Source organism: Streptomyces sp. NPDC033136, assembly GCF_055578235.1.
Genome location: NZ_JBVIPD010000013.1, coordinates 54,803 through 109,802, shown reverse-complemented (window position 1 = coordinate 109,802; position 55,000 = coordinate 54,803). Strand labels below are relative to the sequence as shown.

53 protein-coding genes, 1 tRNA gene, 4 pseudogenes and 1 riboswitch (1 of these 59 only partly in view) are annotated in these 55,000 nt (G+C 70.7%); of the genes and pseudogenes, 32 read left to right on the top strand and 26 right to left on the bottom strand.

The window, feature by feature from the left end; genetic code table 11:
* Positions 1-259 precede the first annotated feature (259 nt).
* Positions 260-333 (top strand) — tRNA-Met (locus tag ACZ5TL_RS23880).
* A 123-nt stretch (positions 334-456) separates the two neighbouring features.
* Here the strand turns inward: ACZ5TL_RS23880 and ACZ5TL_RS23875 are convergent.
* A complete protein-coding gene (locus ACZ5TL_RS23875; protein ID WP_468592213.1) occupies positions 457-873 on the bottom strand; it encodes a Fur family transcriptional regulator in 417 nt (138 codons plus the stop codon).
* Positions 874-1,013: 140 nt separating this feature from the next.
* On the opposite strand from ACZ5TL_RS23875, the pseudogene ACZ5TL_RS23870 reads away from it, so the two are divergent.
* A pseudogene (locus ACZ5TL_RS23870) lies at positions 1,014-1,752 on the top strand (catalase); the annotation flags it as partial.
* 72 nt (positions 1,753-1,824) lie between these two features.
* Here ACZ5TL_RS23870 and ACZ5TL_RS23865 read toward each other — a convergent pair.
* Both ACZ5TL_RS23865 and hisN read right to left on the bottom strand, forming a co-directional pair.
* Positions 1,825-2,217, bottom strand: a complete 393-nt coding sequence (locus ACZ5TL_RS23865; protein ID WP_468592212.1) for a CBS domain-containing protein — start codon at positions 2,215-2,217, stop codon at positions 1,825-1,827.
* A 129-nt stretch (positions 2,218-2,346) separates the two neighbouring features.
* Positions 2,347-3,147 (bottom strand): histidinol-phosphatase, encoded by an 801-nt coding sequence (gene hisN, locus ACZ5TL_RS23860; protein ID WP_468592211.1) that lies wholly within the window; start codon positions 3,145-3,147, stop codon positions 2,347-2,349.
* A gap of 313 nt (positions 3,148-3,460) precedes the next feature.
* Here hisN and ACZ5TL_RS23855 point away from each other — a divergent pair, with 313 nt between their 5' ends.
* The gene (locus ACZ5TL_RS23855; protein WP_468592210.1) at positions 3,461-4,069 is read left to right on the top strand and encodes a TetR/AcrR family transcriptional regulator; all 609 of its coding nucleotides are present in this window, start codon (positions 3,461-3,463) and stop codon (positions 4,067-4,069) included.
* 7 nt (positions 4,070-4,076) lie between these two features.
* On the opposite strand, the gene ACZ5TL_RS23850 is transcribed toward ACZ5TL_RS23855, so the two are convergent.
* The 4 genes from ACZ5TL_RS23850 to ACZ5TL_RS23835 form a co-directional block, all read right to left on the bottom strand.
* Positions 4,077-4,400: a DMT family transporter gene (locus ACZ5TL_RS23850; protein WP_468592209.1), complete on the bottom strand. Its 324-nt coding sequence runs from the start codon at positions 4,398-4,400 to the stop codon at positions 4,077-4,079.
* 128 nt (positions 4,401-4,528) lie between these two features.
* Entirely contained in the window at positions 4,529-5,539 is a 1,011-nt protein-coding gene (rsgA, locus tag ACZ5TL_RS23845; protein ID WP_468592208.1) for a ribosome small subunit-dependent GTPase A, read from the bottom strand.
* 17 nt (positions 5,540-5,556) lie between these two features.
* Positions 5,557-6,873 (bottom strand): 3-phosphoshikimate 1-carboxyvinyltransferase, encoded by a 1,317-nt coding sequence (aroA, locus tag ACZ5TL_RS23840; RefSeq protein WP_468592207.1) that lies wholly within the window; start codon positions 6,871-6,873, stop codon positions 5,557-5,559.
* Between the two features lie 98 nt (positions 6,874-6,971).
* Positions 6,972-7,694, bottom strand: a complete 723-nt coding sequence (locus ACZ5TL_RS23835; RefSeq protein ID WP_468592206.1) for a M50 family metallopeptidase — start codon at positions 7,692-7,694, stop codon at positions 6,972-6,974.
* Positions 7,695-7,744: 50 nt separating this feature from the next.
* Here ACZ5TL_RS23835 and ACZ5TL_RS23830 point away from each other — a divergent pair, with 50 nt between their 5' ends.
* The 10 genes from ACZ5TL_RS23830 (at position 7,745) to ACZ5TL_RS23785 (ending at position 17,964) form a co-directional block, all read left to right on the top strand.
* Positions 7,745-8,560, top strand: coding sequence for an SOS response-associated peptidase (locus ACZ5TL_RS23830; protein WP_468592205.1), 816 nt, complete (start codon positions 7,745-7,747; stop codon positions 8,558-8,560).
* Positions 8,561-8,605: 45 nt separating this feature from the next.
* Complete coding sequence (locus ACZ5TL_RS23825) at positions 8,606-9,262, top strand: alpha/beta hydrolase family protein (RefSeq protein WP_468592204.1); 657 nt, start codon at positions 8,606-8,608, stop codon at positions 9,260-9,262.
* 310 nt (positions 9,263-9,572) lie between these two features.
* Positions 9,573-10,259, top strand: a complete 687-nt coding sequence (sigR, locus tag ACZ5TL_RS23820) for an RNA polymerase sigma factor SigR (RefSeq protein WP_189723136.1) — start codon at positions 9,573-9,575, stop codon at positions 10,257-10,259.
* On the top strand, positions 10,256-10,567 hold the full coding sequence (gene rsrA, locus ACZ5TL_RS23815) for a mycothiol system anti-sigma-R factor (protein ID WP_401479417.1): 312 nt from the start codon (positions 10,256-10,258) through the stop codon (positions 10,565-10,567). The genes sigR and rsrA overlap by 4 nt, the downstream gene beginning before the upstream one ends.
* Positions 10,568-10,718: 151 nt before the next feature.
* On the top strand, positions 10,719-12,089 hold the full coding sequence (locus ACZ5TL_RS23810; RefSeq protein WP_468592203.1) for an HD-GYP domain-containing protein: 1,371 nt from the start codon (positions 10,719-10,721) through the stop codon (positions 12,087-12,089).
* Entirely contained in the window at positions 12,086-13,333 is a 1,248-nt protein-coding gene (locus ACZ5TL_RS23805) for an HD domain-containing protein (protein ID WP_468592202.1), read from the top strand. Before ACZ5TL_RS23810 ends, ACZ5TL_RS23805 begins: the two co-directional genes overlap by 4 nt.
* Positions 13,334-13,450: 117 nt before the next feature.
* Entirely contained in the window at positions 13,451-14,431 is a 981-nt protein-coding gene (locus ACZ5TL_RS23800) for a tetratricopeptide repeat protein (RefSeq protein ID WP_468592306.1), read from the top strand.
* Positions 14,432-14,563: 132 nt separating this feature from the next.
* Positions 14,564-15,214 carry a peptide deformylase gene (gene def / locus ACZ5TL_RS23795; RefSeq protein ID WP_468592201.1) on the top strand — a complete coding sequence of 217 codons (651 nt, stop codon included), beginning with the start codon at positions 14,564-14,566 and terminating at the stop codon, positions 15,212-15,214.
* A 297-nt stretch (positions 15,215-15,511) separates the two neighbouring features.
* Entirely contained in the window at positions 15,512-16,597 is a 1,086-nt protein-coding gene (gene cyc1 / locus ACZ5TL_RS23790; protein ID WP_468592200.1) for an epi-isozizaene synthase, read from the top strand.
* Positions 16,594-17,964, top strand: coding sequence for a bifunctional albaflavenone monooxygenase/terpene synthase (locus ACZ5TL_RS23785; RefSeq protein ID WP_468592198.1), 1,371 nt, complete (start codon positions 16,594-16,596; stop codon positions 17,962-17,964). Before cyc1 ends, ACZ5TL_RS23785 begins: the two co-directional genes overlap by 4 nt.
* A gap of 234 nt (positions 17,965-18,198) precedes the next feature.
* Here ACZ5TL_RS23785 and ACZ5TL_RS23780 read toward each other — a convergent pair whose 3' ends face one another.
* The 6 genes from ACZ5TL_RS23780 to ACZ5TL_RS23755 all read right to left on the bottom strand — a co-directional run bounded on the left by ACZ5TL_RS23780 (position 18,199) and on the right by ACZ5TL_RS23755 (position 25,316).
* The gene (locus ACZ5TL_RS23780) at positions 18,199-19,203 is read right to left on the bottom strand and encodes a ribonucleotide-diphosphate reductase subunit beta (RefSeq protein WP_468592197.1); all 1,005 of its coding nucleotides are present in this window, start codon (positions 19,201-19,203) and stop codon (positions 18,199-18,201) included.
* A gap of 56 nt (positions 19,204-19,259) precedes the next feature.
* Entirely contained in the window at positions 19,260-21,623 is a 2,364-nt protein-coding gene (locus ACZ5TL_RS23775; protein ID WP_468592195.1) for a ribonucleoside-diphosphate reductase subunit alpha, read from the bottom strand.
* Positions 21,624-21,747: 124 nt separating this feature from the next.
* Positions 21,748-21,876: riboswitch (cobalamin riboswitch) on the bottom strand.
* A 52-nt stretch (positions 21,877-21,928) separates the two neighbouring features.
* Positions 21,929-22,435, bottom strand: a complete 507-nt coding sequence (locus tag ACZ5TL_RS23770; protein ID WP_468592193.1) for a GNAT family N-acetyltransferase — start codon at positions 22,433-22,435, stop codon at positions 21,929-21,931.
* Between the two features lie 72 nt (positions 22,436-22,507).
* Positions 22,508-24,136: a monocarboxylate uptake permease MctP gene (mctP, locus tag ACZ5TL_RS23765; RefSeq protein WP_468592191.1), complete on the bottom strand. Its 1,629-nt coding sequence runs from the start codon at positions 24,134-24,136 to the stop codon at positions 22,508-22,510.
* Complete coding sequence (locus ACZ5TL_RS23760) at positions 24,133-24,399, bottom strand: DUF3311 domain-containing protein (protein ID WP_468592190.1); 267 nt, start codon at positions 24,397-24,399, stop codon at positions 24,133-24,135. Before ACZ5TL_RS23760 ends, mctP begins: the two co-directional genes overlap by 4 nt.
* 152 nt (positions 24,400-24,551) lie before the next feature.
* On the bottom strand, positions 24,552-25,316 hold the full coding sequence (locus ACZ5TL_RS23755; protein WP_468592188.1) for a GntR family transcriptional regulator: 765 nt from the start codon (positions 25,314-25,316) through the stop codon (positions 24,552-24,554).
* A gap of 311 nt (positions 25,317-25,627) precedes the next feature.
* On the opposite strand from ACZ5TL_RS23755, the gene ACZ5TL_RS23750 reads away from it, so the two are divergent.
* From ACZ5TL_RS23750 to ACZ5TL_RS23725, 6 genes are all read left to right on the top strand, one after another.
* The gene (locus ACZ5TL_RS23750; protein WP_468592187.1) at positions 25,628-26,908 is read left to right on the top strand and encodes an extracellular solute-binding protein; all 1,281 of its coding nucleotides are present in this window, start codon (positions 25,628-25,630) and stop codon (positions 26,906-26,908) included.
* 70 nt (positions 26,909-26,978) lie between these two features.
* Positions 26,979-27,965, top strand: a complete 987-nt coding sequence (locus tag ACZ5TL_RS23745; protein WP_468592186.1) for a carbohydrate ABC transporter permease — start codon at positions 26,979-26,981, stop codon at positions 27,963-27,965.
* Positions 27,962-28,804 (top strand): carbohydrate ABC transporter permease, encoded by an 843-nt coding sequence (locus ACZ5TL_RS23740; protein WP_468592184.1) that lies wholly within the window; start codon positions 27,962-27,964, stop codon positions 28,802-28,804. The genes ACZ5TL_RS23745 and ACZ5TL_RS23740 overlap by 4 nt, the downstream gene beginning before the upstream one ends.
* A gap of 9 nt (positions 28,805-28,813) precedes the next feature.
* Positions 28,814-30,361 (top strand): glycoside hydrolase family 3 protein, encoded by a 1,548-nt coding sequence (locus tag ACZ5TL_RS23735; RefSeq protein ID WP_468592183.1) that lies wholly within the window; start codon positions 28,814-28,816, stop codon positions 30,359-30,361.
* 56 nt (positions 30,362-30,417) lie between these two features.
* Positions 30,418-30,666: a helix-turn-helix transcriptional regulator gene (locus ACZ5TL_RS23730; RefSeq protein ID WP_468592182.1), complete on the top strand. Its 249-nt coding sequence runs from the start codon at positions 30,418-30,420 to the stop codon at positions 30,664-30,666.
* Positions 30,663-31,217 carry a hypothetical protein gene (locus tag ACZ5TL_RS23725; protein WP_468592181.1) on the top strand — a complete coding sequence of 185 codons (555 nt, stop codon included), beginning with the start codon at positions 30,663-30,665 and terminating at the stop codon, positions 31,215-31,217. The genes ACZ5TL_RS23730 and ACZ5TL_RS23725 overlap by 4 nt, the downstream gene beginning before the upstream one ends.
* On the opposite strand, the gene nagB is transcribed toward ACZ5TL_RS23725, so the two are convergent.
* Together nagB and ACZ5TL_RS23715 are read right to left on the bottom strand one after the other, a co-directional pair.
* Positions 31,214-31,999 (bottom strand): glucosamine-6-phosphate deaminase, encoded by a 786-nt coding sequence (nagB, locus tag ACZ5TL_RS23720; RefSeq protein WP_468592180.1) that lies wholly within the window; start codon positions 31,997-31,999, stop codon positions 31,214-31,216. The two genes, ACZ5TL_RS23725 and nagB, sit on opposite strands and share 4 nt — an antisense overlap.
* A 453-nt stretch (positions 32,000-32,452) precedes the next feature.
* Positions 32,453-33,205: an SDR family oxidoreductase gene (locus ACZ5TL_RS23715; protein WP_468592179.1), complete on the bottom strand. Its 753-nt coding sequence runs from the start codon at positions 33,203-33,205 to the stop codon at positions 32,453-32,455.
* Positions 33,206-33,300: 95 nt separating this feature from the next.
* On the opposite strand from ACZ5TL_RS23715, the gene ACZ5TL_RS23710 reads away from it, so the two are divergent.
* Positions 33,301-33,990, top strand: a complete 690-nt coding sequence (locus tag ACZ5TL_RS23710) for a TetR/AcrR family transcriptional regulator (RefSeq protein WP_468592178.1) — start codon at positions 33,301-33,303, stop codon at positions 33,988-33,990.
* A gap of 354 nt (positions 33,991-34,344) precedes the next feature.
* Complete coding sequence (locus ACZ5TL_RS23705; RefSeq protein WP_468592304.1) at positions 34,345-35,811, top strand: sensor histidine kinase; 1,467 nt, start codon at positions 34,345-34,347, stop codon at positions 35,809-35,811.
* Positions 35,812-36,022: 211 nt separating this feature from the next.
* Here ACZ5TL_RS23705 and ACZ5TL_RS23700 read toward each other — a convergent pair whose 3' ends face one another.
* Both ACZ5TL_RS23700 and ACZ5TL_RS23695 read right to left on the bottom strand, forming a co-directional pair.
* A complete protein-coding gene (locus ACZ5TL_RS23700; protein ID WP_003992873.1) occupies positions 36,023-36,280 on the bottom strand; it encodes a WhiB family transcriptional regulator in 258 nt (85 codons plus the stop codon).
* A 319-nt stretch (positions 36,281-36,599) separates the two neighbouring features.
* Complete coding sequence (locus ACZ5TL_RS23695; protein ID WP_468592176.1) at positions 36,600-37,568, bottom strand: diacylglycerol/lipid kinase family protein; 969 nt, start codon at positions 37,566-37,568, stop codon at positions 36,600-36,602.
* 114 nt (positions 37,569-37,682) lie between these two features.
* On the opposite strand from ACZ5TL_RS23695, the gene ACZ5TL_RS23690 reads away from it, so the two are divergent.
* Positions 37,683-38,132: a hypothetical protein gene (locus tag ACZ5TL_RS23690; RefSeq protein ID WP_468592175.1), complete on the top strand. Its 450-nt coding sequence runs from the start codon at positions 37,683-37,685 to the stop codon at positions 38,130-38,132.
* Between the two features lie 3 nt (positions 38,133-38,135).
* Here ACZ5TL_RS23690 and ACZ5TL_RS23685 read toward each other — a convergent pair whose 3' ends face one another.
* The 3 genes from ACZ5TL_RS23685 to ACZ5TL_RS23675 all read right to left on the bottom strand — a co-directional run bounded on the left by ACZ5TL_RS23685 (position 38,136) and on the right by ACZ5TL_RS23675 (position 40,232).
* Positions 38,136-39,278 carry an RNA polymerase sigma factor SigF gene (locus ACZ5TL_RS23685; protein ID WP_468592173.1) on the bottom strand — a complete coding sequence of 381 codons (1,143 nt, stop codon included), beginning with the start codon at positions 39,276-39,278 and terminating at the stop codon, positions 38,136-38,138.
* A gap of 17 nt (positions 39,279-39,295) precedes the next feature.
* Complete coding sequence (locus ACZ5TL_RS23680; RefSeq protein ID WP_003992877.1) at positions 39,296-39,709, bottom strand: ATP-binding protein; 414 nt, start codon at positions 39,707-39,709, stop codon at positions 39,296-39,298.
* 262 nt (positions 39,710-39,971) lie between these two features.
* A complete protein-coding gene (locus tag ACZ5TL_RS23675) occupies positions 39,972-40,232 on the bottom strand; it encodes a UBP-type zinc finger domain-containing protein (RefSeq protein ID WP_468592172.1) in 261 nt (86 codons plus the stop codon).
* Between the two features lie 60 nt (positions 40,233-40,292).
* On the opposite strand from ACZ5TL_RS23675, the pseudogene ACZ5TL_RS23670 reads away from it, so the two are divergent.
* Positions 40,293-41,780, top strand: a pseudogene (locus tag ACZ5TL_RS23670) (cation:proton antiporter).
* Here the strand turns inward: ACZ5TL_RS23670 and ACZ5TL_RS23665 are convergent.
* Positions 41,758-42,666: a 1-aminocyclopropane-1-carboxylate deaminase/D-cysteine desulfhydrase gene (locus ACZ5TL_RS23665; RefSeq protein ID WP_468592170.1), complete on the bottom strand. Its 909-nt coding sequence runs from the start codon at positions 42,664-42,666 to the stop codon at positions 41,758-41,760. The pseudogene ACZ5TL_RS23670 and the gene ACZ5TL_RS23665 sit on opposite strands and share 23 nt — an antisense overlap.
* 425 nt (positions 42,667-43,091) lie before the next feature.
* Between ACZ5TL_RS23665 and ACZ5TL_RS23660 the strand changes: the two genes are divergently transcribed.
* From ACZ5TL_RS23660 to ACZ5TL_RS23650, 3 genes are all read left to right on the top strand, one after another.
* Positions 43,092-44,498 (top strand): family 2B encapsulin nanocompartment shell protein, encoded by a 1,407-nt coding sequence (locus ACZ5TL_RS23660; RefSeq protein ID WP_468592169.1) that lies wholly within the window; start codon positions 43,092-43,094, stop codon positions 44,496-44,498.
* Between the two features lie 111 nt (positions 44,499-44,609).
* A complete protein-coding gene (locus tag ACZ5TL_RS23655; RefSeq protein WP_468592168.1) occupies positions 44,610-45,779 on the top strand; it encodes a family 2 encapsulin nanocompartment cargo protein polyprenyl transferase in 1,170 nt (389 codons plus the stop codon).
* A gap of 445 nt (positions 45,780-46,224) precedes the next feature.
* On the top strand, positions 46,225-46,836 hold the full coding sequence (locus ACZ5TL_RS23650; protein ID WP_468592167.1) for a GNAT family N-acetyltransferase: 612 nt from the start codon (positions 46,225-46,227) through the stop codon (positions 46,834-46,836).
* Between the two features lie 110 nt (positions 46,837-46,946).
* Here ACZ5TL_RS23650 and ACZ5TL_RS23645 read toward each other — a convergent pair.
* A pseudogene (locus ACZ5TL_RS23645) lies at positions 46,947-47,534 on the bottom strand (TetR/AcrR family transcriptional regulator); the annotation flags it as partial.
* A gap of 111 nt (positions 47,535-47,645) precedes the next feature.
* Between ACZ5TL_RS23645 and ACZ5TL_RS23640 the strand changes: the two are divergent.
* Entirely contained in the window at positions 47,646-48,230 is a 585-nt protein-coding gene (locus ACZ5TL_RS23640; protein ID WP_468592166.1) for a dihydrofolate reductase family protein, read from the top strand.
* A 322-nt stretch (positions 48,231-48,552) separates the two neighbouring features.
* Here the strand turns inward: ACZ5TL_RS23640 and ACZ5TL_RS23635 are convergent, their stop codons facing one another.
* Positions 48,553-49,296, bottom strand: a complete 744-nt coding sequence (locus ACZ5TL_RS23635) for a VOC family protein (protein WP_468592164.1) — start codon at positions 49,294-49,296, stop codon at positions 48,553-48,555.
* Between the two features lie 101 nt (positions 49,297-49,397).
* Between ACZ5TL_RS23635 and ACZ5TL_RS23630 the strand changes: the two genes are divergently transcribed.
* A complete protein-coding gene (locus ACZ5TL_RS23630; protein WP_468592163.1) occupies positions 49,398-50,243 on the top strand; it encodes an inorganic phosphate transporter in 846 nt (281 codons plus the stop codon).
* Positions 50,244-50,380: 137 nt separating this feature from the next.
* On the opposite strand, the pseudogene ACZ5TL_RS23625 reads toward ACZ5TL_RS23630, so the two are convergent.
* Positions 50,381-50,771: pseudogene (locus ACZ5TL_RS23625) on the bottom strand (DUF302 domain-containing protein).
* 178 nt (positions 50,772-50,949) lie between these two features.
* On the opposite strand from ACZ5TL_RS23625, the gene ACZ5TL_RS23620 reads away from it, so the two are divergent.
* From ACZ5TL_RS23620 to ACZ5TL_RS23610, 3 genes are read left to right on the top strand one after another with little or no spacing between them, the layout of a single operon-like run.
* Complete coding sequence (locus ACZ5TL_RS23620; protein ID WP_468592162.1) at positions 50,950-52,314, top strand: MBL fold metallo-hydrolase; 1,365 nt, start codon at positions 50,950-50,952, stop codon at positions 52,312-52,314.
* Positions 52,315-52,347: 33 nt separating this feature from the next.
* A complete protein-coding gene (locus ACZ5TL_RS23615; RefSeq protein ID WP_468592160.1) occupies positions 52,348-52,713 on the top strand; it encodes a rhodanese-like domain-containing protein in 366 nt (121 codons plus the stop codon).
* Entirely contained in the window at positions 52,710-53,453 is a 744-nt protein-coding gene (locus tag ACZ5TL_RS23610) for a sulfite exporter TauE/SafE family protein (protein ID WP_468592159.1), read from the top strand. Before ACZ5TL_RS23615 ends, ACZ5TL_RS23610 begins: the two co-directional genes overlap by 4 nt.
* Before the next feature lie 150 nt (positions 53,454-53,603).
* Here ACZ5TL_RS23610 and ACZ5TL_RS23605 read toward each other — a convergent pair whose 3' ends face one another.
* Positions 53,604-53,885: a metal-sensitive transcriptional regulator gene (locus ACZ5TL_RS23605; protein ID WP_010358257.1), complete on the bottom strand. Its 282-nt coding sequence runs from the start codon at positions 53,883-53,885 to the stop codon at positions 53,604-53,606.
* A gap of 78 nt (positions 53,886-53,963) precedes the next feature.
* Between ACZ5TL_RS23605 and ACZ5TL_RS23600 the strand changes: the two genes are divergently transcribed.
* Complete coding sequence (locus ACZ5TL_RS23600; RefSeq protein WP_468592157.1) at positions 53,964-54,530, top strand: rhodanese-like domain-containing protein; 567 nt, start codon at positions 53,964-53,966, stop codon at positions 54,528-54,530.
* A gap of 395 nt (positions 54,531-54,925) precedes the next feature.
* On the opposite strand, the gene sodN is transcribed toward ACZ5TL_RS23600, so the two are convergent.
* Positions 54,926-55,000 carry the end of a superoxide dismutase, Ni gene (gene sodN, locus ACZ5TL_RS23595; RefSeq protein WP_010040396.1) on the bottom strand. It continues 321 nt past the right edge of the window, so the window shows 75 of its 396 coding nt (coding positions 322-396); the start codon falls outside the window, past its right edge; the stop codon is at positions 54,926-54,928.

The following is a 55,000-nucleotide window of genomic DNA, read 5'->3' as shown; positions in this document are numbered from 1 at the left end:
TGCCCGCAGCCATCGGGACCGGCGGCCGGCGGCTGAGCAGGAGGCGGGCGGTCACCGCCCGGCGGGCCGGTGGCGGCGCGGCCGAGCGGGTCGGCGGCGCGAAGGCGAGCTGGACTGGCGGCGCGGAGCCGGGCGGGGTCGGCGGCGCGGAGCCGAGTGGGCGGCGGCAGTCCGCAAGGGGACAGGGGCCCGCAGGCGTGGCTCGGCGTTAAGCGATTTGCATCTGTCCTCGTCAGTGACGTAACGTTGCATCCAACGGCGCGGGGTGGAGCAGCTCGGTAGCTCGCTGGGCTCATAACCCAGAGGTCGCAGGTTCAAATCCTGTCCCCGCTACTGAAGGCCGAGGGTCGGAATCCGAAAGGGTTCCGACCCTCGGTGTTTGCGTGGAAGCACAAAGTCGCGTGGGAAGCAGACAGCCCCGGCACCCATCGGTGCCGGGGCTGTCGTGCGGGAAGGCTAGGCCGCCGCGCAGTTCGGGCAGACGCCGCGGTACGTCACCTCGACGTCGGAGACCATGAAACCGAAGCGCTCCGAGTCGGGGAGATCCGCCAGGGGGTTGCCGACCGGGTGGACGTCGCGGATCGCTCCGCACTGGGCGCAGACCAGGTGGTGGTGCGGCCGGTGGGCGTTCGGGTCGTACCGCTTGGCGCGCTGGTCGGTGGAGACCTCCAGCACCTCGCCGAGGGTCACGAGTTCACCGAGTGTGTTGTAGACGGTCGCCCGGGAGATCTCGGGCAGCTTGGTGACAGCCCGGGCGTGGACCTCGTCGGCCGTCAGATGGACGTGTTCGCCGTCGAGGACCTCGGCCACGACGCGCCGCTGCGCGGTCATCCGCCATCCGCGTCCGCGCAGCCGTTCCAGAAGGTCACTCATAGCCATCAGCCTAACAGCAAAGACGACCAGGTCCCGAACAGGTGTGAGTTTAGGGTCCCAATTGTTTTAGACAAAGTCTATTGTAGGATCGAGAACGGCTTTGACCGAGGGACAGGATCGGTCAGGGATGGTGCAAGCCGGCCCACCAGCGCGACCCGCGCGAGGCAATCGAGCGCGGCGCGTGCCCGACCTGGACCGTCGGCGTGCAGATCATGCCGGTGGCCGAGGCGGCGACGTACGGGTTCAACCCGTTCGACCTGACCAAGCTCTGGCCGCACGCGGAATGCCCGGTGGTGGAGATCGGCAAGCTGGAGCTCAACCGCAACCCGGAGAACATCTTCGCCGAGGTCGAGCAGTCGATCTTCGGCCCCGCCCACTTCGTGCCGGGCATCGGCCCGTCCCCGGACAAGATGCTCCAGGGCCGGCTCTTCGTCTACGGCGACGCCCACCGCTACCGCGTCGGCATCAACGCCGACCAACCTGCCGGTGAACCGCCCGCACGCCACCGTGGCGCGCACCAACTCCCGTGACGGGTACCTCTACGACGGCCGCCACAGGGGCGCGAAGAACTACGAGCCGAACAGCTTCGGCGGCCCGTTCCAGACGGACCGTCCGCTGTGGTCCGCCACGGCCGTGAGCGGCGCGACGGGCAAACCACCCGGCTCCGGCGCACGCCGAGGATGACGGCTTCGTGCAGGCGGGCAACCTCTACCGGCTCATGCCGGAAGGCGAGAGGGAGCGCCTGATCGCCAACCTGGAGGCTTCATCGCCAAGGTCTCGCGCGACGACATCGTCGAGCGGGCGATCGACAACTTCCGTCAGGCTGACGGAGACTACGGCAAGCGGCTGGAGGCCGCGGTCCAGGCCCTGCGCGGCTGAACTCCAGCACTGGACCGCTTGCGGTAGTGGACGGGCCGGGTCCCCTTCGGGGGGCCCGGCCCGGCCGTGCTGTTATGCCGGAACCTGCTGTCGTGCGGGAGTCCAGCAGCGAATGATGTCGCGGACCGAGACGATGCCGACGGGTTCGCCGCCGTCCAGCACGATGAGGTGCCGGAAACCGCCGTGTGTCATGGCGCCGGCCGCTTCCTCCAGGGTCCAGACCGGAGCGGCGAAGACGACGTCGGTGGTGGTGTGGGCGTGGGCGCGTTCCGTGTCCGGGTCCTGGCCCAGACCCACGGAGTTGAGGATGTCGCGTTCGGTGAGGATGCCGATGCCGCCGGCGTCGGGGTCGTGGACGACGGCCGCCCCCACCCGGCGCGCGGACATCAGCGCGGCGGCCTGGCGCAGGGTGTGGGTCGGCCCGATGGTGAGGACGACGGTGCTCATGGCGTCACGGACGAGCATGGATGGAGCCACCTCCTGGGAGTGTCCCCGCCGTTTGTTCAGCGCTTCACAAGTTCACAAGCGGGGGGACTCTCAGAGTGGCAGGCAAAGGGAGGGTCAACAAGGGGGCGCTCGGTAACAACGGGGGGCTCAGTAGCGCTGGTTGAGGTACCCGAGCAGTTCGTCGTGGAGCAGGCCGTTCGACGCGGCCGCGTTGCCGCCGTGCGGGCCCGGGCGGGCGTCGAGCCCCGTGAACGTGCCGCCGGCCTCGGTGACGATGATCGCGTTGGCGGCCATGTCCCACAGGGACAGCTCCGGCTCGGCGCACATGTCGACCGAGCCCTCCGCGACCATCATGTACGGCCAGAAGTCGCCGTACGCGCGCGTGCGCCACACCTCGCGGGTGAGGTCCAGGAAGCCGTCGAGGCGGCCATGCTCCTCCCAGCCGCTGAGCGAGGAGTACGCGAAGGAGGCGTCGGAGAGCTCGGAGACCCGCGAGACCTGCAGGCGGGAGGCCTTGGTGAGGCTGCGGCCGGAGAAGGCGCCGTGACCCTTCGCGGCCCACCAGCGGCGACCGAGGGCGGGAGCGGAGACGACGCCGACGACGGGCTGGAAGCCGCCCTCGCCCGCTTCCATGAGGGAGATGAGGGTGGCCCAGACGGGGACGCCGCGTACGTAGTTCTTGGTGCCGTCGATCGGGTCGATCACCCAGCGGCGGGGGCCGGTGCCCTCGACGCCGTACTCCTCGCCGAGGATCGCGTCCCTCGGGCGGGCGCGCTGGAGCTGGCCGCGGATGAGTTCCTCTGCGGCCTTGTCCGCTTCGCTCACCGGGGTCATGTCCGGTTTGGTCTCGACCTTGAGGTCGAGGGCCTTGAACCGGTCCGTCGTCGCGGCGTCGGCGGCGTCGGCGAGGACATGGGCGAGACGAAGGTCGTCGAGGTAGTCGGGCATGTGACGAACCTATCTGCCGAGGTGGGGGTGGGGCTACCGGGGGTTTGTGAGGGCGGGGGAGTGGTCGGGTGACGTGCTTGAGGGGCAGTCGGCGCCGGGGGGCGGGTGAGTGCGGCTGGGTACAGCCATGGGAAGGGGCCGGGGCAAGGCCCGTGGGGAGGGGGCTCGGAGGGGGCCCGGACAAGGGTGTGGGAAGCGGGAACGGCCCGCGCTGCACGGCTGAAACACGCCCCCGCGTGCGTTCGCGCACCCTTGACAGTGGTTCCACGCGCGTCAAACCTGGGCGCAGAGCCGCTCGCCCCAAGGGGAGGCGATGATGCCTGCAGCGCGGGAATCTCTACTGGACGCCGCCTATACGGCGCTGGCGCGCCGGCCGTGGTCCGCTGTGCGGATGGTGGACGTGGCCGCGGCGGCCGGAGTGTCCCGGCAGACGCTCTACAACGAGTTCGGGAGCAAGGACGGCCTCGCCCGGGCCCTCGTGAGGAGAGAGGCCGACGGGTTTCTCGCCGGCGTCGACCGGGCCCTCGCCGGGCACAGCGACCTCCGCGACCGGCTCACCGCCACCGCGGAGTGGACCACCGCCGCAGCTCGCGACAACTCCCTGGTCCGCGCCCTGCTCACCGGCTGCTGGAGCGAACGCCTGCCCTCACCGGCCTTGGCGGCCGTGCCCTCCACCTCCGCCGTACCGGCCCAGCGCCGAGCCGACGGACCCCTGCCCTCACCCGGCGACTTCGTCGCCCTCGTCCGGGACCGGGCGGTCACCGTGCTGGCCGGCCCCGGCACACCCAGGTCCGACAGCGCCGACCTGGCCCGCTCCTGTGAACTCGCCGTCCGCCTCGCCCTGTCCTGCGTGGCCGCGCCCCCCGGCGAGGGCGGCGTCGCCGACCTGGTCCGCGGCGCCCTGCACCGGCAACCCCGCTGACAGGGCGTCAGTGCGCCGACCCCGACAACTGCAGCCCGATGACACCGATGATGACGAGGCTGATCGACACGATCTTCAGCGTCGACACCAGGTCGCCGAGGAACACCATCCCGTAGATCGCCGTCCCCGCCGCTCCGATGCCCGTCCACACCGCGTACGCCGGACCCACGTCGAGTCTCCGCAGCGCCAGGGTCAGCAGCCCGAAACTGCCGAGGGCGAAGACGCAGAACGCGATGGTCGGCCAGAGCCGGGTGAAGCCGTGCGACAGCTTCAAAGACACGGCGAAGCCGGTCTCCAGCAACCCGGCCACGACGACCAGCAGCCACGCCATGAGGTGTCCTCCCCGTGTCTCACGTCCAGTGACCGCTAGCCAGGTCCGTCAAGCCTGGGTCGGACTTGCGGCCGGCTCGGTGCGAGTATGGACTTACCGTCCGCCCGCCAGGACAAACAACGCGGAGGTCAGTCGCCCTCCGTCCGCTCCCGCGTGGCCAGCATCCGCCGCAGCGAATACAGCCGCGCCGGATCCGCGTGCCCCGCCGCGACCCACGCGTCCAGCGCGCAGTCCTGCTCGTCGTGACTGCACGCGCGCGGGCAGCCCGCCGTGCCCGGCTCCAGATCGGGGAAGGCGTGGATGACCTGGGACGGGTCCACGTGGTGCAGCCCGAAGGACCGCACACCCGGCGTGTCGACGACCCAGCCGTCGCTGCCCGCCAGCGGCAGCGCCAGCGCCGAGGTGGTGGTGTGCCGGCCGCGGCCCGTCACCGCGTTCACGTGCCCCGTCGTCCGTCGTTGCTCCTCCGGGACGAGCGCGTTGACCAGGGTCGTCTTGCCGACACCGGAGTGGCCGACGAACGCGGTGATCTTGCCGTCGAGCTGCTCGCGCACGCGGGCGACGGCGGAGCCGTTCTGCAGTTCTTCGCGGCTGGTGACGACGTAGGGGATGTCGAGGTGGCCGTACAGCTCCAGCAGCTTGTCGGGCGGGGCGAGGTCCGACTTGGTCAGGACCAGTAGCGGAGCCAGGCCGCCGGCGTAGGCCGCGACCAGGCAGCGGTCGATCAGGCGGGGGCGGGGCTCCGGGTCGGACAGGGCGGTGACCACCGCCAGCTGGTCGGCGTTGGCCACGACCACGCGCTCGTACGGATCGTCGTCGTCCGCCGTGCGGCGCAGGACCGAGGTCCGCTCCTCGATGCGGACGATCCGTGCGAGAGTATCCTTCTTTCCCGACATGTCACCCACGAGGGCCACGCGATCGCCGACCACGGCGGCTTTGCGGCCCAACTCGCGGGCCTTCATCGCCAGGACCACACGGTCCCCGACGAGGCAGGTGAGGCGGCCCCGGTCGACGGTGAGGACCAGGCCCTCGGCGGCGTCCTCGTGCTTGGGCCGGATGTTCGTCCGGGGCCGGGTGTTCCGGCGGCCCGGGCGGGTGCGGATGTCGTCCTCGTCGGTGTGCTTGCCGTAGCGGCGCATGACCAGATCCCCGCGTCCTACGCCCCGAGCATCCCGGTCCACAGGTCGGGGAAGCCGGGCAGTGTCTTGGCCGTCGTCGCCACGTTCTCGATCTGCACGCCCTCGACCGCGAGGCCGATGATCGCGCCGGCCGTGGCCATGCGGTGGTCGTCGTAGGTGTGGAAGATCCCGCCGTGCAGCCGGCGCGGGCGGATGTGCAGTCCGTCGGCGGTCTCGGTCACGTCACCGCCGAGCTCGTTGATCTCCTTGGTCAGCGCCGCCAGCCGGTCCGTCTCGTGCAGGCGCAGGTGAGCCACGCCGCGCAGGGTCGACGGGGAGTCCGCGAGGGCCGCGACGGCCGCGATGCCCGGCGTCAGCTCGCCGACCTCGCTCAGGTCGACATCGATGCCGTGGACCGAGCCGGAGCCGGTGAATGCGAGCCCGTACTCGGTCAGTTCGCAGGAGCCGCCCATCTCGGTGAAGATCTCGCGCAACCGGTCACCGGGCTGGGTGGTGCGGGCCGGCCAGTCCGGGATGACGACCCTGCCGCCGGTCACCAGCGCCGCGGCCAGGAACGGCTGCGCGTTGGACAGGTCCGGCTCGATGACCAGGTCCCGGCCGAGCAGGGCGCCCGGCGTGACCCGCCAGACGTTGGGCTCGCCGCCCGACTCGGGCGTGTCCACCTGGGCGCCGACCGCGCGCAGCATGTCGACGGTCATGCGGATGTGCGGCATGGAGGGCAGGGAGGCGCCGGTGTGCCGGACCTCGACGCCCTGGTTGAAGCGCGGCCCGGACAGCAGCAGAGCGCTCACGAACTGCGATGAGGAGGACGCGTCGATCGCGACCGGGCCGCCGTCCAGGGCACCACCGCCGTGCACGGTGATCGGCAGCGCGCCGCGGCCGTCGTCGTCGATCCGGGCGCCCAGCTGGCGCAGCGCGTCGATGACGCCGGTCAGCGGACGCTCGTAGGAACGGGGGTCGCCGTCGAACCGGACGGGCCCGTCGGCGAGCGCGGCGACCGGCGGCAGGAACCGCATCACCGTGCCGGCGTTGCCGACGTCGACCGTGGCCGGGCCGCGCAGGGCCGTGGGGAGCACGCGCCAGGCCTCGCCGGTGCCGTCGGGGCCGACGCCCTCCTCGATCTCGATGCCCATCGCGCGCAGCGCGCCGGCCATCAGCAGGGTGTCGCGGGAGCGCAGCGGGCGGCGCAGCCAGCCGGGCTCGGAGGCGAGGGAGGCGAGGACCAGGGCGCGGTTGGTGACCGACTTGGACCCGGGCACGTGGACCGTCGCGTCGACGGCTCCGCTCGCGTGCGGTGCGGGCCAGAGGGCGGTGTCTGCGGTGTTCGGGGCCATGGCTTCACTTTATAAGGAGCCAGGGGGGCAGGTAGTTCTCCGGGCGCGGCACCGCCCGGGGCGTGCGCGATGTTCCCCGCGCCCGTCGGTTCGGCCGGTCACAGGTCCAGCAGCCAGCGCCCGCCGCCGAGCAGCGAGCACAGTGACACCGCGTGGAACAGGAAGAACCACAGCCCCGCCGGTACGTGCGTCAGCCGGGACAACTGGTCCGCGTCCGAGTCGCCGGCCCCGCCGCGTGCCCGCTTCGCCTGGAGTTCGAACGCCGGGCGGACCCCGCCGACCAGTAGGAACCACACCACCGAGTACGCGAACGCGGCCTGGACCTGAGGGCCGGCCAGCCAGGACACCAGAACGAACAGTCCGCCGGTGACGATCATGGTCAGGGCGCCGTACGCGTTGCGGATCATCACGAGCATGGCGAGCAGCAGGGCCGTGGCCAGCCACAGCAGCAGCGTGATGCGGCCGGCGCCCAGCAGGGCCGCACCGCCCAGTCCCAGCAGGGGCGGGGCGGTGTAGCCGGCGGCGGCCGTGAGGATCATGCCGATGCCGTGCGGCTTTCCGCGGCTCACGGTCAGGCCGCTGGTGTCCGAGTGCAGCCGTATGCCCGTGAGGGTGCGGCCGGTGAGCAGGGCCACGAGCCCGTGGCCGCCCTCGTGCGCGATGGTGATGGCGTTGCGGGAGATGCGCCACAGACCGTGCGGGGTCACCACGGCGAGCGCGGCGGCCAGGGTCGCGATCACCACCCACAGGTCGGGGTCGGGCTGGGTGCCGGAGACCTCGTCCCAGAGGGAGGCGAGCGAGGCGATTGCGGTGCTGTCCATGTAAGGCGTTGGCTCCCTGTGGTCGGATGGAATCTGGCAGTGTGGCACGTATGTGCGGAAGGTATGCGGCGAGTCGTAGGCCCGAGGATCTCGCAGGAATCTTTGAGATCGAGAAGTGGGAGCCCGAGGAGACCCTCGGGTCCGACTACAACGTGGCACCCACCAAGGAGGTCTACGCCGTCTTGGACCGCCCCCTGAAAGACGCGGAGGACCCGCGGCCGGTTCGGCAGCTGCGCACGCTGAAGTGGGGGCTCGTCCCGTCCTGGTCGAAGACCCCCGAGGGCGGCGCCCGGATGATCAACGCCCGCGCGGAGACCGTCCACGAGAAGCCGTCCTACCGCCGCGCCTTCACCTCGCGGCGCTGCATTCTGCCCGCCGACGGCTACTACGAGTGGGTCACCGGCACGCAGGAGCGCGAGCTGGAGGTCGAGGGGAAGAAGAAGCGGCCCCGCAAGCAGCCGTACTTCGTGACTCCGGCGGACGGGTCGGTCTTCGCGATGGCCGGGCTTTACGAGTTCTGGCGGGACAGGACGCTGCCGGACGACCACCCGGGGGCCTGGTGGGTGACCTGCTCGGTCATCACCACGGAGGCCGAGCAGAGCCCGCTCGCGGTGGCCCCGGCCGACGGGCCGAGGGCGCTGGCCGACATCCACCCCCGGATGCCGCTGATGCTGACGCCCGACCGCTGGGACGCCTGGCTGGACCCGTCCCGCACGAACGCCGACGAACTGCGCGAACTGCTCGCGCCGCCGCCCGCCGGGCTGATGCGCGCCTACCCCGTCACCACGGCCGTCAGCAACGTCCGCAACAACGGGCCGGAGCTGCTGAAGGAGCTGGAAGGGCCCGAAGAGGGCACACTCTTCTGACGTGACGAATGCGACGAACATGATGAATGTGGCGAACGCGAGAAGATGACGAACGTGATGAAGGGGTCCGACGCGACCACCGAGACGGTCGAGACCGAGGCCGGAACCGCCCGCATCACCTGGCACCGGGCGAGGAAGGCCCGGCTCGTGCTCGCCGTCAGCCATGGCGCCGGCGGCGGCATCGAGGCCCGCGACCTGCAGGCCCTGGCCGTCGTCCTGCCCGCCCACGGCGTGACCGTGGCCCTGGTGGAGCAGCCCTGGCGGGTGGCGGGGAAGAAGCTGGCGCCCGCGCCCAGGACGCTGGACGCCGGCTGGCGCGGCATCTGGCCCGCGCTGGCGCAGCCCGGACTGCCGGTGGTCCCGGGCGGGCGCAGCGCGGGGGCCCGGGTGGCCTGCCGCACCGCCACCGAGTTGGGGGCGCACGCCGTGCTCGCCCTCAGCTTCCCGCTCCACCCGCCCGGCAAGCCGGAGAAGTCCCGCGCCGCCGAGCTGCTGGGCTCCGGTGTGCCCACCCTGGTCGTGCAGGGCGGGAACGACCCGTTCGGGAAGCCGGAGGAGTTCCCCGAGGGCGCGTACCGGCTCGTGGAGGTTCCGTACGGGGATCACGGGTTCGCCGTGCCCAAGCGTGCGGAGATCTCGCAGGAGGAGGCCGTGGCGGTCATCACGGACGCGGTCGTGGAGTGGACCGGGTCACTCGGGTAAAGCTTCGGGAATGCCGGGGCGGCGAGCTCTGTTGTGCGGGACGTACGTGCTGGAGACCAGCGCCGATGTCGTAGGAGAGGAAGTCCGCCGCATGGGTTCGACCGCCTGCCCGCCCGCCTCCCACCACCAACTCGTGGACGGGCTGCGCCCGGCAGAGTCCGATTCGAGCCGCAGCAGCCGTGCCGACCTGGACTGGACGGTGCTGCACGCGGCCAAGACCACCTCTATTCGGGCGGCGGGCGGACCGGATCGTCGTCTATCCTCCGATTCGGGTGAGACCGGTCTCGGTCTCACGAGAACGCTGGAGGAGGTGGGTCCGGTCACAGGGACCGACGCAGGGACCGAACACGGCCAGGCGGAGCAGCCCGAGGGCCAGGGCGGCACGGGCGCGGAGACGGCCGCGGAGCGCAGCGCGCGCTTCGAGCGGGACGCGCTCGAGTTCCTCGACCAGATGTACTCGGCCGCGCTGCGCATGACGCGCAACCCGGCCGACGCCGAGGACCTGGTGCAGGAGACGTATGCCAAGGCGTACGCGTCCTTCCACCAGTTCCGCGAGGGCACCAACCTCAAGGCATGGCTGTACCGGATCCTCACCAACACCTTCATCAACTCGTACCGCAAGAAGCAGCGGGAACCGCAGCGCTCCGCGGCCGAGGAGATCGAGGACTGGCAGCTCGCCCGCGCCGAGTCGCACATGTCGACGGGCTTGCGCTCCGCGGAGTCGCAGGCGCTCGACCACCTGCCCGACTCGGACGTGAAGGAAGCGCTCCAGGCGATCCCCGAGGAGTTCCGCATCGCCGTCTACCTGGCGGATGTCGAGGGCTTTGCCTACAAGGAGATCGCCGACATCATGGGGACACCCATCGGTACGGTGATGTCCCGGCTGCACCGGGGCCGCCGTCAGCTGCGCGGCATGCTGGAGGACTACGCCCGTGACCGCGGGATGGTCCCGGCCGGCGCCGGAGAGTCGAACGAAGCGAAAGGCTCGGGGTCATGAGCTGCGGAGAGCCGCACGAGACGGATTGCAGCGAAATCCTCGATCATCTCTACGAGTTCCTCGACCGTGAGATGCCGGACTCGGACTGCGTCAAGTTCGAGCACCACTTCGAGGAATGCTCGCCCTGCCTGGAGAAGTACGGGCTGGAGCAGGCCGTGAAGAAGCTGGTCAAGCGGTGCTGCGGGCATGATGACGTGCCGGGTGACCTGCGCGACAAGGTCATGGGGCGGATCGAGCTGATCCGCTCCGGCCAGGCGGTTCCCGAGCAGGACGTCACGGCCTCGTCGGCCACGCCGCAGGAGTCCTGACACTCCTGCGCTTTTCAACTACCCCGCTCTCCTCAGGGGTAGTCACTCTCGAACGCATCACTCGAACGTGCTAATCCGCGGGTCATCCGCCCGCGGAGACCCCTTCCGCCCCCCTAGGCTCCGGCTGACGGACATGGCCGGGGAGGGGCTCATGACAGCGGTACCGGCGCGGGCACGTGTGTATGTCGTCTGTGTCGCCGTCGCCGCCCTGCTCTGCCTGCTGCCGCTGCCGGGCCTGCGCACGCCCTGGTGGGCGGTCGCGCTGCTCGCCGCGCTGTACGCCGGCTGCGAGTGCGTCGCCCGGTCCCGGTTCGTCGGGGTCTCCCATCCGGCCGGGACCTTCTACCCCGTGCTGCTCGCCGGTGCCTTCCTGCTGCCGCCGCCCGCCGCCGCGCTGGTGGCCGTGCCCGGTGCGCTGCTCTCGCCGGTCCGACAGCGGCCCGTGGCGCTGCGGCGGATCTGGCGGGCCGCGCAGCTCGTCCTCGGCGTGTGGGCCGCGGCGAAGGTGCACTGGCTGCTGGGCGGGCGGGACGCGGTCGTCGCGGGCGACATCCCCAGCGCGCTCGGACCGGCCGGCGCAGCCGTGCTCGCCTTCTGCCTGGTGCTCGCGCTACTGGACGGCGGGATCCTGGCCGTGGCCGCGGGGGCACCACCCACACCCTTCAGGCAGTGGGGGAGGGTGCCGGTGCCGCGGGCATGGCGGGGCCTGATGGCGCGCTCCCTCGCGCCGATCGCCGTGCACGGGCTGGCCGGGCTGATGATGGCCGTCCTGTGGCGCAGCCCGTACGGGCCCGTGGCCGCGCTGCTCGTGCTGCTGTCCATGTGCGTCTCCTGGTGGGCGTTCGCGCAGTACCACCGGGAGCGGGCCGCACATCAGGCGACCATCCGGGCGCTGGTGCAGGCCGTCGACATCAAGGACGGGTACACCCGCGGGCACAGCGAGCGCGTCGGGCAGGCCTCCATGATGATCGCGCGCGAGCTGGGCATGGACGACGAGCGCGTCGAGGTGCTCCGCTTCGCCGGGATCCTGCACGACGTGGGCAAGCTCGGCGTGCCCACCCGGCTGCTCAGGAAGGACGGGCCGCTGACGCCCGAGGAGCGGCGGGTGATCGAGCTGCACCCCGAGTACGGGCACGAGATGGTGCGCGGCATCGGCTTCCTCGGCGAGGCCCGGGCCGCCGTGCTGCACCACCACGAGCGGCTGGACGGCAGCGGCTACCCCTACGGCCTGGTGGGCCGTCAGATCCCGGAGTCCGCCCGGGTGGTGGCCGTCGCGGACGCCTTCGACGCCATGACCTCCACCCGGAGCTACAGCCGGGCCCGGCCCGTCGCGGTGGCCCTGGCGGAGCTGGAGCGGTGCGCCGGCAGCCAGTTCGACCCGGTGATGGTCACGGCTCTCGTCGAAGCCGTCGGGCGGACCGGGTGGCATCCCGCCGTGACCGCCGACGACGAGGAGACCCGCCCGCCCCGCGTGCCCCCGCCCGGCGCCCCCGTCTCCAGCCGGTCGGGAGCCCATCGGTGAGCGCGCACCGCCGGCCGCTGCTCCTCACCCTCGTCCACACCTGTGCCGCCCTCCTCGCCGCCGGCTCCCTCGCAGCCACCCTCTACAGCGGGCTGGAGGAACGCCGGGTCGCCCTGGCCTTCGGCGTCCTCGTCACCCTCGGGGAACTCTCCCGGCGCAACGGCGCGCAGGTAAGGGAGCCGGCGCCGCTCGGGGCCGCGGCGGCCCTGTCGTACGCGCTGCTCGGGGAGGCGGGCGGGCAGGCCACGCACCACGGTCTCGCCCAGGTCGTGGCCGTCGTGCTGGCAGCCTCGCTGCTCGGCAGCGTGCCGCACGTGGCACGCGGGCAGGGGCCGACGCTCGACCACCTGGCGCGCCGGGTCCTCACCGTCGGGTTCGTCGCCGTGTGCTTCCAGCCCCCCTACAACCGGGGCATGTTCGACGACTGGGGCGGTCCCGCCTACGCGCTGCTGCTGCTCGCGCTGCTGTCCCTGACCGCCCTGTGCGACGCGGTGCTCGCCGCCGCACTGGCCCACTCCCGCACCGGCTGGCCCTTCGGGCCGGTGCTGCGGGACGAGCTGCGGGCCGTGTGTGGCATCGGGGCCGCCGTCATCGCCACGGGTGCGGTGATGGCGCTGGCGGTCGCCGTGGTGGGTCTGTGGGCTCTGCCCGTCTTCTCCGTGCCGCTGCTGCTCGCCCAGATGTCCTTCCGGCGCTACGCCGCCGTGCGGGCGACCTACCGGCAGACCATCGCCTCCCTCGCGCGGGCGACCGAGGTCGCCGGGTACACCCCTTGCGGGCACGCCCGCCGCGTCGCCGCGCTCAGTCAGGCGGTCGGGCGTGACCTGGGTCTCACCGAGCCCGAGCTGGCCGTCCTGGAGTACGCCGCGCTCATGCACGACATCGGTCAGCTGAGTCTCGTCGACCCGGTGCCCGCCGGTGCCACCGCCGGGCTGCCCGCGGCGGAACAGCGGCGGATCGCGCTGCTCGGCGGGGCCGTCGTACGGCAGACGGGCGTCGACGAGGCGGTCGCCGTGGTCGTGGAGCGGCAGGCCGACCCCTCCGCGGAACAGCCGCTCGCCGCCCGGATCGTCCGAGCCGTGAACGCGTACGAGGAGAAGTCCAGGGAAGGCGGTCCCGGCGGGCCGCTGACGGCGCTGGAGGACATCCGGCTCGCCACCTCCGGGACGTACGCACCGGAGGTGGTGGAATCACTGGCCCGCGTACTGGCAAGGAGCAGTCTGACGCTGCCTGTGGCTGGGTAACCCATGGGTAATGAGCGCCCCCGAGGGCGTACGTGGTTGGATGCGAAGGAGAAGGTGTCCGGGGGCTCGAAACACAGCTACGGCCAGCCCACCGCACGGAACTGGCAGGCGGGAATCGTGAGGATCTTCGGCAAGGGACGGCACCGGCCCTCCGCCTCCTGGCGGCAGGCCACGGACCGGGCGTTCACACTCATCGGCGACGGCCGGTACGAGGACGCCGGCGCACTGTTGACGCGTGCCGCCGATCTGGAGCCCTGGCTTTCCGAGTCCTGGTTCAACCTCGCGCTGCTGCACAAGTTCCGGCACGACTGGGAGCAGGCCCGGGCGGCGGGCCTCAGGGCGGTGGCCCTGCTGGACCGGGACTCCGGCGCGCCCGACTGGTGGAACGTCGGCATCGCCGCGACCGCGCTCCAGGACTGGCCGCTGGCCCGCCGTGCCTGGCAGGCCTACGGGCTGCGGATGCCGGGCGCTGCCAACGACTCCGGCGAGCCCGTCGGCATGGACCTCGGCAGCGCGGCCGTACGGCTGTCCCCGGAGGGGGAGGCGGAGGTCGTGTGGGGGCGGCGGCTGGATCCGGCGCGAATCGAGGTGCTGTCCATTCCGCTGCCGTCGTCGGGGCGGCGCTGGGGTGAGGTCGTGTTGCACGACGGGGTGCCGCACGGGGAGCGGACCACGGCCGCCGGGCACACGTATCCGGTGTTCGACGAGATCGAGCTGTGGGCGCCGTCGCCCGTGCCGACGTGGGTGGTGCTGCTGGAGGCGGCGACCGAGTCGGACCGGGACGCGCTGGAGCAGCTTGCCGCGGACGCCGGGTTCGCCGCGGAGGACTGGTCCTCCTCGGTGCGGTTGCTGTGCCGGATGTGCTCGGAGTCCCGGATGCCGTCCGACGAGGGCGACGGGGAGCATCTGGATCCGCACGATCACAGTGAGCCGGGGCATCCCGGGCCGCTGGGGCACCGGACCGACGGGCAGCTCTGGGTCCCCGAGCGGGAGTGCGGGCTGGCCGCGCCGGCTTCCCTGGTCCGGGGGGTGCTGGACGGCTGGGTCGCCGACAGTCCGGATTCCCGGGACTGGCGGGATCTGGAAGAAGTGTGCTGAGGACGTCGTCCGGACGTGGGTCCGCCGTGGCTGTTCGCGCAGTTCCCCGCGCCCCTGAAAGCAGGGCGTTTCACCCGCGTACCCTGTATCGCATCCCAGGCCGGTTTGTTTCAGGAAGGCGTACGTAACGTCATGGCTCAGCAGGACACCGATCAGCAGCACGCGGGAGTGCTCCCCGTCGATGACGAGGGGTACGTGATCGACACGGAGGACTGCGAGGAGCGCGAGGCTGCCTGGCGGGAGCGGGGGACCTCGCGGCCGATCACGGTGGTCGGGAACCCGGTGCTGCACAAGGAGTGCAAGGACGTCACCGACTTCGGCGAGGAACTGCAGCAGCTCGTCGCGGACATGTTCGCCAGCCAGCGCACCGCCGAGGGCGTCGGACTCGCCGCCAACCAGATCGGCGTCGACGCGAAGGTCTTCGTCTACGACTGCCCGGACGACGAGGGCGTCCGGCACACCGGCGTGGTCTGCAACCCCGAGCTCGTCGAACTGCCCGCCGACAAGCGCCGCCTGGACGACAGCAACGAGGGGTGCCTGTCGGTACCCACCGCGTACGCGCCGCTCGCCCGGCCCGACTACGCCGAGGTGACCGGGCAGGATGAGAAGGGCAACCCGGTCAAGGTGCGCGGCACCGGATACTTCGCACGCTGTTTGCAGCACGAGACCGACCACCTCTACGGCTACCTGTACATCGACCGACTCTCCAAGAGGGAACGCAAGGACGCGCTGCGCCAGATGGCCGAGAACGAGCCTCGTTACCCCGTGGTGGCCAACGACTGAGACCTCAGCCGCACCCAGACGAACGGCGTCTGTTCGGGATTCCCACCCCGAACAGACGCCGTTCGTCTGTGTCGTTCGCCTGTCCGTCGCACGTTCGATCGCTTCTGCTCGCCCGGTGATCCAGCACCAGTCACACAAAGGGAGGTTCCCGGCACTGTGTGGTAGTGAATGAAGCAAATACGTTCCCAGGGCGGTCAGTTGTAGTGCTGAATAGGGGTGAGCGGGGTATGCAACGGCGCACGCCCGGCACGAAGGGAGGGGCGCTCGCGCCAACTGGCGTCTGAGAGGGGTTAGTTCGTGCATGCTTTGTCACATGGCACCACATCGGCACCGACCAGGATCGCGGTTCCACCGTCGCTCTCTCTCCCGGTGATCGAGGCGGCGTTTCCCCGGCAACTCCACCCGTATTGGCCGAAGTGCCAGGAGAAGACCCGGGCCTGGCTGCTCGAAAAGCGGCTCATGCCCGCGGACAAGGTGGCGGAATATGCCGACGGCCTTTGCTACACCGACCTCATGGCCGGGTACTACATCGGCGCCTCAGACGAGGTCATGCAGGCGATCGCGGACTACAGCGCCTGGTTCTTCGTCTGGGACGACCGTCACGACCGCGACATCGTGCACGACCGTCCGGTCGCCTGGCGGAGACTGCGCGACCAGTTGCACTCGGCGCTCGACTCCCCCGGGGAGCATCTGCACCACGAGGACCCACTGGTCGCCGGGTTCGCGGACAGCGTCCTGCGCCTGTACGCGTTCCTGCCCCGGACATGGAACCTCCGGTTCGCCCGGCACTTCCACGCGGTGATCGACGCCTACGACCGGGAGTTCCACAACCGCACGCACGGAATCGTGCCCACGGTCGAGGAATACCTCCGGCTGCGCCGGCTCACCTTCGCGCACTGGATATGGACGGATCTGCTCGAGCCGACCGCGGGGTGCGAACTCCCCGACCCGGTGAGAAAACATCCGGCATTCCGCCGGGCGGCGCTGTTGAGTCAGGAGTTCGCCGCCTGGTACAACGACCTCTGCTCGCTCCCCAAGGAAATAGCGGGCGACGAGGTGCACAATCTCGGAATCAGCCTCATCACCCATGAGGGGCTGAATCTGGAACAGGCGGTCGTAGAAGTACGGCGCCGCGTCGAGGAATGCATCACCGAATTCATGGACGTCGAACGGAAAGCGTTACGGTTCGCCGACGACCTCGCCGACGGCACCGTGCGGGGAAAGGAGCTGAGCGCCGCCGCACGGGCCTGCCTGAGCAATATGCGGAACTGGTTCAGTTCCGTCTACTGGTTCCATCACGAGTCCGGCCGGTACATGGTCGACAGCTGGGACGACCGGTCCACGCCCCCGTACGTCAACAACGAAGCGGCAGGTGAGAAATGACCGTCGAGTCCGTGAAGCCTGAAACCCCGCCGGCTCCGGAGCCGTGTGAACCGCCCCGGGCGGGCGGCGGGGTCCCCGTCCTCGGGCACGGCTGGAGGCTGGTGCGTGACCCGCTGGCGTTCATGTCCCGGCTGCGCGACCACGGCGACGTCGTGCGCCTCAAGCTCGGGCCGAAGACGGTGTACGCCGTCACCACCCCGGATCTCACCGGCGCCCTCGCGCTGAGCAACGACTTCATCATCGCCGGGCCGCTGTGGGAGTCCCTTGAGGGCCTGCTCGGAAAGGAGGGCGTGGCCACGGCGAACGGCCCGCGGCACCGGCGCCAGCGGCGCACCATCCAGCCCGCCTTCCGGCTCGACGCCGTCCCCGCCTATGGCCCGATCATGGAGGAGGAGGCGCACGCGCTCACCGAGCGCTGGAAGCCGGGCGAGACCATCGACTGCACCTCCGAGTCCTTCCGGGTGGCCGTGCGCATCGCGGCCCGCTGCCTGCTGCGCGGCGACTACATGGACGAGCGGGCGGAACGGCTGTGTGTCGCCCTCGCCACCGTCTTCCGCGGGATGTACCGGCGGATGGTCGTCCCGCTCGGACCGCTCTACAAGCTGCCCCTCCCGGCCAACCGGGAATTCAACCGGGCATTGGCCGATTTGCATCTCCTGGTCGACGAGATCGTCGCCGAGCGCCGCGCATCCGGTCAAAAGCCGGACGATTTGCTGACGGCATTGCTGGAGGCGAAGGACGAGAATGGTGACCCCATCGGGGAACAGGAGATTCATGATCAGGTCGTCGCGATCCTCACCCCCGGCAGTGAAACCGTCGCCTCCGCGATCATGTGGCTGTTGCATACGCTCGCGGAACACCCTGAACACGCCGACCGGGTACGCGACGAAGTGCAGGCCGTCACCGGTGGGCGGCCGGTGGCATTCGCAGACGTCCGAAAACTCAGGCATACCAACAATGTCGTCGTGGAGTCCATGCGTTTGAGCCCGGCCGTCTGGATTCTGACGCGCCGGGCGGTACGGGACACGGAACTCGGCCGGTACCGGATTCCGGCCGGGGCGGACATCGTCTACAGCCCGTACGCGATCCAGCGCGACGCGAAGTCCTACGACCGTAACCTGGAGTTCGATCCCGACCGCTGGCTCCCGGACCGGGTCAAGGAGATCCCGAAGCACGCCATGAGCCCGTTCAGCGTGGGCAACCGCAAGTGTCCGAGCGACCACTTCTCGATGGCCCTGCTGACGCTCATCACGGCGGCGCTGGCCACCAAGTACCGCTTCGAGCCGGTGGCCGGCTCCAACGCCGACACGCGTGTGGGCATCACGCTTCGGCCGCACGAGCTGCTGCTGAGGCCGGTGCCGAGGTGACCGTCCGGTGATCGTCAGGCCGTTTGGGGGCCCTGAACGTGCGCCGGCAGGCGTTCGGTGTCGTCCCGACCGCCCGGACGGAAGGGTGACGCAGCGCGGCCGCGTCGATCCTCTCGTCCGTCGCCTCCAGCAGCTGGTCCTCCTGGTCCTCCCGTCCGTGACCGGCCTCGTGCGCGAGAGGCGCACCGACCGCCGGGGCAGGGAGGCCCAGGAGATCCGCGGAAGCGGGCTGCCTCAGAAGTCCTCGTCCAGGTCGACGGTGCCCTCCACCGCCACCTGGTACGCGGAAGGCCGCCGCTCGAAGAAGTTGGTCAGCTCCTGAACCCCCTGGAGCTCCATGAAGGAGAAGGGGTTCTCGGAGCCGTACACCGGAGCGAAGCCGAGGCGGGTGAGCCGCTGGTCGGCGACGCACTCCAGGTACTGCCGCATCGACTCGGTGTTCATGCCCGGCAGGCCGTCGCCGCACAGGTCGCGCGCGAACTGCAGCTCGGCCTCGACGGCCTCGCGGAGCATGTCCGTCACCTCCTGCTGAAGCCGGTCGTCGAACAGCTCCGGCTCCTCCTTGCGGACGGTGTCGACCACGTCGAAGGCGAAGGACATGTGCATGGTCTCGTCGCGGAACACCCAGTTGGTGCCGGTGGCCAGGCCGTGCAGCAGGCCCCGGCTGCGGAACCAGTAGACGTAGGCGAAGGCACCGTAGAAGAACAGGCCCTCGATGCACGCGGCGAAGCAGATCAGGTTCAGCAGGAAGCGGCGGCGGTCGGCCTGTGTCTCCAGGCGGTCGAGCTGGTCGACCGAGTCCATCCACGTGAAGCAGAACTCGGCCTTCTCGCGGATGGAGGGGATGTTCTCGACGGCCGCGAAGGCCGCCGCCCGGTCGTCGTGGTCGGGGAGGTAGGTGTCCAGGAGCGTCAGATAGAACTGGACGTGCACGGCCTCCTCGAACAGCTGGCGGCTCAGATAGAGCCGGGCCTCGGGGGAGTTGATGTGCTTGTACAGCGTCAGCACCAGGTTGTTCGCGACGATCGAGTCGCCCGTGGCGAAGAAGGCCACCAGTCGGCCGATCAGGTGCTGTTCGGCGGGGGAGAGCTTGGCGAGGTCGGCGACGTCCGAGTGGAGGTCGACCTCCTCCACGGTCCAGGTGTTCTTGATGGCGTCCCGGTAGCGCTCGTAGAAGTCCGGGTAGCGCATCGGGCGGAGAGTCAGCTCGAAGCCGGGGTCGAGAAGGTTCTGAGTCATAACAGTCGGCGCGAAGCGCCGTCCTCCAGGGGTGGCGGTCGGGTGGCGGGTGGGAATTACTGGCAGGCCTCGCAGGACTCGGGGTTTTCCAGGGAGCAGGCGACGGCGTCCTCCGTCGCCGGCTGCTGCACGGGGACGGTGGCGGTGGCCTGGGCGGCGCGGGCGATGCGGGTCGCCGGGCGCGAGCGCAGGTAGTACGTGGTCTTCAGCCCGGACTTCCAGGCGTAGGCGTACATCGAGGAGAGCTTGCCGATGGTCGGCGTCTCCAGGAAGAGGTTCAGGGACTGGGACTGGTCCAGGAACGGGGTCCTGGCCGCCGCCATGTCGATCAGGCCGCGCTGCGGGATCTCCCACGCTGTGCGGTACAGCCTCCGCACGTCCTCGGGGATCCAGGCGAAGTCCTGCACCGAGCCGTTCGCCTCACGCAGGGCCTCCCGGCTGCGGGCGTCCCACACGCCGAGCCGCTTCAGCTCGTCCACCAGGTAGGAGTTGACCTGGAGGAACTCACCGGACAGCGTCTCGCGCTTGAACAGGTTGGACACCTGCGGCTCGATGCACTCGTACACGCCCGCGATGGAGGCGATCGTGGCCGTCGGCGCGATGGCGAGGAGCAGGGAGTTGCGCATGCCGGTCGTGGCGACGCGCTCGCGCAGGGCTGCCCAGCGCTCCGGCCACGTCAGCTCCACGTCGTAGTGGTCGGGGTGCAGTACGCCCCTGGCCGTACGGGTCTTCTCCCAGGCCGGCAGCGGGCCGCTGCGCTCGGCGAGATCGGCGGAGGCCTCGTAGGCGGCGAGCATGATGCGCTCGGCGATGCGGGTGGACAGCGCCTTGGCCTCGGGCGAGTCGAAGGGCAGGCGCAGTGTGAAGAGGACGTCCTGGAGACCCATGGCTCCGAGGCCGACGGGACGCCACCTGGCGTTCGACCGGCCTGCCTGTTCGGTCGGGTAGAAGTTGATGTCCACGACCCGGTCGAGGAACGTCACGGCCGTACGGACCGTCTCGTCCAGCCGCTCCCAGTCGATGCCCCCGCCCGCCCGGTCGACGAACGCGCCGAGGTTGACCGATCCCAGGTTGCAGACCGCCGTCTCCCCGTCGTTGGTGACCTCGAGGATCTCCGTGCAGAGGTTGGAGGAGTGCACGACGTGGCCCGGCTCGGCCGTCTGGTTGGCGGTGCGGTTGGCAGCGTCCTTGAAGGTCATCCAGCCGTTGCCGGTCTGCGCGAGGGTGCGCATCATGCGGCCGTACAGCTCGCGGGCGGGCAGCGTCTTCTTCGCCAGGCCCTTCGCCTCGGCCGCCCGGTACGCGGCGTCGAACTCCTCGCCCCACAGGTCGACCAGCTCGGGCACGTCCGCGGGGGAGAACAGCGACCACTGCCCGTCGGCGTTCACGCGGCGCATGAACTCGTCCGGGATCCAGTGGGCCAGGTTCAGGTTGTGCGTACGGCGGGCGTCCTCGCCGGTGTTGTCGCGCAGTTCCAGGAACTCCTCGATGTCGGAGTGCCAGGTCTCCAGGTACACCGCGGCGGCGCCCTTGCGGCGGCCGCCCTGGTTCACGGCGGCGACCGAGGCGTCGAGGGTCTTCAGGAACGGGACGATGCCGTTGGAGTGGCCGTTGGTGCCGCGGATCAGCGAACCCCGGGCGCGGATGCGGGAGTAGGCGATGCCGATGCCGCCGGCGTGCTTCGACAGCCGGGCCACCTGGTGGTACCGGTCGTAGATGGAGTCCAGCTCGTCCTTGGGGGAGTCGAGGAGGTAGCAGGACGACATCTGGGGATGCCGGGTGCCGGAGTTGAAGAGGGTGGGGGAGGAGGGGAGGTAGTCGAGGCGGCTCATCAGCCCGTAGAGCGCGGCCACTTCGTCCAGCGCGCGGGTGGTGTCGTCCTCGGCGAGACCGGCGGCGACCCGCAGCATGAAGTGCTGCGGCGTCTCGATCACCTGGCGGGTGATCGGGTGCCGGAGCAGATAGCGGCTGTGGAGCGTGCGCAGGCCGAAGTAGCCGAAACGGTCGTCGGCGGCGGTGTCGATCAGGGCGTCGAGGCGGGCCGCGTGCAGCCGGACGAACTCGGCGGTGCGGTCGGCGATAAGGCCCTCGCGGTGGCCCACGGCGACCGACTCCGTGAAGGACGTTACGCCCTGGGAGGCGGCCTCCGCGCGGATGCCGATGGTCAGCAGCCGGGCGGCCAGCCGGGAGTAGGCGGGGTCCTCGGAGATGAGACCGGCGGCCGCCTCCGTCGCCAGCTCGCGCAACTCCGACGCGTCAGCCCGCGCGGACCGGCCGCGCAGCGCGGCGGCGGCGACCCGGCCCGGGTCGGCGTCGGGGAGGTCGGCGGTCAGCTCGGTCAGGGTCCGCAACAGGGCGGCACCGGGAGCGTCGTGCGCTTCTTCGGCGGCTGAGACCGGTTCCGCAGGCGCGATGGTCACGTGGGGCTCTCCCTCGCTCGGCACGGGGGCCTCGTCGAGGGCAGGGGGCAGCACGCGAGCGCACGCGGCGTCGCGTCCACCGGCCCATTCCACGAGGCCCGGACGTCAGGGCACACCGGCCGGACGGCCGGGCGCGCTGTCGGCAGGTCCTCGGACTGACTCCCATACATGCATGAACAGGCATGGGTATACCGTTGCGGGACAGTTCCGGATTCCCACCGGATTCCCCTGCGGCGACAGCGAGCATGAGCATACATCTTGTGCCGGGCAGAGAAAGCACCCCTAGATGTAGTGCCGAGATGGTTTCACAGTGTCAACTCGTAGGTGAGGAGAGTGATGTCGTCGAGCTCCGGAATCGGGTTCCAGTCGCGCTCCGGGACACGGACGAAGCCGAGACGTTCGTAGATGCGGTGGGCGGCGTGCATGGTTCGCTGCGTCGACAGGACGACGCGGACGCAGCCGCACGTCGCGCGGGCGCGGTCGACGCAGGCGCGGACGAGGGCCTCTCCGGCGCCGCGGCCGCGGGCCTCGTGGGCGACGGCGAGCATCCGTATCTCGGCCTCTCCGGGCAGGGCGATGTCGGCCATGGGACCGCCGGCGGGAACGAAGGTGACGCCACCGAGGAGGTGTTCGCCCCGGGTGGCCACCAGGACGTCCGCGGCGGCGGCCCGCTTGGCCACGTCCTTGAGTTCCCCGAGGTAACCGTCGCTCTCACCGAAGTCGAGGAGGTCGTCCTTCAGGTAGGCCTGGGCGGTGATCTCGCCGAGGGCGCCGTACTCGGTGGGCTTCACTCGCCGGATGAGAATGTCCATGGTCCGAGTCTGCGGGACGGGTATGACAACGGGCCGCCGGTTTCTCACCGACGGCCCGCTGTCACCTGCGACTCAGTGCGAGGTGCCCGCCGTCGCCGGCGGAAGCTCCACCTGAACCCCCGGGTCGCCCGCGTCCGCCGTGTAGTCCTCCGGCTTGGTCTCGTCGATGCCGTCGGGGGCCTTCAGGGCCTTGAGGACGAACGTCAGGACCACCGTCACCACCACGTTCAGGACGAACGCCGTGAGGCCGATATAGCCGATCTCGCCGATGCCGGGGATCTCCTTCGAGGAGCCGCCGAAGTGCTTCTGGGTCGGGGAGGCGACGCCGTACGCGGCGACCGTGCCGTAGAGCATGCCGACCGCCCAGCCCGCGAGCAGGGCCCAGCGGTGGAACCAGCGGGTGAACAGGCCGCCGACCAGCGCCGGGAAGGTCTGCAGGATCCAGATGCCGCCCAGGAGCTGGAAGTTGATGGCGACCGTCTTGTCCATCGTGAGGACGAAGGCCAGCGCGCCGACTTTCACCAGCAGGGACACCAGCTTGGAGACCTTGGTCTCCTGCGCGGGTGTGGCGTCGGGCTTGATGAAGTCCTTGTAGATGTTGCGGGTGAAGAGGTTCGCGGCCGCGATGGACATGATGGCCGCCGGGACCAGGGCCCCGATGCCGATCGCCGCGAAGGCCACGCCCGCGAACCAGTCGGGGAACATGTTCTCGAACAGCTGCGGGATCGCCAGCTGCCCGTTCTGCACCTTGACGCCGGCCGCGATCGCCATGAAGCCGAGCAGCGCGAGCAGGCCCAGCATCAGCGAGTAGAGCGGCAGGATCGTGGTGTTGCGGCGGATCACCTCACGGCTCTTCGAGGACAGCGTCGCCGTGATCGAGTGCGGGTACATGAAGAGCGCGAGCGCGGAGCCCAGCGCCAGCGTGGCGTAAGTCCACTGCCCCGCCTCCGCCGGCACCAGCGCACCGCGCGGCGCGCCTGTCGCCGGGTTGGTCTGGCTGTACGCTTCGCCCGCCTTGGCGAAGATCTCGTCGAAGCCGCCCAGCTTGATCGGGATGTAGATGATCGCCACCGCGATGACGATGTAGATCAGGGTGTCCTTCACGAACGCGATGAGCGCGGGCGCACGGAGACCGGACGAGTACGTGTACGCCGCCAGCACGCCGAAGGCGATCAGCAGCGGCAGGTCCTTGATGAACCAGTTGGTGTTCTCGCCGCCGCCGACGCCCATCACGTCCAGCACGGCCTGGATGCCGACCAGTTGGAGCGCGATGTACGGCATCGTCGCGAGGATGCCGGTGAGGGCCACGGCCAGGGAGAGGCCCTTGGAGCCGAAGCGGCCGCGCACGAAGTCGGAGGTCGTGACGTACCCGTGCTTGTGGGACACCGACCACAGACGGGGGAGGAAGGTGAAGATCAGCGGGTACACCAGGATCGTGTAGGGCACCGCGAAGAAGCCGGCCGCGCCCGCCGCGTAGATCGCCGCGGGGACGGCGACGAAGGTGTACGCCGTGTACAGGTCGCCGCCGAGCAGGAACCAGGTGACCCAGGTGCCGAACGAGCGGCCGCCCAGACCCCATTCGTCGAGGCTGTGCTCGTTCTCGGCCTTGCGCCAGCGCGCGGCCAGGAAGCCCATGACGGTGACGAGCAGGAAGAAGAAGATGAAGACGGCGAGCGCGACGCCGTTCACGCCGTCCTTCACTCCGACGCACCGCCCTTCGTGGCCGAGCGGGCGCGCTGGTCACGCTGCCACAGCTTGTAGGCGATCACCGTCAGGACGGTGGAGATCAGCACCCACGCCATCTGGTACCAGTAGAAGAACGGGATCCCGATGAAGGCCGGGTCCATCCTGGTGTACGAGCCGACCCACAGCATGGCCACGAAGGGCGCTATGAGGCAGAAGCCGATGACGACGCGCACAGGCGTCACCACCGGCCCTCTGCTGGCTTCCGGGGCTTGCGACATCAGGCGGCTCCGTCCCCTCGATGATCACCTCTGCGATGCGCAGGCAATCTAGGTCAGGGTGCGGCGACAGCGGAACCCCTCGTCCGTAATGCGGTACCCCATATGCGGTACCAACAGGGAATGGGCCCTCAACGGCCACCGCAGCGGTTCAGCTACTCCTGAGGCCGCTTCAGGCGCGCCACGAACTTGTACCGGTCCCCCCGGTACACCGAGCGCACCCACTCCACCGGCCGGCCCTCCCGGTCCAGGGAGTGCCGGGACAGCATCAGCATGGGCAGGCCCACGTCCGTGCCGAGCAGGCCGGCCTCGCGCGGGGTGGCCAGCGACGTCTCGATGGTTTCCTCGGCCTCCGCGAGATGGACGTCGTAGACCTCTGCGAGCGCGGTGTAGAGGGACGTGTACTTCACCAGGGACCGGCGCAGGGCGGGGAAGCGCTTCGCGCTCAGGTGGGTGGTCTCGATGGCCATCGGCTCTCCGTTGGCCATGCGCAGCCGCTCGATGCGCAGCACGCGTCCGCCGGGCGTGATGTCGAGCAGTCCGGCCAGCCGGTCGTCGGCCGTGATGTAGCCGATGTCCAGCAGCTGCGAGGTGGGTTCGAGGCCCTGGGCGCGCATGTCCTCGGTGTACGAGGTCAGTTGCAGCGCCTGCGAGACCTTCGGCTTGGCGACGAAGGTGCCCTTGCCCTGGATGCGCTCCAGCCGGCCCTCGACGACCAGTTCCTGCAGCGCCTGGCGCACGGTCGTGCGCGAGGTGTCGAACTCCGCCGCCAGCGTGCGTTCGGGCGGGACCGGTGTGCCGGGCGCCTGGGTCTCGGTCATGTCGAGCAGGTGCTTCTTCAGACGGTAGTACTTCGGCACGCGCGCGGTACGGACCGGTGCCCCGCCCCCGTTCTCCGCGCTGCTGACGTCGGTGCTCATGCTCCGCCTTCCCGGCTCGGTCTGCCGACACGGTTCCACTTGTATACCGTCGGCGGCTCTTTTGGTCTAGTCCACCATTCCCTGTGGTCTACCCGCAGTATGCCGTGCCCGCTGGGATTTTCGCTGGCTTCTTACTTAAAGGTTCCTGCATATGTAGGTCGCATAACGGCTGGTCAGGACTGTCTGGCGACCCTTGACAGGCCTCCTGGTCTGGTCCAAGCTCCCCGTACTGGTCTACACCATTGGTCCAGGCCCGGCCCCACGTTCACTGCGGGGAGCCAGGGGGGTGTGGGATCCCTGAGGAGGGTGGCGTGAAGCGCAAGCTGACAGCCGCGATCGGTATCGCGGGCATGATGGTCTCCATCGCGGCGTGCGGGGGCGAGGGGGGCGGGGGTTCCGGCAAGGGCGCGGACGCCAAGGAGCTGACCGTCTGGCTCACCGTCGACGCCCAGAACAACTGGCCGGAGCTGGTGAAGGCCGCCGACGCCGCGGTGCGGAAGAAGCACCCCGGACTCAAGATCAACCATGAGTACTACGGCTGGCCCGACAAGAACGCCAAGCTCGACGCCGTCCTCGCCACGGACAAGGTCCCCGACGTGGTCGAGATGGGCAATACGGAGATGCTCGGCTACATGGTCAAGGGTGCCTTCGCCCCCCTCGACCAGGCCGATTTCGACAACGCGGACGCCTGGCTGGACGGCCTCAAGGCCTCGGTGACCTACGAGGGCAAGACCTACGGCGTCCCGTACTACGCCGGCGGCCGGGTCGCCAACTGGCGCAAGGACGTGGCGGCGTCGGTCGGCGTGAAGTCCACTCCGAAGACGTACAGGGAGCTGACCGCCGCCCTGGGCAAGATCCAGAAGAAGCAGGGCGACAAGTTCAGCGCCTGGTACCAGCCGACCCGCGACTGGTACGCGGCCATGTCCTTCGTCTACGACGCCGGCGGCGCCATCGCCACCGAGTCGGGCGGCCGGTGGAAGGCCTCTCTCTCCTCGCCCGAGTCCCTCAAGGGCCTGAAGGAGTTCAAGAAGGTCGTCGACACGTACATGCACGGCGACAAGACCAAGGACGAGTCCGACCGCTACATCGTCTACGGCCAGGGCAAGTCCGCCATGATCTTCGCCGCGGCCTGGGAGGGCGCGACCGCCGAGGACCCGAAGAACGACAAGACCGGCAAGCTCAAGGGCAACCTCGAGAACTTCGTGATGCCCGGACCGTCCGGCAAGAACATGCCCGTCTTCCTGGGCGGCAGCGACCTCGCCGTGCCGGTGAAGTCCGACGCGCAGGCCCTGGCCGCCGAGTGGATCAACGCGTTCGCCGGCTCCTCCGGGCAGAAGGGCCTGATGGCCAAGGGCAACCTGCCCAACAACAAGACCGACCTCGCGACACTGAAGAACGACCCCAAGACGGCGGTCCCGGCCACCGCGGCCGAGTCCAACTGGTTCGTCCCGATGGCCCCCGGCTGGGGCCAGGTCGAGAAGGCGCAGATCCTGCAGACCATGCTGCAGAGCATCGGCACCGGCAAGAAGTCCGTCGAGGCCGCCGCCGAAGAGGCGGACGCCGCGATCGACGAGGTCATCAACACCAAGTGACCTTCGGGCGGGGCTCCACCGGGTGGGGCCCCGCCGTCGTCAGACCTGAGGGACCGCCAAGGAGCGCGCGATGAGTGCCGCAGACACCACCACCCCCGTCAAGGTGCCGCCGCCGCGGCAGGCACCGCCGCCCCCCGAGGACCGGCGGCCCCGCGGGCAGCGCACGTCGGGCGGGCCCGCGGTCCCCTGGCTGCTGCTCGCGCCCTGCCTGCTGATCCTCACCCTGGTCATGGGCTATCCGTTGGCCCGCCTGGTCACCCTGTCCTTCCAGAAGTTCGGGCAGTCCCAGCTGTGGGGCTTCCAGCCGGCCGAGTCGGTCGGCTTCGACAACTTCGCCGAGGTACTGGGCGACGGCGAGTTCTGGGCCGTCGTCGTGCGCACGATCGTCTTCGCGGGCGGCGCCGTCGTCCTCACCATGGTGACCGGCATGGCGCTGGCCCTGCTGCTCCAGCGGGTCTCCGGCTGGCTGAAGGTGCTGATCAACATCGTCCTGGTGGCCAGCTGGGGCATGCCGGTGATCGTCGCGACCACGGTCTTCAAGTGGCTCTTCGACACGGACTACGGCGTCTTCAACGCGCTGCTCAGCAAGCTGCCCGGAATCGGCATGGTCGGCCACAACTGGTTCGCCAGCGGACCCCAGGGTCTGGCCGTGATCATGCTGTTGGTGGTCTGGGGAGCCGTGCCGTTCGTGGTCATCACGCTCGGCGCGGGTCTCACCCAGGTCCCCAGGGAACTGGAGGAGGCGGCCCGCCTGGACGGCGCCGGCTCCTGGGGCGTCTTCCGCTACGTCACCCTGCCCGTCCTCAAGCCGATCATCGTGATGCTCACGACCCTGTCGGTCATCTGGGACATGGGTGTCTTCCCGCAGGTGTTCGTGATGCGGGGCGGCCACCCCGAGCCGGAGTTCCAGGTCCTCAACACCTACTCCTACGACCGGGCCTTCGTGGTCAACGACTACGCCCAGGGCTCGGCCATCGCGCTGATCACCGTCCTGCTGCTGCTCGGCGTGGTCGCCGTCTACATGCGGCAGATGCTGAAGATCGGAGAGGTCGAATGAGCACGCTCGCCGGAGCCGGCCACCGGAAGTCGCGGCTGGGCTGGAACCTCCTTGGTCTCCTCGTCTTCCTCACCGCCGGCTTCCCGCTCTACTGGATGCTCAACACCGCGTTCAAGCCCGCCGAGGACGCCATCGACGCGGATCCGAGCCTGCTGCCCACCGGCATCACCTTCGACAACTTCGGCCGGGCGCTGGACATCGCCGACTTCTGGGGCCCGGTGGGCCGCAGCCTGGTGGTGTCGCTGGCCGTCGTCGTCATCGGCATGATCGTCGGGCTGCTGGCCGCGCTCGCCATCTCCCGGTTCGCCTTCCGCGGCCGCAAGATCGTGATCGTGGGCATCCTGGCCGTGCAGATGGTCCCGCTGGTCGCCATGATCATCCCGGTGTTCCTGCTGCTCAACGACCTGGGCCAGTACGACCGGCTCACCGGCCTCATCATCACGTACCTGACCTTCGTCCTGCCGTTCACGGTGTGGACACTGAGGGGCTTCATCGTCAACATCCCGAAGGAACTGGAGGAGGCGGCCATGGTCGACGGCTGTTCCCGTACGGGCGCCTTCCTCCGGGTCGTCTTCCCGCTCCTGGCCCCCGGCATGGTCGCCACCTCGGTCTACGGCTTCATCCAGGCCTGGAACGAGTACCTCTACGCCCTGATGCTGCTCAGCCAGAAGAACCAGACCGCGACCGTCTGGCTCGGCAACTTCACCACCAAGCACGGCACCGAATACGCCCCGATGATGGCCGGAGCCACGATGATGGCCGTGCCGATCGTCGCCCTCTTCCTCCTCGTCCAGCGCAAGATGGCCGCGGGCCTGACCGCGGGCGCCGTGAAGGGATGACCTCACCCGATGACGACACTCGCCAGCGGCACCGACACGCTCACCCGCGACGCCCTGACCGTCCTCCAGCCCGGCTTCACCGGCACCACCGCCCCCGACTGGCTGCTGCGCCGGCTCGGTGAGGGGCTCGCCTCCGTCGGCCTGTTCGGCCGCAACATCGACTCCCCGAGCCAACTGGCCGCCCTGACCGCACAGCTGCGGGCCGAGCGCGACGACGTCCTCGTCGCGATCGACGAGGAGGGCGGTGACGTGACGCGCCTGGAGGTGCGCAGCGGCTCCTCCTTCCCGGGCAACCACGCGCTCGGCGCGGTCGACGACGTGGAGCTGACCCACCAGGTCGCCCACGAACTGGGCCGCCGCCTCGCCGCCTGCGGCGTGAACCTCAACTGGGCCCCGTCCGCCGACGTCAACTCCGACCCCCGCAACCCGGTCATCGGCGTCCGCTCCTTCGGTGCCGGCACCGGCCTGGCCGCCCGGCACACCGCCGCCTATGTGGCGGGCCTGCAGTCCGCCGGCGTCGCCGCCTGCACCAAGCACTTCCCGGGCCACGGCGACACGTCCGTCGACTCCCACCACGCCCTGCCGCGCATCGACGTCCCCGCCGAGGTGCTGGCCGAACGCGAACTGACCCCGTTCCGCGCCGCCATCGCCGCCGGCACCCGGGCCGTCATGAGCGCCCACATCCTGGTCCCGGCCCTGGACCCCGGCCGCCCCGCCACGCTCTCCCACCGCATCCTCACCGGTCTGCTGCGCGGCGAGCTCGGTTACGACGGCCTCATCGTCACCGACGGCATGGAGATGCGGGCGATCGCGGGCACCTACGGCATCGAACGCGGCAGCGTCCTCGCCATCGCCGCGGGCGCCGACGCGATCTGCGTGGGCGGCGGCCTGGCCGACGACGCGACCGTACTGCGCCTGCGCGACGCCCTGGCCGCGGCCGTACGCACCGGCGAACTCCCCGAGGAACGCCTGGCCGACGCGGCCGACCGGGTCCGGGCCCTGGCCCGCTGGGCCGGGACGGCGGACCGCTCGCCCGCGGGCACCCACGGCACCGAGATCGGCCTGCATGCCGCCCGCCGAGCCCTGACGGTGACCGCCGCCCAGGGCCTGGGGAGTCCCTCCGGATTCGAGCCCTTCACCGAACCGCCCTACGTCGCCGCCCTCACCCCCGTCGCCAACATCGCGGTCGGTGACGAGACCCCGTGGGGTGTCGCCGCCGAGCTGATCCACCTCCTGCCGGGCACGGTGACGGGTAGTTTCTCCGCCGAGGGCGACACCGGGAGCGAGGCTGGGGAGAGCGCCGGCCGGGCGGCCCTCCAGGCGGCCGGTCCGCGCCGCATCGTCGCCGTCGTCCGCGACGAACACCGCCACCCGTGGATGGCCTCCGCCCTCGACACCCTGCTGGCGGCCCGCCCCGACACCATCGTCGTCGAGATGGGCGTCCCTCAGGCCGTACCCCGCGGCGCCCTGCACATCGCCACCCACGGCGCGGCCCGCGTCTGCGGCCGGGCGGCGGCCGAGGTGATCGCCGGGATCACCGGCGTCCGAGGCGGGTAAGGCACAGCCGGCATTACGGGTTGTATGACTACCTCCGAATGTAGTACTTCCTATACATGAGCGAGCAGGTGCACAACAGGTTGGCCGTGGTGCGCGCCGAACACAAGGTGTCGCGCCAGAGCCTGGCCGAGGCAGTGGGAGCCCACTACCAGACCATCGGCTACATCGAGCGGGGGCAGTACAACCCGAGCCTCGACCTGGCGCTGAGGATCTCGAAGTTCTTCGGTCTGCCGGTCGAGGCCCTGTTCTCCCTCGAACCGTTCCGGCCGCTCACGGACGAGGTCTACGGGAGGAACAAGCCATGACGACGACACGCCTGACCCGCTACGACCGGGGCATGCTGCGGCTGATGAACGACCGCCGCGGGCTGGCCTGGTACGCCACGCCGACGCGTCGGCGAGTGGCCGTCGCCGCGCACATCACCCTCACGGTGGCCATCGGCGGGCTGATGGTCCACCTCTTCCTCGCCGAGGGGGAACCGCTGTGGGTGATCGCCGTGATGGCGGTGCTGCTCCTGCCCTGGATGGTCGCGACCGGGGTGATCAACTTCTCCACCCGGGGCCTGCTGGAACTGCGCGAACACGTCCTGGACGAACGGCAGTCCGCCGAGCGCACCCGGGTCCTGGCCCGGTCCCACCGTGCGATGACCCTGCTCCTGGCCGCGGCGGTCGTCGCCCTGCTGGCGGCAGGCCTGGCCGACGGGGACGCCCCGAAGGCCTACGCCGGGCCCCTGCTCATCGCCGTCCTCGTGGTCCACTGGCTGATGCCGCTGTGGGTGGCCGGCCTGCGGGCCCAGGACGAGCCTGCCGACGACGACGTGGTCGAGGCCGGGGCTCACGACCGCTACGACCGCTAGATGCCCTGCCACTCCGGCTTGTTGACGTACGTGTGCCGGAAGTAGTCCGCCAGCTTCAGCTTCGCCGCGGCGGCCTCGTCGACGACGACGGTCGCGTGCGGGTGGAGCTGGAGCGCGGACGCGGGGCACACCGCGGCGACCGGTCCTTCCACCGTCGCCGCGACCGCGTCCGCCTTGCCCTCGCCGGTCGCGAGCAGCACCAGGTGCCGGGCCTCCAGGATGGTGCCGATGCCCTGTGTGATCACGTGGTGGGGCACCTGGTCGATGTCACCGTCGAAGAAGCGCGCGTTGTCGATCCGGGTCTGCTCGGTCAGCGTCTTGATCCGCGTGCGCGACGCCAGCGACGAGCACGGCTCGTTGAACCCTATGTGCCCGTCGGTTCCGATGCCGAGCAGCTGCAGGTCCACACCGCCGGTGTCCGCGAGGGCCTTGTCGTACGACGCACACGCCGCCTGAACGTCCTCCGCCGTGCCGTCCGGTCCGGTGAACTGGTCCATCCCGATCCCGAGCGGCTCCAGCACCTCCCGCCGCAGCACCGAGCGGTACGACTCCGGGTGGTCGGCGGGCAGCCCCACGTACTCGTCGAGCTGGGCTATCCGCGCCCGCGTGACGTCCACGGCACCGGAGCGCACCTTGGCCGCCAGCGCCTCGTACACGGGCAGCGGCGTCGACCCGGTGGCCACGCCGAGCAGAGCGCCGGGCTTGCGCCGGAGCAGCTGAGCCATGGCCTCGGCGATGAGCTCGCCGCCCGCCTTGGCGTCCGGGACGATGACAACTTCCACGCTGGGCCTGCCGATCTGAGAGGGATGCTCAACTGGGACTGGACCCGGGAGGGGTCGTGTGGTTTAGACCAATCTAACAGAGTGGGGTCCTCCCTCCCAGGGTGAACGCCCTCGCTCCCGGGGAGGCGGCAGGCCCCTGCCGAGCAGGTCTCCAGCAGGTGAACAGCACCGGCCCCGCCTGGGGCTCCAAGGTCGGGGGGAGTGAAACGGAGCTGCCTCCTGCCCCACCCCGTAACGGGCCCGCCCTGACCGCCGCCGCCACTTCGGAGGCCCGCAGGCGAGCTCCCCGGCCAGCCGGCTCATGGCCCGAGAGGTGGTGGAACAGCCCGCCCTCCTGCGCCGGATCCCGACCGGCAGCACCCGGCCACGGCCGGGACTCGGACGCGCCGCCCCGCCGGCGAAGGTGACGGAGACGCGCTGAGCACGGCAGGAGCCATGAAGGCGCCGGCACGGTTACGTCAGCGAACCCCCCGTCACATCCACCCAGCTCCCCGTCACCCACCGGCCGCCGTCCGAGACCAGGAACGCCACCACGTCGGCGACCTCGGCGGGCTCGCCCACCCCGCCCAGGGCCGATATCGCCGCGGCGTTCGCCCAGCCGTCGTCACTGCCGTGCAGGAGCCGGGCCGTGTTGTCCGTGTCGATGATCCCCGGGGCCACCGAGTTCACCGTGATGCTCCTTGGGCCCAGCACCTTGGACAGGTCCCGGGACAGGACGTCCAGCGCGCCCTTCGTCATCGCGTACGCCATGTAGTCGGGCATCACCGCCGTCCGGGCCAGACCCGACGAGATATTGACGACCCGGCCGCCGTCCCGTAGCCGCGTCATGCCGTGCTTGAGGATGAAGAACGGCGCCTTCACATTCACCGCGAAGACCTGGTCGTACTCTCCCTCCTCCAGTTGCCCGATCGGCCGCGCATGGGCGACCCCCGCGTTGTTCACCAGGATGTCGAGCCCGTCCGCGTGCCGGTCGAACTCCTCCCAGAGCGCCTCAGCGTCCCCCGGTGCGCCCAGCTCCACGCCCAGTGTGAACGCCGAGCCGCCCGCCGCCTCGATGGCCGCGACCGTCTCCTTCGCCGCCGTCTCGTTCCTGCCGTAGTGCACGGCGACCCGCGCGCCGTCGCGGCCCAGCCGCTCGGCGATCCCTCGCCCGATGCCCCTGCTCGCCCCTGTGACGAGTGCCGTCCTGCCTGTGAGCACGCCCATGACTGCGCCCCTCCTCTTTTCCTAGCGGTCGCTACAGAAATGACCGTACAGCAGTTCGCCGACAATTCTCTAGCGCCCGCTATAAAATGCACCCCATGGTGAACGACGAGGGAACCGCCAAGGCCGCGAAGGATCCTGACACCGCGAGGGCGCAGACCGCCGGGGACGGCAAGGTCAGGAGCAGGCCACGCGGGCGCCCCCGCTCCTTCGACCGCGAGACCGCGCTGGAGAAGGCCCTCCTGGCGTTCTGGGCGCACGGCTACGAGGCCACGTCGGTATCCGACCTCACCCGCGTCATGGACATCGGCGCCCCCAGCCTCTACGCGGCCTTCGGTGACAAGCGGTCCCTCTTCGAGGAGGTCGTCCGCGTGTACGGCACGCGCTACGGCTCCTTCGCCGACCACGCCCTCGCCGAGGAGCCCACCGCGCGGGCCGCCGTCGAGCGCACCCTGCGCGAGGCCGCCACCGCGTACACGGAGCCCGGCCATCCGCACGGCTGCCTCGTCGTGCACGCGGCCGCGAACTGCTCCACCCCCGAGGTCGAGCAGTCGCTGCGGGACCGCCGCAACGCCAACATCGCCGCGTTCGAGAGCCGTATCAGGGCGGATGTCGCCGCCGGTGTGCTGCCCGCGGGCACCGACGCCGCCGCCCTCGCCCGCCACACCGGAGCGATGATCCAGGGCATGTCACAACAGGCGCGGGACGGGGCGAGCCGGGAGGAACTGGAGGCGGTCGCAGAAATTGCCATGTCCATCTGGCCCCGCACAGGAACCCACACGGGTTAGGCTGCGTGCTGGACGCCCGCGCGTCCGACGAGTCGGAGAAAATCACAACAACAAACAACCTCCAACGCATGGACACCCATGAGTGGTCTAGTCCACAATGCGTGACGAGGGCGCGTGTGCAGCGCGCACCAGCCTCCGCCTTCCCCGCACAGGAAGGCGGACCGAGGAACCGAGGCTCTCTGCCCTGACTGCCCCGGCTCCTCATCCTTCGGCCGACCGGGACCGCACACCCCACGGCCGATGCTGCTCCGGGCTGCGGTGCCGGGAGGGTTGAGGGTCCCTCTCAGGCGCCGCGGCCCGCGGGTGTTTCAAGGGCCGTACAAACCCCCGGGTACGCTCGCACACGTGCCCTCCATGAACGAACTCGTACGCCAGCACACCGCCCTCGACGACACCGATCTCGAGTGGCTTCATCTGCTGGTCTCGGAGTGGCAGCTGCTCTCCGACCTCTCCTTCGCCGACCTGGTCCTGTGGGTCCCCACCAGTGACGGCACCCGGTACGTCTCGGTCGCCCAGATGCGGCCCAACACCGGCCCGACCTCTTACCAGGACGACATGGTGGGCCACCTCGTCCCGCGCGGCCGACGCCCGATGCTGGACGCCGCCCACGACGAGGGCCGCATCGTGCGCGAGGGCGATCCCGAGTGGCGCGAGGAGGTCCCCGTCCGGGTCGAGTCGATCCCCGTACGGCGGGAGGGGCGCGTCCTCGGGGTCATCGCGCGCAACACCAACCTGCTCACCGTGCGCACCCCCAGCCGTCTGGAGCTCACCTATCTGCAGAGTGCCTCCGACCTCGCGCAGATGATCGCGGCTGGTTCCTTCCCGTTCGCGAACCAGCAGTTGGACATGGACGCCTCGCCCCGTGTGGGCGACGGCCTGATCCGGCTCGACGCCGACGGCATCGTCCAGTACGCCTCCCCGAACGCCCTGTCCGCCTACCACCGGCTCGGCCTCGCCTCCGACCTCGTCGGCCAGCACCTCGGCAGGACCACCGCCGAACTCGCCCCGACGCGGGGCCCGGTGGACGAGGCGCTCGCCAAGGTCGCCAGCGGCTGGGCGCCGCGCGAGTTCGAGATCGAGGCCAGCGACGGGGTCATCCAGTTCCGCGCGATCCCCCTCAAGCCGAAGGGCACCCGTATCGGTTCCCTCGTCCTGCTCCGCGACGTCACCGAACTGCGCCGTCGCGAGCGCGAGCTGATCACCAAGGACGCGACGATCCGGGAGATCCACCACCGGGTCAAGAACAACCTCCAGACCGTGGCGGCCCTGCTTCGCCTCCAGGCCCGGCGCATCGAGTCCGACCGCGGCCGTGAGGCCTTGGAGGAGGCGGTGCGGCGCGTCGGATCGATTGCGATCGTGCACGAGACCCTCTCCCAGAACCTGGACGAGCGCGTGGAGTTCGACGACATCGCCGACCGTGTCCTGGCGATGGTCGCCGAGATCTCCCCGGGCAAGGTCGCGGGCCGGCGCACCGGGCGCTTCGGCATTCTCGACGCCGAGGTCGCCACGCCGCTGTCGATGGTGCTGACCGAGGTTCTGCAGAACGCGCTGGAGCACGGCTTCCGCGAGGGCGACACCGGCACGGTCGAGGTGTCGGCGGTCCGCGGCGGCACGACCAAGGAGGCCCGGCTGCTGGTCACCGTCCAGGACGACGGCATCGGTCTGCCGGAAGGCTTCGATCCGCACACCGCCGGCAATCTCGGCCTGCAGATCGTGCGGACCCTGGTGGAGGGTGAGTTGGGCGGCACCTTCGACATGGTCCCGGCCCCCGATCGGGGCACCCGCGTGATCCTGGACATCCCGGTGCCGGCACGGAAGTAGCGGAAACGCGGAGCCCTGGAGAAGGGCCGGAAAAGCGATGAGCCCCGGGCCACCAAGTGGCCCGGGGCTAAAGCTCGTTGCTGCTTAACTAAGCGCATCGGGGGAACTGCGCGCTGCGGCTCGGGGGCGGGAGATGCGTACTCGCTGTCAACGAAGTGATGCCGACAGGCACACGCGCCGCCAAGCTCAGGCTGTCAGCAGGGGTGGGTTGTCAGGCGGAGGCCTGACGGGCCCGGTTGCGGGCGGCGCGGCGCTTCATGGCGCGACGCTCGTCCTCGCTGAGACCACCCCAGACGCCGGAGTCCTGGCCGGACTCGAGCGCCCACTGCAGACACTGCTCGATCACCGGGCAGCGACGGCAGACGGCCTTGGCTTCCTCGATCTGCAGCAGCGCAGGACCGGTGTTGCCGATGGGGAAGAAGAGCTCGGGGTCTTCCTCGCGGCAAACGGCGTTGTGACGCCAGTCCATGGCTGCTACCTCTCCTTGGTATTACGTGCAAGTGCTTGTGAATGTGAACGCTTTCACGAATCCCTCAACAAGTGAAGGGCCGACCGCCAGGTTCCCTGGCGTGGGTCCTGTGAGTTGAAGAGGGGTTCTGGTGATCAGTGGAGGCCGATGTTGCGGGCCGTCCCGATCGCCACGTAGAGACTCGCAAACCTCAGCGGCGGATACAACCCCTTCTGGAAAGTTTTTTTTGATTCTTCGGTGTCTACTAGGTCACAGCCGTACTTCCATGGGGTGGATCCTGGCCTAAACGTTCGAGTGAAAGGACTTTAGCCAGTTCTGCTCACACAATCACACGCAGTGCACGGCGTACGCCTGTGAACGTCACGCTGGTTCGCAACCCCAGGTGGTCACCGTCCATCTGGAGGGGGAGCGGGGCCTTCGAATGCAAGGTGAACTCTGTCAAGTCGTGCAGAGAAGTGGCGTGCTTGCCATGGGGTCCGCGCTCGGGGGACGAAGTGAGCAACTGGGTGCCATACCGGGCAACCGCCGCGGTGGACAGGCGGCTGAGGGCGAAGATGTCGAGGCCGGTATCGAACGAGGCCTTAGGTGCCGCGTAGATCGGGCGATTCCCCAGAAACGTCCACGGCGACGTGTTCGAGACTATGGACAGCACCAGATCGGTGACCGGATCCTGGCCGGCCCGCTCCAGCGTTATGGTCCCGTGCCGGCGGTTCGGCTCGCCGATCAGCTGACGCACGACCTGGCGTACGTAAAGGGCGTGTGTGGATTTCCTGCCGCGCTCGCGGTGCTGCTCCACCCGGCCGACCACGCCGGCGTCGAAGCCGAGCCCCGCGTTGAAGGTGAACCAGCGGGCCGGTACCGCCTCGTCCTCCGAGCCCGGCGTACCCGAGGCCAGGCCCAGGCCGACGGTCCGCTCGCTGCCGTCGCGCAGGGCGTCCAGCAGGGCGCCGGTGGCCTCCACGGCGTCGTTGGGCAGACCCAGTGCACGGGCGAAGACGTTGGTGGAGCCGCCCGGGACCACGGCGAGGCCGGGCAGGCGCCCCGGGGCCGGGCCCGCGTGCAGGAGGCCGTTGACCACCTCGTTGACCGTGCCGTCACCGCCGAGGGCGACCACCAGGTCGATGTCGTCGCTGTCCGCCGCCTGCCGGCCCAGGTCGCGCGCGTGGCCGCGGTACTCGGTGGTGACCGCCTCCAGCTTCATCTCGCTGGCGAGCGCATGGATCAGTACGTCGCGTGTGCGCGCACTTGTGGTGGTTGCCGCCGGATTGACCACGAGAAGTGCACGCATGACTGGCAGCGTACCTACTGGGGGGTACCTGGCCCAGACCGAGGTAGGGATCAGGTAAGAGAGCGGGGTGAACCTCGCGCCGGGGGCGCGTACGACGAGGGCTACCCTTCAGGGGTGAGCAGTGAGCAGACCCCCACCACCGAGGAAATCACCGGCCCCCGCCCCCGGCGTCTGACGTACGCCGCGCTGCTGGCCGCTCTGGAGGGGCTCGCGCTGCTCGCCGGAGGCCTCTGGATGCTCGTCCTCGGCCTCACGGGTGAGCCGGACGACCGGCAGCAGGCCGTGACCGGGGGAATCACGCTGGTCGTGCTCGCGCTGCTTCCGCTGCTCGCCGCGCGCGGGCTGCTCGGCTGCCGCAGCTGGAGCCGCGGCCCGGCCGTCATCACCCAGCTCATGGCGCTGCCGGTGGCCTACAACCTGCTGCAGGCCGACAGCATGGCCATCCCGGGCGGGATCGCCCTCGCGGTCGTGGCCGTCGCGGCGCTCGTGCTGCTGGTGAATCCCGAGACGACCCGGGCCCTCGGGATCCGCGGGCCCGGCAACACCGGCAGTACGCAGAAGTAGCCGTCACTCCTCGACGAGGAGCTTCTCCCGCAGCTGCGCCAGCGTGCGCGCCAGCAGCCGGGAGACGTGCATCTGCGAGATGCCGACCTCCTGTGCGATCTGCGACTGGGTCATGTTGCCGAAGAACCGCAGCAGCAGGATCCGCTTCTCGCGCGGCGGGAGGTCCTCCAGCAGCGGCTTGAGCGACTCCCGGTACTCCACGCCCTCCAGCGCCTCGTCCTCCGCGCCCAGGGTGTCGGCGACCGCCGGGGACTCGTCGTCGGTGTCGGGAACGTCCAGGGACAGCGTGGAGTACGCGTTGGCGGACTCCAGGCCCTCAAGGACCTCCTCCTCCGAGATCGCCAGCTTCTCGGCGAGCTCGTGGACCGTGGGGGAGCGGCCGTGCAGCTGCGAGAGCTCGGCCGTGGCCGTGGTCAGCGACAGGCGCAGCTCCTGCAGCCGGCGCGGGACGCGCACCGCCCAGCCCTTGTCGCGGAAGTGCCGCTTGATCTCGCCGACGACCGTCGGGGTCGCGTACGTGGAGAACTCCACGCCGCGGTCCGGGTCGAAGCGGTCGACCGACTTGATCAGCCCGATCGTGGCGACCTGGGTGAGGTCGTCCAGCGGCTCGCCGCGGTTGCGGAAGCGGCGCGCGAGGTGTTCCACGAGGGGTAGGTGCATACGGACCAGCTGGTTGCGCAGCTCCGCGTACTCGGGACTGCCGCTGCTCAGGGTGCGCAGCTTGAGGAACATCTCGCGTGCCCCGCTGCGGTCCGTGGAGCCGTGATGCGCGCCCTGGGTGTGCGGTGCGCTCGGCGTCTCGCCCTCGGAGTGTCGCTCGTGCTCGCTCATCGTCCCGCCCGTCGCCCTTCCCCGAGCCCTCGCCTCCTCCGCCACTCTCGACTTCGCGCGAGTGGGAGGACCCCCCTGAGCCGGGGATGCGGTGATCCCCCCGCCTGGGGGCGCGCTCCGTACGGCGCTGTCCCGCTCCTGAGGCCCGCCGCCCGGGAGGACGGCCCCCGCGGCGTCGTCCTCCGGGTGCGGACGGGCCTGCTCGGGGATGCCGTCGATGCCGTCCGCCATGCGTCGGGCATCGCCCGGACCGCTCGTGCCCGTGCTCATGCCCTCGGCCGGCAGCTCTCGTGTGCCGCGCTCTTCGTCCCGCACCGGCCCGTCCTCGCTCCTCACGCCGGCCCGGGTCCCGCGCCGCGCTGCTTGTAGAGGCTGATCGAAACGGTTTTGTCCTTGTCCACGGCGGAGGAGACCTTGCCCGCGAGAGCGGACAGGACGGTCCAGGCGAAGGTGTCCCGCGAGGGGGCATGACCATCCGTGGTGGGCGCCGAGACGGTGACCTCTAGTGAGTCGTCGACGAGGCGGAAGACACAGCTGAGCACCGAGCCGGGCACGGCCTGCTGAAGCAGGATCGCGCAGGCCTCGTCCACCGCGATGCGCAGGTCCTCGATCTCGTCGAGGGTGAAGTCCAAACGGGCCGCGAGACCGGCCGTGGCCGTACGCAGCACCGACAGGTAGGCACCCGCGGCCGGCAGCCGGACTTCGACGAAGTCCTGGGTCGCGGGCTCGCCTGCGATCTGGGACACCCTCACCTCCATGGTGGTACAAGCGTTTCAGGGCCGAGGGTCGCCCCCCGGGGGTAACGCGATACGTGGTTCAGCGGTGACGCTATCGCGCTCTCGACGGTCCTGTCCCCGGGACCCCATCCCCTTGTCGTCACTCACAGTAAACCTGTGGATACGCTCCGTGTCTAGGGGTTGGGCGGGCCCAAATGGGAAGAGCGCGCGCCGGGTTGACGTACCCAGACGTCAGACGGTCGAACCGTCCCGGCGTCGGGGTCCTGTCGGGTCACACCAGGACATGGTCGACGAAGCACCATCGCCAGGTCTCCCCGGGTTCGTGGGTCCGCATCACGGGGTGACCGGACCGCTTGTGGTGCTCCGCCGCGTGCCGCCCCGGCGAGGAGTCGCAGCAGCCGACGTGACCGCAACTGAGACACAACCGTAGCTGCACCGGATCCATGCCCTCTGCCCAGCACTCCGGACACGTCTCGCTGAGCGGGCCGGGTTCGGGGTGCGGCAGCGCGTGGGCATGCGTGCACTGTTTCATGATTGCCAGGTTACGACGGTCGGGTGGATGACCGCGGGGAAAAGAGGGCGGGCGAGAACGATGGACGTGATGCCGCTGCTGCTTCTGGTGGCGGGCAGCGCCGCGATCGCCGCGACCGCCCGGCGCACCCCGGTGCCGGCGCCTCTGCTGCTGGTCGCGGCCGGGCTGGCGGTCAGCTACGTCCCGGGGTGCCCGACTACACCCTCGATCCGCACATCGTGCTGCCGCTGATCCTGCCCCCGCTGCTGCACACGGCCGCCATCGACAGCTCGTACCTCGACCTGCGCGCCCAGCTGCGGCCGGTCGCGATGCTGTCCGTGGGGTACGTCCTGTTTCGCGACCTTCGCGGTCGGCTGGGCCCTGTATCTGATCGTGCCGGGCCTGCCGCTGACCGCTGCCCTGGTCTTCGGCGCGGTGGTGGCGCCCCCGGACGCGGTCGCGGCGACGGCGGTGGCACGCCGGGTCGGGCTGCCGCCGCCTATCGCCACGATCCTGCAGGGCGAGTCCCTGCTGAACGACGCCACCGCGATCACCGCCTACCGGGTGGCCCTGGCCGCCGCCGTCGGCGAGAGCGAGACCTGGGCCGGGGGTATCGCCGAATTCCTGGTCGCCGCGGTCGGCGGCTTCGTGGTCGGACTGGTGCTGATGGCGCCGATCCACTGGCTGCGCACGCACGTGAAGGATGCGCTGCCGCAGAACACGCTCTCCCTGCTGATCCCCTTCGTCGCGTACGCCGTCGCCGAGCAGGTGCACGCCTCCGGTGTCATCGCGGTCGTGGTCGTCGCGCTCTACCTGGGGCACCGCGCGTGGGAGGTCGACTTCGCCACGCGGCTGCAGGAGGAGGCGGTGTGGGAGATGGTCGCCTTCGTCCTGGAGTCGGTGGTGTTCGCGCTGATCGGACTGCAGCTGCCGGTGGTGCTCCGGGGGCTCGGGGAGTACGAGGGCGTCGAAGCCGCCCGGTACGCGGTCGCCGGGTTCCTGGTGGTCGTCGCGGCCCGGTTCGTCTGGGTGTACCCGGCGGCGTTCCTGCCCCGCATGATGTCGTCGCGCATCCGGGGGCGGGAGGAGAACCTCGCCTGGAAGGGGCCGTTCGTCGTCGCCTGGGCCGGGATGCGGGGCGTGGTCTCGCTGGCCATCGCCTTCTCCATCCCGCTCACCCCGCACGGCGGCGAGGAGCCCAGCACAGGCCTCCCGGGCCGCCGAGCGGCGCCTGGACGAGCTTCTCGCCGATGAGTGCACCACACCCTGCCCGCCCTGCTCGCCGAGCGCCTGCGCACCGTCCTGGAGCGCCGCCGCAACGCCGTCTGGGAGCGGCTCGGGCAGGCCAACCCGGTCACCGGGGAGTCCGTCGACGACACCTACCGGCGGCTGTCACGCGAGATGATCAGCGCCGACCGCGAGGTGTTCGTCAGGCTCCGGGACGGCCGCCACATCGACGACGAGATGCTCCGGACCCTGCTGCGCAGGCTGGACCTGGAGGAGGCGGCTGCCTTCCGCGAGAGGCGTAGCGGCCGTCCGCCGAGCGTCAGGGGAAGGGGCGGCCGGTGATCACGGCCGTCACCGCGGTCCCGCGCGGGAAGGCGCCCTCGGCCGCCAGGGCGACGAGCCCGTACAGCAGCTTGGCGACATACAGGCGTTCGACGGGCAGTCCGTGACGCTGCTCGAAGTCCGCGGCGAAGGCGTCGAGCTCGGCGGGCACGCGCGCGTAGCCGCCGAAATGGAAGCGGTCGTCCAGGTCCCAGCTGCCGCGCCGGCCACCGAAGGCCGCCAGCTGGAGGGCCTCTGTGCCGGCGGTCAGGAAGCCTCCCTTGAGGACGGGCACGCCCAGGGCGCGCTGCCCGGGCGAAAGACCGGCGGCCAGTCCCGCCAGTGTGCCGCCCGTGCCGCAGGCCACGGCGACGACCCCGGCCCGGTCGCGCAGTTCCGCGCCGAGCGCCCGGCAGCCGCGTACGGCCTCGGCGTTGCTGCCGCCCTCGGGGACGACGTAGGCCTCCTCGGCGTCCGCCGCGCGCAGGATCGCGGCCAGGGCCTGGGGATCGGACGTGCGGCGGTAGGTCGCCCGGTCGACGAAGTGCAGTCGCATGCCGTCGGCCGTGCAGCGGGCCAGGGAGGGGTTGAGGGGCCGGCCTGCCAGCTCGTCGCCGCGCACGACACCGACCGTGGGAATGCCGAGCAGCCGGCCGGCCGCGGCGGTGGCGCGCAGGTGGTTGGACCACGCGCCGCCGAAGGTGACGACGGTACGGCCGGCCGCCGCCGCGAGATTCGGCGCCAGCTTGCGCCACTTGTTGCCGATCAGCTCCGGGTGGATCAGGTCGTCCCGCTTCAGCAGCAGCCGGACGCCCCGGCGCTCGAACCGGCCGTCCACGACCTCCCGCAGCGGCGAGGGCAGCCGGGGGCGCAGGGCGGCGAGGCCTGCGGTGTCGGAGCTGGTCACCGGTCCATTGTCACCCGGGCGTGGGAGGCGAGTCTCGGGGCTGACGCCCGGGCGGGGCTGCGGCTGCCCGCGTCGGCCCCGGTTTGCGCAGCAGAACGATCAGCGGTGGGCCGCCCCGCGGGTCACCGGATCGCGCAGCCGAGGGACGAGGTGCGGGCGAACGGGAGGTTCGGGTTGCCCTTGAGGTGGTGGACGCTTGAGGCGGTGGACGAAGTCCCACGCCGTGTGCAGCGGCCGGCCGGTGCTCCGGTGTCCGCCGCAGACGCTGCCGACCGCCGTGACGGGGCCCCACTGCCCAGTCGTACGAAGATCCATTCCCGCTCTTTCGTGTAATAGCACCGCGACGCCGAGTGAGGAAGGCTTGCCCGTGCACAGCGATGCCCGAGGCGTATGGGCGTCGGTCTCAAGCGGGAGGGCAGTTCTCTATGTCGGTAGGCGAAGAGGTCCGCACGGAGCAGACCAAGCCGCAGCAGAGTCTCGGCACGGCGGCCGCGCGGAACCTGGCCACCACGACCAAGTCCGTGCCACAGATGCAGGAGATCAGTTCCCGCTGGCTGCTGCGGATGCTGCCCTGGGTCGACATCCAGGGTGGTACGTACCGGGTGAACCGGCGGCTGACGTTCGCCGTGGGCGACGGCCGCCTGACGTTCGTGAAGACCGGTGACCGTGTCGAGATCATCCCCGCCGAACTGAGCGAGCTGCCGGCGCTCCGGTCGTACGAGGACGAGGAGGTGCTCTTCGACATCGCCCGCCGCTGCGAGCAGCGGGAGATCCCGGCGGGCGAGGTGATCGTCTCGTTCGGCAGCCAGGCCGACGAGGTGTACCTGCTCGCGCACGGCAGGGTCGAGAAGGTCGGCACGGGCCCGTACGGGGAAGACGAGTCCCTCGGAGTCCTCGCCGACGGCTCCTACTTCGGCGACGACGCGCTCCTCAACGAGGACGCGATCTGGGAGTACACGGCCCGCGCGCTCACCGCGTGCACAGTCCTCGTGCTGCCCCGCCAGGAGTTCGCGCAGATCGCCGAGCGCTCGGACACCCTGCGCACACACCTCCAGCAGCGCCGCTCGATCCCCTCGCAGCGCTCCAACAAGTACGGCGAGAAGGAGATCGACCTCTCCTCCGGCCACTCGGGCGAGCCGGACATCCCGCACACGTTCGTCGACTACGAGGCCAGCCCCCGTGAGTACGAACTGAGCGTCGCCCAGACCGTGCTGCGCATCCACTCGCGCGTGGCCGACCTCTACAACCAGCCCATGAACCAGACCGAGCAGCAGATCCGGCTGACCGTCGAGGCGCTGAAGGAGCGCCAGGAGCACGAGCTCATCAACAACCGCGACTTCGGGCTCCTGCACAACTGCGAGTACGACCAGCGGATCCAGCCGCACGACGGCGTGCCCGGCCCGGACGACATGGACGAACTGCTCAGCCGGCGCCGCGGCACCAAACTGCTCCTCGCCCACCCGCGTGCCATCTCCGCGTTCGGACGCGAGCTCAACAAGCGGGGCCTCGTCCCCGAGACCATCGACATGGCCGGCAACCGCATCCCCACCTGGCGCGGTGTGCCGATCTTCCCGTGCAACAAGATCCCCGTGACGGAAGCCCGCACGACGTCGATCATCGCCCTGCGTACCGGCGAGGCCGACCAGGGCGTCATCGGCCTGCGGGCCTCCGGCATCCCGGACGAGATCGAGCCGAGCCTGTCGGTGCGCTTCATGGGCATCAACGAACAGGCCATCATCAAGTACCTGGTCACGGCTTACTACTCGGCCGCGGTCCTGGTACCGGACGCGCTCGGCGTCCTGGAGAACGTCGAGATCGGCCGCTGGCAGTGACGCTCCCGGTGCAACCGCCGTGTCCCCGCCCGTCAGGGCGGGGACATCCTCGAAGTACGCGCCCAGCGGCAGCGGAAGCGCCACCGTCCGCTCATTCTCCGAGGCGGTCCCATGGGTGAGTCCCTCACGGGGTTCAGGACGAAGACGGCGCTGCCCGCCTCAGGTGGGCAGCGCGGCGCCGAGCCCCGGCAGGAGGCCGGGGCGCCCGAAAGGCGGGAGCCCACCGGGAGGCCGCGGGACGGCCGGCCGGAACCGGCCGAGGGGCACGAGGCGGTCATGCTCCTGGAGCGGGCCAGGGTGGAGGTCGATCCGGTGCTGCGGGCGGCTCTCGGCTCGTTGCCTGCCCCGATGCGCCGGATCGCGCTCTACCACTTCGGTTGGGAGATGGCCGACGGAACCCCGGCCGGGGGCGGCTCGGGCAAGGCGATCCGCCCCGCGCTCGTCCTCGCCGCCGCAGCCGCCCTGGGAGGACCCGAGGCACGCCTCGCGGCGGCCCGGGCGGCCGCTGCGGTGGAGCTGATCCACAACTTCACCCTGCTGCACGACGACGTGATGGACCGTGACGCCACCCGCCGTCACCGGCCCACGGTCTGGACCGTGTTCGGCGACGCCGACGCGATCCTCGTAGGCGACACCCTGCAGGCACTGGCCCTGCGGCTGCTCGCGCGGGACCCGCACTCGGCGGCACCGGCCGCCGCCGCCCTTCTCGCGGACTGCGTGGTCGAACTGTGCGCGGGGCAGCACGCGGACACGACCATGGAGCGGTGCGCCCCCGGCGATGTCACGCTCGACGAGGTGCTCGCCATGGCGGAGGCCAAGACGGGTGCCCTGCTCGGCAGCGCCTGCGCGATCGGCGGGCTCTACGCGGGCGCCTCGGACTCCGAAGTGGCGGCGCTGGACGCGTTCGGCCGGGAAGCCGGGCTGGCCTTCCAGCTCATCGACGACGTCATCGGCATATGGGGCGACCCGCGCCGCACCGGCAAGCCAGTCGGCGCGGACCTGGCCGCCCGCAAGAAGTCCCTGCCCGTCGTCGCCGCCTTCGCCTCCGGCACCCCGGCGGCGGCCGAACTCGCCGAACTGTACGCACGCCCGCACGAGGAGGAGGACCTGGACCACATCGCCCTGACCGTGGAGCGCGCGGGCGGCCGTGACTGGGCGCAGGGCCAGGCGGCCGACCGGATGGCCCGGGCGATGGAGCAACTCGCACGCGCGGTGCCGGACCCGGAGGCTGCGGGCGGGCTGCTGGCCCTCGCCGAGTTCGTCACGCGGCGCAGCAGTTGACGGTGGCGGGAGTGGACGGCCGGTGGATGTTGACGGTCGGCGGGCGTCGACCATCGACAGGAGTTGACCATCGGCGGGCGGCGACCATGGGCGGGAGTTGATGCTCGGCAGCGGTTGACTGATGGCGGCAGTTGAGGGCACGGCAGCGGCTGAGCGTCGGCGGCATCTCGTGCCCCTTCGGGTGCCCGGAGGGCAGGACCCCGGAGCGCCGGGGGCCGTGCGGCTCCTGACCCCGCACGGCCACCGGCCTCCGGCCGGTGGGTCCCGCATCTGCCCCACGGTGTGCGGGGCCCGCCCCTTCGAGTACGCCCTCACCCGTGTCGCATGACCGGCCGCCTTTGTGCGATTGTTCGACTGGTTTGCGCCAACGTCCCGCACCGTCCCGCCCAAGGGTCATCGGTCGCCCTACGATCAACGCCCGTCAGGACGACCGAAGGGGCGGGGCATGGGCGTGGCGATCCGGACGGTGGGCGAGGGGGACCGGGAGCTGGTCGTCCGGCTTCTCGACGAGGCGTTCCAGGATGATCCCGTGAGCGGCTGGGTCTTCCCCTGCGTGGAGGACCGCCGTGCCAAGCACCCGGGCCTCATGGCCGCTTTCGCGGACATCGTGCTCGCGGCCGGCCGCGTCGATGTCACCGAGGACGGCTCGGCCTGTGCGCTGTGGCTGTCCCTGCCCGGCGACGACCATGACGGCGGCGCCGAGGACGACGGTCCGGCTCAGGTGCGGGAGGCCGTCGACCCGGACAACGAGCGCATCGAGATGATCGGCCGGCTGACGGCAGCCGTCCATCCCTCCGGGCGGGCCCACGAGTACCTGTGGATGATCGGCGTGGCGCCCGGCCGCCAGGGCGAGGGCCTCGGCACCGCGCTCATCGAGTCGGTTCTCGACCGCTGCGACCGGGAGGGGCGGCCCGCATACCTGGAGGCGAGCAGCGCCCGCAGCCGCCGGCTGTACGAGCGTCTCGGGTTCGAACTCGCCGGTCCGGTCCTCGATCTTCCCGACGGCCCGGCCATGTGGCCGATGTGGCGCGAGCCCAGGCCGCACACGGCCGCGTAGGGCTCATCCGGGCGACCCCGGCGTCTCCTGGCCCGTCTGGCCCTCTGGGGCCCGCTGCGCCTTCTGGTTCTCCGGGCCCCCGGCCGCTCTTGCCCCTCCGGACCCCCATGCCCCTCCGGCGATACCGTGGCCACGATCCGTTCCACCAGCCCGTCCGGTACGCCCAATCCGGGCAGAACGCCCTCCAGAACGCCCGGCAGCGTCAGGTGCTCCAGGAGCAGGCCGAGCATGGCCAGATAGAGCACGGCGACGGACTCGTCGCCGCCGGGCAGCCCGGCCGTCCGGTGGAACTCCATGGCCTCCTCCAGGTCACCGTGCACCGACTTGGTGTAGGAGGCGAGCAGTTCGGGGCGCCGGGTGGCCTCCAGGCGTAGCTCCATGAGGGCCAGGTAGCCCGTGCGGTCGCGGGTCGCGCGGGCCATGAGGTCGTGCACGAAGGCCATGACCAGCGAGTGGTCCTTCGGCCGGGCCATCAGCCCGGCCACCACGTCCGGGTCGGGCGCGAGCCGAACGTGCAGCCGGGTGTCGATCTGGCGCAGCAGATCGGCGCGGCCGGCGGAGTAGTTGGAGGCGGTGCCCACGGGCACGCCGGCCTCCGTGTCCGCCGCGCGGAACGTCAGCCCGCGCGCCCCCTTGCGCGCGAGCACCTCGATACCGGCGTCGACGAGACCGGCCCGGCGTTCGGGATTGCAGACCACGCGGTGTCCCTTCTCTCACTTTCCGTGGCTCGCGGATGACCCCTTGCAGTCACTACACGTGCAGTACTACAACTGGAGTTGTTCAGCGACAGCCTCTGAAAAGAGACCGGCTTGCGAAAGCTCACGTACTTCATCGCCTGTTCCATCGACGGCTTCATCGGAGACCCGGACGGCGACGCGGCGTCGATGTTCCCCTTCGTCGACGAGGAGTTTTTCGACTTCCTGAAGACGGAGTATCCGGAGACCTTGCCGACCCGGGGACGCCAGGCACTCGGCCTCGACGACCTGCCGAACAAGCGGTTCGACACCGTCATCCAGGGCCGCGGCAGCTACGACCTCGCCCTCAAGGAGAACAACCCCAGCCCCTACGCCCACCTGCGCGAGTACGTAGCCTCCAGCACCCTGAAGGAGTCGCCCGACCCGAACGTCGAGATCATCCCGGACGACCTGGTCGGCAAGGTCCGCGAACTGAAGGCGGAGGGGGGCGAATTCGGCATCTACCTGTGCGGCGGCTCGCGGATCGCGGGAGAGCTGCTTGACGAGATCGACGAGCTCGTCATCAAGACCTATCCGCTCGTGTACGGGGCGGGCATGCCCATGTTCGGCTCCGGATTCGCGCTCTCGGAGTTCACCCTGGAGTCGGTGCGCACGTTCGGCAACGGCGTGCTGGTGCGCACGTACAGCAGGAAGCGCTGAGTCCCGACCGGCCTGCCCTGAGGGCCTGGGCAGCGAAGAACACGTCTGTCCGACCTGTGGGCAGCGAGTGCGGACAGCCAGTGGGGGACAGGCGTCCGGCGGCACAAGACGCTGGGCGCATCGGTCCCGTGGGGGTGTGGGCCCGTGCCGCAACCCCGAGGCGTTGTTCGCGGTGGCCGGGCAGCGGCCCGCGCAGGGCGTGCTCGGCAATCCGCGCGACTGGATGGGTCTGGCAGGAGACCAGGCCGGGCGAGTCACCCGACCTACCTCCCTGCCCGACGCCCGAGGCCGGGGCGGCCATGTGCGCGTTCACCGACGGCGGCTAGGGTGTAGTGACCCGCCGCCGGCCCGTCTCCGGATCCCGGGTGGTCAGGCAGTACGGGATGCCCGCCGGGTCGCGCATGACCGTCCAGCCGGAGAAGCCGGCCACGAAGACGGCCCCGAGTTCCTCGTGCCGGGCCCGGGTCGCCGTGACGTCCGCGCAGGCGAGGTCGAGGTGGGCGGAGGCCGGGCGCTCCTCGTCGAGGCGTTGCAGGAGCAGACGGACCGGCAGGCCGCGCGGTGGCTCGACCACGTGGAACTCCGGCAGGGCGCCCGGCAGCGACGCCCAGTCCGCGAGCAGCGCGCCCCAGAAAGCGACCTCGGTGTCGTAGGCCGAAGGCGGGACGTCCAGGCACACCTGGTCGAGCCGGCTGCCCCGCACCACGCCCGGCCGGGTCGACTGCCCGCGCCAGGGATCCGCGCAGAACGACTGCCCGCCGGGCGAGCGCAGCACGACGAGTGAACCGAGGTCCTCCACCACGCTCGCGCCGAGCCGCACCGCCGCGCCGGCGAACCCCGGTACGTCGTCGACGCAGAAGTCCAGGTGCGCGCCGCCGGAACCCGACCCGACCGCCTGTGCCTTGACGCTCGCGTCGGCGCCGTCCGGGAGCAGCGTGACGAACTCGTCGTGCTCCCCGCGCGGTTCGGAGAGGCGGGTGCCGGTGACCTCCGTCCAGAAGGCACAGGCGGCGGCGAAGTCCTCGCCCGGGCGGTCGATGAAGGCGTATGTCCAGCGGATCCTCATGGGCGCGATCGTAGACGCGCCCGTCGCCGCCACCTGCGTGAACCTTGCCGGCCTGTGCCTGCCGTTCCCCCTCCCCGGCCTGGGCTTGTTTGCATGCAGTAATGGACCACATCACGTTCCTCGTGGCGGTCGTCATCGTCACGGCACTCGCCTTCGACTTCACCAACGGATTCCACGACACGGCGAACGCGATGGTCACGTCCATCGCCACCGGCGCGCTCGCTCCCTGTACGGCGGTCCTGATCAGCGGTGTCCTCAATGTCGTCGGCGCCTTTCTGGCCACCGAGGTCGCCAGGACCATCTCGGACGGCATCGTGGACGAGACCCTCGTCATCCCAGGCATGATCTTCGCGGGGCTGGTCGGGGCGATCCTCTGGAACCTGCTGACCTGGCTCGTCGGACTGCCCTCCAGTTCCTCGCACGCCCTGTTCGGCGGGCTGATCGGGGCCGTGTGGGTCGGGGCGGGCAGCCACGGCGTGGACTTGGGCAGGGTCGTCGAGAAGGTGCTGGTGCCGGCGGTGGTCTCGCCAGTCGTGGCCGGTGCCGCGGCGCTGCTCGCCACCTGCCTCGCCTACCGGCTCACCGGCCGCGCCCGCGAGGACTCCGTAGCCAAGGGCTTCCGCGCCGGCCAGGGCGCCTCGGGCAGCATCCTCGGTGCGGGGCTCGGCCCCATGCTCGCGGAGGTCCGCTGGGGCGTCGCCGGCCGTATGGCCGTCGCCTGGACGATCACCGTGCCCGCGGCCGCGCTGGCCGGAGGACTGGCCGTCGCGGTCGTCCGGAACGGCGGCGACCTCGGCACGGCCGTCGTCGCCCTGGTCGGCATGGCCCTCGCCGCGGGCATCGTGCTCGTCTCGCGCCGCAACCCGGTGCACGCGCGCAACGTCAACGACGCCCACGGGGTTCCCCTCTCCACCGAGCCACCGGCCAAGGTCGGCACGGCGGCCTGAACGACCGGGAGCCGACTCGCCTCGGGACCGGACCGCACCCGGCCACGGACAACGCCAGCCACCCGTGTGCGGCAGAGCCGTCCATGGGAAGGCCACCGGTCGCGCACTGACGTCGTCGGGGGAGAGGTCCGCTGGGGTCAGGCGGTGGACAGGGCGCTCAGGGCAGCGTCCAGGCGGGCGGTGGCGTCGTCGGCGACGGGCTTGAGGGTCTCGAGGCCAGTGAGGGTGACCATGGTGCCTGGTCGAGGGCCTGGACGAGCGTGGTGTCGCCGTCGCGGCGGACGACGACGTCGCAGGGCAGGAGCAGGCCGATGCTGCGGTCGGCTTCCAGGGCCTGGCGGGCGAGCGGCGGGATGCAGGCGCCGAGGATCAGGTAGTCCTCCATGTCGTGGTCGAGCTTGGCCTTGACGTCGATCTCGGTGAGGACGCCGAAGCCCTGATCGCTCAGGGCCCTCGTACGGCGGTGACGGCGGTGTCGAAGTCAGCGCCGAAGTCGGCGCCGAGGCGGCCGGTGCGGTCGTAGGACACGGGCCCTCCCGGCGGGTGCGGAACGACTGATTCCTCAATACCCCACCGGGTACCCGCCAGACTTCAGGCGATGCCTTGGGTGGGCGCTTTCCGCCTGTGGAATACCCCCTCGGGTATAGCTGTTAGGGTGGGCATCAGATACCCCCCGGGGTACACCGTCCGAGAGGAGTCGTGAGTCGTGTTCTTTGTCGACACCCTGGAATTCGAGGGCCTGGGCAACCGCAGCTACCTGGCCGGCGGGCCCCGTGCCGCGGTGGTCATCGACCCGCCGCGCGACATCGACCAGGTCATGGCCGCAGCGGCCCGCCGAGGGGTGCGCATCTCTTTCGTGGCCGAGACCCATGTGCACAACGACTACGTCACCGGCGGCCTGGAGCTGGCCCGCGTCACCGGCGCCCAGTACCTGGTGCCGGCCGGGGCGCACGTGTCCTTCGCCCGCACCCCCGTTGCCGACGGCGAGACCGTGACGGTGGACGAAGGCCTGGTGCTGCGCGCCATGGCCACTCCGGGGCACACCCCGCACCACACCTCCTACGCCCTCACCGAGGACGGGCGTGGTGTGGCGGCGTTCACCGGCGGGTCGTTGCTGATCGGCACCGTGGGCCGGCCGGACCTGGTCGAGCCGCGGCTGACCGAGCAACTGGCCCGTGCTCAGCACGCCTCCGCCCACCGGCTGGCCGACGAACTGGACGACGAGGTGCCGGTGCTGCCCACCCACGGGTTCGGCAGCTTCTGCTCCTCGTCCCAGACCGAGGGGGACGCGACCACGATCGGCAAGGAGCGCGAGACGAACGACGCGCTGACCCTGGACGTGGACGCCTTCGTCGCCCAAGTGCTCGCCGGGCTGGACGACGTGCCCGCGTACTACGCGCACATGGGCCCGGCCAACGCCGCGGGTCCCGCGCCGGTCGACCTCACCCCGCCCGAGCGTGCCGACGCCGAGGAGATCGCCTTCCGGCTGGCCGCGGGGGAGTGGGTGGTCGACCTGCGCAGCCGCACGGCGTTCGCCGAGGGGCACGTGGCCGGGGCGTACAACTTCGAGGCCGAGGGCAAGCTCGCCACCTACCTGGCGTGGCTGATGCCGTGGGGCAAGCCGGTCACCCTGCTCGCCGACACCCCGGAGCAGGTCGCCGACGCGCAGCGGGAGCTGGCGCGGGTGGGCATCGACCGCCCGGCCGCCGCCGCCACGGGTGATCCGGCCGGCTGGGTCCGTGAGGGCGAGCAGCTCGCCTCCTTTCCCCGTGCCCGCTTCGCCGATCTCGCCGATGTCCGTGAGCGCGGCGACGACGTGGTCGTCCTGGACGTGCGGCGGGACTCGGAGCGCGCAGGCGGCTCCGTCGACGGCTCGGTCCACATCCCGATCCACGAGTTGCACGGCCGCATCGGCGAGGTGCCGCCCGGGACGGTATGGGTGCACTGCGCCGGCGGGATGCGCGCGGCGATCGCCGCCTCCCTGCTCGACGCCGCCGGCCGCGACGTGGTCGCCGTCGACGACGGCTTCGACGCCGCGGCGGATGCCGGGCTGGCCCTGACCTCCGGCTGACCCCCGTTTTCGCCGCACGGAAGGAAACGTGTGATGTCCCTCCTTCGCCGAAACGGGCCCCGCGTCACGGTCGACGAGGCCCGCAGCCGTACCAGCGGCGATCAGCCCGGCGCCGTCCTGCTGGACGTCCGGGAGAAACCCGAATGGACCGCGGGCCACGCCCCGGGCGCCGTCCACGTACCACTGACGAAACTGACCACCGGCGGCACGCTGCCGCCCGAGGCGCAGGGGCGGCCGCTGGTGGTGATCTGCCGCAGCGGTCACCGCTCCCAGCATGCGGCCAAGCTCCTCGCCGAACGCGGAGCGCAGGCGGTGGACGTCGAGGGCGGCATGAACGCGTGGGCCGCCGCCGGGCACCCGGTCGTCGACGAACGCGGGAACAGCGGCCGAATAGCGTGACCGTACTCGTTCTCGCCCTCATGGCCGGGGCCGTCATCGGTCTCGCTCTCGGAGCTCTCGGCGGTGGCGGCAGCGTCCTTGCCGTACCGGCGCTGATCTACCTGCTCGGCTTCACTCCGGCGGCGGCCACCACGGCCAGCCTGATCATCGTCACCGCCACCTCCGTCACCGCCCTGTACGCCCACACCAGAGACGGGAACGTGGCGTGGAGGACAGGGGCGCTGTTCGCCGCGGCGGGCATCGTCCCCGCCTTCCTCGCCGGCGCCGCCGCCGGGCGCCTGCCCGCAGAGGTGCTGACGGCGGCCTTCGCGGGCGTCGCCGCGCTGGCGGCCATGCGCATGCTGCGATCGTCCGCGTCCGAGCCACCGGACCGGATCCATCCCGGCAGGGCGGCCGGCGCCGGTGCCGGGCTGGGTGCCGTGACGGGCTTTCTGGGGGTCGGTGGGGGCTTCCTCGCCGTGCCCGCCCTGGTGAGCGTCCTGGGACTGGCCATGCGGCGGGCGGTTGGCACCAGCCTGCTGGTCATCACTGTGAACTCGCTGGCCGCGCTCGCTGCTCGCGCCGGTACCGGTGGCGGGCTCCACTGGGAGATCATCGGCCCCTTCACCGGAGCCGCGATCCTGGGCGCCTGGGACGGCAAAAGGCTCGCGACGAAGGTCTCCGGCGCCACTCTTCAGAGGGCCTTCGCCGGTGTCCTGCTGGCGGTGGCGGCCCTCATGTTCGTTGACGTGATCGTCTGACCACAGGGCCGCCGACGCCTCCGGCCGGAGACAGGGACCGGGAGAGCTTGGCCGGTTGACCCGGGGCCGCCGCGATACTCCGTGCCCGGGGCGGCGAACGCCTGGCCGCCAAGGTCAGCGACCGCTGCAGCGCACCTTCGCCGTCATGCCTCAGGCCAGCGAGAGGAACAGTTTCTCCAACCGGGTGCGCATCTGCTCCCGGTCACCGGAAGCGGCCATGTCCGCATCGGTCAGGCAGTGTTGCAGGCCGGTGGCGATGATCGCGAAACCCGCTTTGTCCAAGGCCCGGGAGGCCGCCGCGAGCTGCGTGACCACGTCCTCGCAGTCCCGCCCCTCCTCGATCATCTTGATCACGCCGGCGATCTGGCCCTGCGCCCGGCGCAGCCGGTTGACCACCGTCTTCAGTTCCTCAGCCGCCATCGCAAGTTCCACAACCCACACTCCTTCGGGATACCCCCTTGGGTATCCTACCGAAGGGATAACCCCAACCGAGCAAAGGAAAATCCCCCCGTGGCACCCACCCCCGCCCTCACCGCCGACCAGGTCGACGCCCGCCTGCACGAGCTGACCGTCATCGACGTGCGCACCCCCGGCGAATACGCCTCCGGTCACCTGCCCGGCGCCCACAACATCCCCCTCGACCACCTCGACAGCGCTCTGCCCGCGCTGAAGACCGCTGCCGGTCGCGGCGACCTCCTCGTCGTGTGCGCGTCCGGCGCCCGCTCCGCGACCGCCTGCCACCGCCTGGCCGAACAGGGCATCGCCGCCGCCACCCTCACCGGCGGCACCACCGTCTGGACGCAGCTCGGCCACGACACCCACCGGCCCGCCGGCACCCCCGCCCCCTGGGCCATGGACCGCCAGGTCCGCCTCGCGGCCGGATCCCTCGTCCTGACCGGCCTGATCGCCGGACAGCGGTGGAGCGCGGCCCGCTGGCTCTCCGCGGGCGTCGCCGGCGGCCTGGTCTTCTCCGCCCTCACCAACACCTGCGGCATGGCCAAGGTCCTGGCCACACTCCCCCACAACCAGCCCAGGGCCACCGACCTGGACGCCACCCTCGCCGCCCTGGCCGGCTGACACCACCACCGTGAGATCGGGCGGAGCGCGGGTGGTGTGACCGGCCACGGTGCCGGCGGCGGTGCGGCTGACGCGGTGCAGGCGGGGCTGGGCGTCGCCGTCGCGTAAGAGCGCGCCGCCGGCGGCGAGGAGGGCACGTGCAGGCAACCTCGTGGCTCAGCGGCATGGCGACGCCGACGGGGACTGGCCGCGAGGGCGCGGATCGTCCTCGGCACGCGTCCATCCCCGCCGGCGTCGCACCTCGGATCCGCGCTCACCTGTGGCCGGGCGAAGAAGACCGCACCCGGACCGCCATGGACGCCGTTGCCGGCGGCCTGCGGACCGGGTGCGGACCGGGTGCGGACCGGAAGACCGAGCGATCCAGGAGATCGCAGGTCACACGGCATGATCAAAGATCAGGCCTTCTTGGTCTCCCAGAAGATCTTGTCGATCTGGGCGATGTAGTCCAGCGCCTTCTGGCCGGTGGCCGG

What these genes read in the sequence shown, in the direction of transcription:
- ACZ5TL_RS23875 (WP_468592213.1), bottom strand. Translation starts at nt 873, where the DNA reads ATGAGTGACCTTCTGGAACGGCTGCGCGGACGCGGATGGCGGATGACC.
- ACZ5TL_RS23865 (WP_468592212.1), bottom strand. Translation starts at nt 2,217, where the DNA reads ATGCTCGTCCGTGACGCCATGAGCACCGTCGTCCTCACCATCGGGCCG.
- hisN (WP_468592211.1), bottom strand. Translation starts at nt 3,147, where the DNA reads ATGCCCGACTACCTCGACGACCTTCGTCTCGCCCATGTCCTCGCCGAC.
- ACZ5TL_RS23855 (WP_468592210.1), top strand. Translation starts at nt 3,461, where the DNA reads ATGATGCCTGCAGCGCGGGAATCTCTACTGGACGCCGCCTATACGGCG.
- ACZ5TL_RS23850 (WP_468592209.1), bottom strand. Translation starts at nt 4,400, where the DNA reads ATGGCGTGGCTGCTGGTCGTCGTGGCCGGGTTGCTGGAGACCGGCTTC.
- rsgA (WP_468592208.1), bottom strand. Translation starts at nt 5,539, where the DNA reads ATGCGCCGCTACGGCAAGCACACCGACGAGGACGACATCCGCACCCGC.
- aroA (WP_468592207.1), bottom strand. Translation starts at nt 6,873, where the DNA reads ATGGCCCCGAACACCGCAGACACCGCCCTCTGGCCCGCACCGCACGCG.
- ACZ5TL_RS23835 (WP_468592206.1), bottom strand. Translation starts at nt 7,694, where the DNA reads ATGGACAGCACCGCAATCGCCTCGCTCGCCTCCCTCTGGGACGAGGTC.
- ACZ5TL_RS23830 (WP_468592205.1), top strand. Translation starts at nt 7,745, where the DNA reads ATGTGCGGAAGGTATGCGGCGAGTCGTAGGCCCGAGGATCTCGCAGGA.
- ACZ5TL_RS23825 (WP_468592204.1), top strand. Translation starts at nt 8,606, where the DNA reads ATGACGAACGTGATGAAGGGGTCCGACGCGACCACCGAGACGGTCGAG.
- rsrA (WP_401479417.1), top strand. Translation starts at nt 10,256, where the DNA reads ATGAGCTGCGGAGAGCCGCACGAGACGGATTGCAGCGAAATCCTCGAT.
- ACZ5TL_RS23810 (WP_468592203.1), top strand. Translation starts at nt 10,719, where the DNA reads ATGACAGCGGTACCGGCGCGGGCACGTGTGTATGTCGTCTGTGTCGCC.
- def (WP_468592201.1), top strand. Translation starts at nt 14,564, where the DNA reads ATGGCTCAGCAGGACACCGATCAGCAGCACGCGGGAGTGCTCCCCGTC.
- ACZ5TL_RS23785 (WP_468592198.1), top strand. Translation starts at nt 16,594, where the DNA reads ATGACCGTCGAGTCCGTGAAGCCTGAAACCCCGCCGGCTCCGGAGCCG.
- ACZ5TL_RS23780 (WP_468592197.1), bottom strand. Translation starts at nt 19,203, where the DNA reads ATGACTCAGAACCTTCTCGACCCCGGCTTCGAGCTGACTCTCCGCCCG.
- ACZ5TL_RS23770 (WP_468592193.1), bottom strand. Translation starts at nt 22,435, where the DNA reads ATGGACATTCTCATCCGGCGAGTGAAGCCCACCGAGTACGGCGCCCTC.
- ACZ5TL_RS23760 (WP_468592190.1), bottom strand. Translation starts at nt 24,399, where the DNA reads ATGTCGCAAGCCCCGGAAGCCAGCAGAGGGCCGGTGGTGACGCCTGTG.
- ACZ5TL_RS23755 (WP_468592188.1), bottom strand. Translation starts at nt 25,316, where the DNA reads ATGAGCACCGACGTCAGCAGCGCGGAGAACGGGGGCGGGGCACCGGTC.
- ACZ5TL_RS23745 (WP_468592186.1), top strand. Translation starts at nt 26,979, where the DNA reads ATGAGTGCCGCAGACACCACCACCCCCGTCAAGGTGCCGCCGCCGCGG.
- ACZ5TL_RS23740 (WP_468592184.1), top strand. Translation starts at nt 27,962, where the DNA reads ATGAGCACGCTCGCCGGAGCCGGCCACCGGAAGTCGCGGCTGGGCTGG.
- ACZ5TL_RS23735 (WP_468592183.1), top strand. Translation starts at nt 28,814, where the DNA reads ATGACGACACTCGCCAGCGGCACCGACACGCTCACCCGCGACGCCCTG.
- ACZ5TL_RS23730 (WP_468592182.1), top strand. Translation starts at nt 30,418, where the DNA reads ATGAGCGAGCAGGTGCACAACAGGTTGGCCGTGGTGCGCGCCGAACAC.
- ACZ5TL_RS23725 (WP_468592181.1), top strand. Translation starts at nt 30,663, where the DNA reads ATGACGACGACACGCCTGACCCGCTACGACCGGGGCATGCTGCGGCTG.
- ACZ5TL_RS23715 (WP_468592179.1), bottom strand. Translation starts at nt 33,205, where the DNA reads ATGGGCGTGCTCACAGGCAGGACGGCACTCGTCACAGGGGCGAGCAGG.
- ACZ5TL_RS23710 (WP_468592178.1), top strand. Translation starts at nt 33,301, where the DNA reads ATGGTGAACGACGAGGGAACCGCCAAGGCCGCGAAGGATCCTGACACC.
- ACZ5TL_RS23705 (WP_468592304.1), top strand. Translation starts at nt 34,345, where the DNA reads ATGAACGAACTCGTACGCCAGCACACCGCCCTCGACGACACCGATCTC.
- ACZ5TL_RS23700 (WP_003992873.1), bottom strand. Translation starts at nt 36,280, where the DNA reads ATGGACTGGCGTCACAACGCCGTTTGCCGCGAGGAAGACCCCGAGCTC.
- ACZ5TL_RS23695 (WP_468592176.1), bottom strand. Translation starts at nt 37,568, where the DNA reads ATGCGTGCACTTCTCGTGGTCAATCCGGCGGCAACCACCACAAGTGCG.
- ACZ5TL_RS23675 (WP_468592172.1), bottom strand. Translation starts at nt 40,232, where the DNA reads ATGAAACAGTGCACGCATGCCCACGCGCTGCCGCACCCCGAACCCGGC.
- ACZ5TL_RS23660 (WP_468592169.1), top strand. Translation starts at nt 43,092, where the DNA reads ATGTCGGTAGGCGAAGAGGTCCGCACGGAGCAGACCAAGCCGCAGCAG.
- ACZ5TL_RS23655 (WP_468592168.1), top strand. Translation starts at nt 44,610, where the DNA reads ATGGGTGAGTCCCTCACGGGGTTCAGGACGAAGACGGCGCTGCCCGCC.
- ACZ5TL_RS23650 (WP_468592167.1), top strand. Translation starts at nt 46,225, where the DNA reads ATGGGCGTGGCGATCCGGACGGTGGGCGAGGGGGACCGGGAGCTGGTC.
- ACZ5TL_RS23635 (WP_468592164.1), bottom strand. Translation starts at nt 49,296, where the DNA reads ATGAGGATCCGCTGGACATACGCCTTCATCGACCGCCCGGGCGAGGAC.
- ACZ5TL_RS23630 (WP_468592163.1), top strand. Translation starts at nt 49,398, where the DNA reads ATGGACCACATCACGTTCCTCGTGGCGGTCGTCATCGTCACGGCACTC.
- ACZ5TL_RS23615 (WP_468592160.1), top strand. Translation starts at nt 52,348, where the DNA reads ATGTCCCTCCTTCGCCGAAACGGGCCCCGCGTCACGGTCGACGAGGCC.